Annotated in this window: 44 protein-coding genes and 8 tRNA genes (1 of these 52 cut by a window edge); 18 read left to right on the top strand and 34 right to left on the bottom strand. The window is 43.8% G+C overall.

Features of this window, described 5'->3' with window-relative positions:
- From dnaB to DES35_RS00840, 20 genes are all read right to left on the bottom strand, one after another.
- Nucleotides 1-1,133, bottom strand: partial view of a replicative DNA helicase gene (gene dnaB / locus DES35_RS00935; protein WP_114365549.1) — the 5' portion only. The gene continues 493 nt to the left of window position 1, outside the view; only the first 1,133 of its 1,626 coding nucleotides appear in the window; the start codon lies at nt 1,131-1,133; its stop codon lies beyond the left edge, outside the window.
- 91 nt (nt 1,134-1,224) lie between these two features.
- Nucleotides 1,225-2,022, bottom strand: coding sequence for a twin-arginine translocase subunit TatC (gene tatC / locus DES35_RS00930; RefSeq protein WP_244906308.1), 798 nt, complete (start codon nt 2,020-2,022; stop codon nt 1,225-1,227).
- 94 nt (nt 2,023-2,116) lie between these two features.
- Nucleotides 2,117-2,189: transfer RNA gene (locus DES35_RS00925), tRNA-Pro, on the bottom strand.
- A gap of 43 nt (nt 2,190-2,232) precedes the next feature.
- Nucleotides 2,233-2,305, bottom strand: a tRNA-Pro gene (locus DES35_RS00920).
- A 53-nt stretch (nt 2,306-2,358) separates the two neighbouring features.
- A tRNA-Pro gene (locus DES35_RS00915) sits at nt 2,359-2,431 on the bottom strand.
- Between the two features lie 254 nt (nt 2,432-2,685).
- Nucleotides 2,686-3,003 carry a DUF3467 domain-containing protein gene (locus DES35_RS00910; RefSeq protein ID WP_037357719.1) on the bottom strand — a complete coding sequence of 106 codons (318 nt, stop codon included), beginning with the start codon at nt 3,001-3,003 and terminating at the stop codon, nt 2,686-2,688.
- 3 nt (nt 3,004-3,006) lie between these two features.
- Nucleotides 3,007-7,317, bottom strand: coding sequence for a DNA-directed RNA polymerase subunit beta' (gene rpoC, locus DES35_RS00905; protein ID WP_037357717.1), 4,311 nt, complete (start codon nt 7,315-7,317; stop codon nt 3,007-3,009).
- Between the two features lie 20 nt (nt 7,318-7,337).
- Nucleotides 7,338-11,162: a DNA-directed RNA polymerase subunit beta gene (gene rpoB, locus DES35_RS00900; RefSeq protein ID WP_114365547.1), complete on the bottom strand. Its 3,825-nt coding sequence runs from the start codon at nt 11,160-11,162 to the stop codon at nt 7,338-7,340.
- A gap of 97 nt (nt 11,163-11,259) precedes the next feature.
- Complete coding sequence (gene rplL, locus DES35_RS00895) at nt 11,260-11,643, bottom strand: 50S ribosomal protein L7/L12 (RefSeq protein ID WP_114365546.1); 384 nt, start codon at nt 11,641-11,643, stop codon at nt 11,260-11,262.
- A 72-nt stretch (nt 11,644-11,715) separates the two neighbouring features.
- Nucleotides 11,716-12,240 (bottom strand): 50S ribosomal protein L10, encoded by a 525-nt coding sequence (gene rplJ / locus DES35_RS00890; protein WP_114365545.1) that lies wholly within the window; start codon nt 12,238-12,240, stop codon nt 11,716-11,718.
- An 18-nt stretch (nt 12,241-12,258) separates the two neighbouring features.
- Nucleotides 12,259-12,954, bottom strand: coding sequence for a 50S ribosomal protein L1 (gene rplA, locus DES35_RS00885; RefSeq protein WP_037357711.1), 696 nt, complete (start codon nt 12,952-12,954; stop codon nt 12,259-12,261).
- Between the two features lie 4 nt (nt 12,955-12,958).
- Nucleotides 12,959-13,402 carry a 50S ribosomal protein L11 gene (gene rplK, locus DES35_RS00880; protein ID WP_037357708.1) on the bottom strand — a complete coding sequence of 148 codons (444 nt, stop codon included), beginning with the start codon at nt 13,400-13,402 and terminating at the stop codon, nt 12,959-12,961.
- A gap of 82 nt (nt 13,403-13,484) precedes the next feature.
- Nucleotides 13,485-14,033 (bottom strand): transcription termination/antitermination protein NusG, encoded by a 549-nt coding sequence (gene nusG, locus DES35_RS00875; RefSeq protein ID WP_037357705.1) that lies wholly within the window; start codon nt 14,031-14,033, stop codon nt 13,485-13,487.
- A gap of 16 nt (nt 14,034-14,049) precedes the next feature.
- On the bottom strand, nt 14,050-14,244 hold the full coding sequence (locus DES35_RS00870) for a preprotein translocase subunit SecE (RefSeq protein ID WP_037357702.1): 195 nt from the start codon (nt 14,242-14,244) through the stop codon (nt 14,050-14,052).
- Nucleotides 14,245-14,270: 26 nt separating this feature from the next.
- Nucleotides 14,271-14,341 (bottom strand) — tRNA-Trp (locus tag DES35_RS00865).
- Nucleotides 14,342-14,403: 62 nt separating this feature from the next.
- Nucleotides 14,404-15,591 carry an elongation factor Tu gene (tuf, locus tag DES35_RS00860; RefSeq protein WP_037357698.1) on the bottom strand — a complete coding sequence of 396 codons (1,188 nt, stop codon included), beginning with the start codon at nt 15,589-15,591 and terminating at the stop codon, nt 14,404-14,406.
- Between the two features lie 41 nt (nt 15,592-15,632).
- Nucleotides 15,633-15,704: transfer RNA gene (locus DES35_RS00855), tRNA-Thr, on the bottom strand.
- A gap of 5 nt (nt 15,705-15,709) precedes the next feature.
- Nucleotides 15,710-15,785, bottom strand: a tRNA-Gly gene (locus DES35_RS00850).
- 11 nt (nt 15,786-15,796) lie between these two features.
- Nucleotides 15,797-15,877 (bottom strand) — tRNA-Tyr (locus tag DES35_RS00845).
- 25 nt (nt 15,878-15,902) lie between these two features.
- A tRNA-Thr gene (locus tag DES35_RS00840) sits at nt 15,903-15,975 on the bottom strand.
- A 285-nt stretch (nt 15,976-16,260) separates the two neighbouring features.
- Between DES35_RS00840 and rfbB the strand changes: the two genes are divergently transcribed.
- A complete protein-coding gene (gene rfbB, locus DES35_RS00835) occupies nt 16,261-17,313 on the top strand; it encodes a dTDP-glucose 4,6-dehydratase (RefSeq protein ID WP_114365544.1) in 1,053 nt (350 codons plus the stop codon).
- 55 nt (nt 17,314-17,368) lie between these two features.
- On the opposite strand, the gene DES35_RS00830 is transcribed toward rfbB, so the two are convergent.
- On the bottom strand, nt 17,369-18,586 hold the full coding sequence (locus tag DES35_RS00830) for a GTP-binding protein (RefSeq protein ID WP_114365543.1): 1,218 nt from the start codon (nt 18,584-18,586) through the stop codon (nt 17,369-17,371).
- A 203-nt stretch (nt 18,587-18,789) separates the two neighbouring features.
- Between DES35_RS00830 and DES35_RS00825 the strand changes: the two genes are divergently transcribed.
- Both DES35_RS00825 and DES35_RS00820 read left to right on the top strand, forming a co-directional pair.
- Nucleotides 18,790-19,476, top strand: a complete 687-nt coding sequence (locus tag DES35_RS00825) for an ABC transporter ATP-binding protein (RefSeq protein WP_114365542.1) — start codon at nt 18,790-18,792, stop codon at nt 19,474-19,476.
- Between the two features lie 68 nt (nt 19,477-19,544).
- Entirely contained in the window at nt 19,545-19,928 is a 384-nt protein-coding gene (locus DES35_RS00820) for a DUF983 domain-containing protein (RefSeq protein WP_037357687.1), read from the top strand.
- Between the two features lies 1 nt (nt 19,929).
- Here the strand turns inward: DES35_RS00820 and DES35_RS00815 are convergent, their stop codons facing one another.
- The 5 genes from DES35_RS00815 to dinB all read right to left on the bottom strand — a co-directional run bounded on the left by DES35_RS00815 (nt 19,930) and on the right by dinB (nt 27,196).
- Nucleotides 19,930-22,740 (bottom strand): AsmA-like C-terminal region-containing protein, encoded by a 2,811-nt coding sequence (locus DES35_RS00815; protein WP_114365541.1) that lies wholly within the window; start codon nt 22,738-22,740, stop codon nt 19,930-19,932.
- Complete coding sequence (locus tag DES35_RS00810; protein ID WP_114365540.1) at nt 22,724-24,163, bottom strand: dicarboxylate/amino acid:cation symporter; 1,440 nt, start codon at nt 24,161-24,163, stop codon at nt 22,724-22,726. The genes DES35_RS00815 and DES35_RS00810 overlap by 17 nt, the downstream gene beginning before the upstream one ends.
- Nucleotides 24,163-25,230: a chorismate synthase gene (gene aroC / locus DES35_RS00805; protein ID WP_244906307.1), complete on the bottom strand. Its 1,068-nt coding sequence runs from the start codon at nt 25,228-25,230 to the stop codon at nt 24,163-24,165. Before aroC ends, DES35_RS00810 begins: the two co-directional genes overlap by 1 nt.
- A gap of 158 nt (nt 25,231-25,388) precedes the next feature.
- A complete protein-coding gene (locus DES35_RS00800) occupies nt 25,389-25,931 on the bottom strand; it encodes a YceI family protein (RefSeq protein WP_114365539.1) in 543 nt (180 codons plus the stop codon).
- An 80-nt stretch (nt 25,932-26,011) separates the two neighbouring features.
- Nucleotides 26,012-27,196, bottom strand: coding sequence for a DNA polymerase IV (dinB, locus tag DES35_RS00795; RefSeq protein WP_200876137.1), 1,185 nt, complete (start codon nt 27,194-27,196; stop codon nt 26,012-26,014).
- A gap of 149 nt (nt 27,197-27,345) precedes the next feature.
- Here dinB and DES35_RS00790 point away from each other — a divergent pair, with 149 nt between their 5' ends.
- The 3 genes from DES35_RS00790 to DES35_RS00780 all read left to right on the top strand — a co-directional run bounded on the left by DES35_RS00790 (nt 27,346) and on the right by DES35_RS00780 (nt 32,596).
- Nucleotides 27,346-30,504 carry a UvrD-helicase domain-containing protein gene (locus DES35_RS00790; protein WP_114365538.1) on the top strand — a complete coding sequence of 1,053 codons (3,159 nt, stop codon included), beginning with the start codon at nt 27,346-27,348 and terminating at the stop codon, nt 30,502-30,504.
- A 105-nt stretch (nt 30,505-30,609) separates the two neighbouring features.
- Entirely contained in the window at nt 30,610-31,611 is a 1,002-nt protein-coding gene (locus DES35_RS00785) for a glycosyltransferase family 2 protein (RefSeq protein ID WP_114365537.1), read from the top strand.
- Nucleotides 31,598-32,596, top strand: coding sequence for a glycosyltransferase (locus DES35_RS00780; protein WP_114365536.1), 999 nt, complete (start codon nt 31,598-31,600; stop codon nt 32,594-32,596). Before DES35_RS00785 ends, DES35_RS00780 begins: the two co-directional genes overlap by 14 nt.
- Before the next feature lie 834 nt (nt 32,597-33,430).
- Here DES35_RS00780 and DES35_RS00775 read toward each other — a convergent pair.
- A complete protein-coding gene (locus tag DES35_RS00775; protein WP_185714347.1) occupies nt 33,431-34,972 on the bottom strand; it encodes an acyl-CoA carboxylase subunit beta in 1,542 nt (513 codons plus the stop codon).
- 797 nt (nt 34,973-35,769) lie between these two features.
- Here DES35_RS00775 and DES35_RS00770 point away from each other — a divergent pair.
- On the top strand, nt 35,770-36,168 hold the full coding sequence (locus DES35_RS00770; protein WP_114365535.1) for a hypothetical protein: 399 nt from the start codon (nt 35,770-35,772) through the stop codon (nt 36,166-36,168).
- A gap of 766 nt (nt 36,169-36,934) precedes the next feature.
- Entirely contained in the window at nt 36,935-38,680 is a 1,746-nt protein-coding gene (locus tag DES35_RS00765; RefSeq protein WP_170125667.1) for a M23 family metallopeptidase, read from the top strand.
- An 11-nt stretch (nt 38,681-38,691) separates the two neighbouring features.
- Here the strand turns inward: DES35_RS00765 and DES35_RS00760 are convergent, their stop codons facing one another.
- From DES35_RS00760 to DES35_RS00745, 4 genes are all read right to left on the bottom strand, one after another.
- On the bottom strand, nt 38,692-41,190 hold the full coding sequence (locus DES35_RS00760) for a TonB-dependent receptor (RefSeq protein WP_114365533.1): 2,499 nt from the start codon (nt 41,188-41,190) through the stop codon (nt 38,692-38,694).
- 9 nt (nt 41,191-41,199) lie between these two features.
- Nucleotides 41,200-41,802: a carboxypeptidase-like regulatory domain-containing protein gene (locus DES35_RS00755; RefSeq protein ID WP_114365532.1), complete on the bottom strand. Its 603-nt coding sequence runs from the start codon at nt 41,800-41,802 to the stop codon at nt 41,200-41,202.
- 145 nt (nt 41,803-41,947) lie between these two features.
- A complete protein-coding gene (locus DES35_RS00750) occupies nt 41,948-42,961 on the bottom strand; it encodes a 3-oxoacyl-ACP synthase III family protein (RefSeq protein ID WP_114365531.1) in 1,014 nt (337 codons plus the stop codon).
- 437 nt (nt 42,962-43,398) lie between these two features.
- Entirely contained in the window at nt 43,399-44,640 is a 1,242-nt protein-coding gene (locus DES35_RS00745; RefSeq protein ID WP_244906306.1) for an NAD(P)-dependent oxidoreductase, read from the bottom strand.
- Nucleotides 44,641-44,819: 179 nt separating this feature from the next.
- Here DES35_RS00745 and DES35_RS00740 point away from each other — a divergent pair, with 179 nt between their 5' ends.
- Nucleotides 44,820-45,071, top strand: coding sequence for a hypothetical protein (locus DES35_RS00740; RefSeq protein ID WP_125039381.1), 252 nt, complete (start codon nt 44,820-44,822; stop codon nt 45,069-45,071).
- A gap of 64 nt (nt 45,072-45,135) precedes the next feature.
- On the opposite strand, the gene rpmF is transcribed toward DES35_RS00740, so the two are convergent.
- The 3 genes from rpmF to msrA all read right to left on the bottom strand — a co-directional run bounded on the left by rpmF (nt 45,136) and on the right by msrA (nt 46,602).
- Nucleotides 45,136-45,327, bottom strand: a complete 192-nt coding sequence (rpmF, locus tag DES35_RS00735; RefSeq protein ID WP_037357654.1) for a 50S ribosomal protein L32 — start codon at nt 45,325-45,327, stop codon at nt 45,136-45,138.
- Nucleotides 45,328-45,335: 8 nt separating this feature from the next.
- On the bottom strand, nt 45,336-45,902 hold the full coding sequence (locus tag DES35_RS00730) for a YceD family protein (protein ID WP_114365529.1): 567 nt from the start codon (nt 45,900-45,902) through the stop codon (nt 45,336-45,338).
- A 136-nt stretch (nt 45,903-46,038) separates the two neighbouring features.
- Nucleotides 46,039-46,602 (bottom strand): peptide-methionine (S)-S-oxide reductase MsrA, encoded by a 564-nt coding sequence (gene msrA / locus DES35_RS00725; protein WP_244906305.1) that lies wholly within the window; start codon nt 46,600-46,602, stop codon nt 46,039-46,041.
- 72 nt (nt 46,603-46,674) lie between these two features.
- Here msrA and DES35_RS11770 point away from each other — a divergent pair, with 72 nt between their 5' ends.
- From DES35_RS11770 to DES35_RS00675, 9 genes are all read left to right on the top strand, one after another.
- Nucleotides 46,675-46,842: a deoxyribodipyrimidine photo-lyase gene (locus DES35_RS11770; RefSeq protein WP_211306520.1), complete on the top strand. Its 168-nt coding sequence runs from the start codon at nt 46,675-46,677 to the stop codon at nt 46,840-46,842.
- A gap of 34 nt (nt 46,843-46,876) precedes the next feature.
- Nucleotides 46,877-48,175 carry a deoxyribodipyrimidine photo-lyase/cryptochrome family protein gene (locus DES35_RS00720; protein WP_211306519.1) on the top strand — a complete coding sequence of 433 codons (1,299 nt, stop codon included), beginning with the start codon at nt 46,877-46,879 and terminating at the stop codon, nt 48,173-48,175.
- A gap of 75 nt (nt 48,176-48,250) precedes the next feature.
- Complete coding sequence (locus DES35_RS00715; protein WP_114365527.1) at nt 48,251-49,120, top strand: bile acid:sodium symporter family protein; 870 nt, start codon at nt 48,251-48,253, stop codon at nt 49,118-49,120.
- 181 nt (nt 49,121-49,301) lie between these two features.
- Complete coding sequence (locus DES35_RS00710) at nt 49,302-49,541, top strand: acyl carrier protein (protein WP_037357651.1); 240 nt, start codon at nt 49,302-49,304, stop codon at nt 49,539-49,541.
- A 32-nt stretch (nt 49,542-49,573) separates the two neighbouring features.
- Nucleotides 49,574-50,830 (top strand): beta-ketoacyl-ACP synthase II, encoded by a 1,257-nt coding sequence (gene fabF / locus DES35_RS00705; protein WP_114365526.1) that lies wholly within the window; start codon nt 49,574-49,576, stop codon nt 50,828-50,830.
- Complete coding sequence (gene rnc / locus DES35_RS00700) at nt 50,830-51,561, top strand: ribonuclease III (RefSeq protein WP_114365525.1); 732 nt, start codon at nt 50,830-50,832, stop codon at nt 51,559-51,561. Before fabF ends, rnc begins: the two co-directional genes overlap by 1 nt.
- Nucleotides 51,558-52,043, top strand: a complete 486-nt coding sequence (locus DES35_RS00695) for an IPExxxVDY family protein (protein ID WP_114365524.1) — start codon at nt 51,558-51,560, stop codon at nt 52,041-52,043. Before rnc ends, DES35_RS00695 begins: the two co-directional genes overlap by 4 nt.
- 58 nt (nt 52,044-52,101) lie before the next feature.
- Entirely contained in the window at nt 52,102-53,523 is a 1,422-nt protein-coding gene (gene pyk / locus DES35_RS00690) for a pyruvate kinase (RefSeq protein WP_114365523.1), read from the top strand.
- A 1,205-nt stretch (nt 53,524-54,728) separates the two neighbouring features.
- Nucleotides 54,729-57,581: a helicase-related protein gene (locus DES35_RS00675; protein ID WP_114365520.1), complete on the top strand. Its 2,853-nt coding sequence runs from the start codon at nt 54,729-54,731 to the stop codon at nt 57,579-57,581.
- The last annotated feature ends 90 nt before the right edge of the window (nt 57,582-57,671 follow it).

The raw sequence follows: 57,671 nt of genomic DNA, 5'->3' as shown, positions 1-57,671 counted from the left end.
TGAGCCAATGCTATTACGGGTATGTTTAATTCCTTGGCTATTACCTTGAGTGCTCTGGAGATGCTGGATATTTCCTGTTCACGCGTTCCATTTTTTGAAGTTCCGGCAGTCATCAGCTGCAGATAGTCGATGATGACACATTGAATATCATGTACGGCTTTGAGTCTTCGGCATTTTGCTCTCAAATCGAATATGGAGATAGAGGGGGTATCATCGATAAACAAGGGGGCTTTTTCCAGTTTTACTGCTTTGGTGTAGAGCAAATTCCACTGTTCTGATGAGAGGTCCCCGTTTCTTAAGTTTTGATTAGGGATTCCAGTTTCGGAAGATATCAGACGCATAATCAGCTGAACAGCAGACATTTCCAATGAGAAAAATGCTACCGGAATATTGTTTTCAATGGCCATATTTCTAGCCAGGGATAAGACGAAGGCTGTCTTACCCATTGATGGCCGAGCTGCGATGATGATGAGATCGGAGTGTTGCCAGCCACCGGTGACGCTATCCAAGGCCCTGAAACCACTGGATACACCGCTGAGCCCTTCTTTTCGGCTGATTTCTTCCATGCGTTTAAGAGCATCTTTTATCAGATCTCCAGCCGTGGTAAAATTTTTCTTTAGATTGCCTGCGGTAAGCTCAAATAGCCTTTGTTCCGTCTCATCAAGAAGTTCTATAGGGTCTGTTTCATCGGAAAAGGCTTTTCTTTCCAACTGTCCTGAAATGGAAATAATCTCCCTGAGTAGATATTTTTCCAGGACGATTCTGGCGTGGTATTCTACGTGGGCTGAAGAAAAAACCCGTTGACTCAGATATACCAGGTAGGAATCTCCGCCAACTTCAGATATTTTACCAATTTTCTTTAGCTCTGCACTGATAGTTAGTAGATCTACAGGCTCACTTCTGCTAAACAAATCCTTTATGCTGGAAAAAATTATTCCATGGCGGGGCAGATAGAAATGCTCCGGTTGTAGAATTTCCAGCACTTCCCCGATGGCTCTGTTGTCGATCAGCAAAGCTCCAAGTACTGCCTCTTCCAGTGCCACATCGTGCGGAGGCACTTTGCCATAAATCAATGAGTAATCTTTAGCCTCATCTTGTGCTTTTTTGGGCTTTATCTGGCTGATTTGCTCCATCAGGTATATTTATTTTTAAAGATTTAGCTATAAAGGTTCTCAGACTGTAAAGGTGAAGATAAATTGTCAAAATTTTTAAAGTGTTGAAAACTTATATGACACGGGATTGTCCGGATTGCTCACTTTTTACAATTCTGGCAGAGATAAGTATGCTGATTTCATATAAGAGCATCACAGGGATTGTGACCAATATTTGACTGGCGACATCAGGTGGAGTAATGATAGCAGCTATTACCAATACCACCACAAATGCATGCTTACGGTATTTTCTCATCCATTGCGGGGTTAAAAGTCCTAGTTTAGTTCCAACATAAACCAAAACTGGCAACTGAAACATAAGGCCGCACGCAAGTAATACACTAGTGATGGTAGAAATGTACGACGACAGATCGATTTGGTTTTGTACATCGACACTCACCTGATAAGTTCCCAAGAATTGTACTGTAAGTGGCACAATGATAAAATACCCGAAAAATACCCCTAGAAAGAACAAAAGACTGCTGGAAGATATCATCAGACCTGAATATTTTTTTTCTTCCGGCCTTAGTCCAGGGGAAACAAAAAGCCATAGCTGGAGAATAATGTATGGAAAAGAAAGGATAATTCCTCCTATGAGTGCAACCCAGATATGCATACCAAACTGCCCGGCCATTTTGAGATTTACTAGTTTGAACGGCATTGAGTCCAGACAAAAGACCTCACCTCCCCATAATTTGCTTATATTGCAAAACAATCGATAGGTCAGAAAGTCTACTTTCGTAGGTTTTAACAAAATGCTATCAAAAAAAAACTCTTTAAAATAGAAAACAAGAGCAGCGGCAATTAAAGCACCTGCTACTGACCTGATGAGGTGCTGCCTTAGTTGCTCAAGATGACCGAGAAAACTCATTTCGGCCTCTGGATTTTGCTTTCTTTTGCTGGAAAACATACTCTTCAAAACGAAAAAAGCAGGTGATATAAACCTGCTTTTGATAGGTAATCAGTCGGGATGACTGGACTCGAACCAGCGACCACACGCCCCCCAGACGTGTACTCTACCACCTGAGCTACATCCCGCGATAAAAAAATTCAGGTATTACAGATGTAATACCTGAATCAGTCGGGATACCAGGACTCGAACCTGGGACCCCCTGGTCCCAAACCAGGTGCGCTACCAACTGCGCTACATCCCGATAGTATCACTAAATACAGCTTTCGACACACTACGTGGACCGAGAACACAAAGTCGGGATGACTGGACTCGAACCAGCGACCCCTACGTCCCGAACGTAGTGCGCTACCAACTGCGCTACATCCCGATAATTGAAAGAACTGGTTTATTATTTGTAAACGGGCTGCAAAAGTAGCCTCTGGAGAAGTTTCGAAAAAGCGATTTTCTTAAAAATATGTGTAAATTTTTTTGATCTTCTCACCTACTTAAATTTAATGAATTCCAAGATCATTTGTCTTTAAGAGAGAAAAATAGAAATATTTATATATGTAGTGATAAAAAAATCCGAATCCGATCGTATCGGATTCGGATTGGAATTGAACTTTAAGACTTTTTACAGACTCAAGCTTGTCCTTTAGGTCCGAATGCCATCGGAGGTACCGGACCACCGGGTTCTATTTCATTTATTTTTCCGAAAGCAGCTTCGTACTTAGCAATGTTGTCGCTGAGTGCCAGAAGGAGTCTTTTTGCATGTTGAGGTGTTAGAATGATGCGGGATCTAACCTTTGCTTTAGGCATACCCGGCATTATTTGCAGATAGTCAATCACAAATTCACTAGGGCTGTGATTGATGATTGCGAGGTTACTGTACACTCCTCCGGCCACTTCTTCAGCGATTTCTACATTGATTTGCTGCTCCGGTAGATCTTGCCTTTCCATTTTTTAATGAATAGTAGTTTCTTTTTCTTTTCTTGATTTCATTGATTCGTATTCTGTCAGCGAACCCACAAGGATTCGATCGAAAGATTTCAGGCCGGTACCTGCTGGAATGTTGTGGCCTACAATTACATTTTCTTTCAATCCTTCAAGATAGTCTACTTTACCACTTACAGCGGCTTCATTGAGCACTTTAGTAGTTTCCTGGAATGAGGCTGCTGAGATAAATGATTTCGTTTGCAGAGCAGCTCTGGTGATTCCTTGTAATACGGGTTTGGCAGTAGCTGGTCTAGCATCTCTTGCCACTACCAGTTTTTTGTCCTGGCGTTTCAAGCGGCTGTTTTCATCTCTGAGCTTGCGTGCAGATATGATCATCCCCGGCTTAAGCTCAGCAGAATCGCCGGCATCTTCAATCACTTTTTTGTCGAAGATGTAGTCATTTTCAGCGTTAAAATCATTGATATGTACAAGCTGGTCTTCAAGGAAGCTTGTATCTCCCGCCTCTACGATTTCAACCTTCCTCATCATTTGACGAACGATTACTTCAAAGTGCTTATCGTTGATTTTCACTCCCTGAAGGCGATATACTTCCTGAATTTCATTTACGAGATATTCCTGTACTTTACCGGGACCTTGGATAGAAAGAATATCAGCTGGTGAAATAGCTCCGTCGGACAGAGGTGTACCTGCTTTAACAAAATCATTTTCCTGTACGAGAATTTGTTTTGACAGGTTAATCATGTAAACTTTACGTTCGCCTGTTTTGCTTTCTACAATTACTTCGCGGTTACCTCTTTTGATTTTTGGTCCGAAGGAAACAATACCATCGATTTCAGACACGATGGCCGGATTGGATGGGTTTCTGGCTTCGAAGAGTTCAGTTACCCTGGGCAACCCACCTGTAATGTCGCCAGCCTTGGCTGATTTACGTGGTATTTTGGCGATTACTTTGCCCGCTTTTATGGAAGTATTGTCTTCTACGATCAGATATGCTCCAACCGGAAGATTGTAGGACTTGAGAATTTCTCCATCGGCAGTTTGGATATGAAGAGTTGGGATCAGTCGTCTGTTTTTTGATTCGGTGATCACTTTTTCTTTAAATCCGGTTTGTTCGTCTACTTCCTCTCTGCAAGTCACTCCCATTTCGATGCCTTCATATTTGACTGTTCCGTTTTGTTCGGCAATGATTACGGCATTGTATGGATCCCATTCGCAGATTTTGGTGCCTTTTGAAATTTTGTTGCCTGGTTTTACATAAATAGTAGAACCATAGGGTATATTATTGGTCTGTACTACGATTCCAGCTTTTTCATCAACAATTCTCATTTCAGCAGTGCGTCCAATGACTACTTCTACAGTTTCGCCTTGGTCGTTTTCGCTGACTACTGTCCGAAGCTCATCTATTTCGATAATGCCGTCGAATTTGGCTACTATTTTTGATTCCTCTGCCACATTACCGGCTGTACCACCTACGTGGAAAGTACGGAGTGTAAGCTGAGTACCTGGCTCGCCAATGGATTGAGCGGCAATCACACCTACGGCTTCACCGATTTGAATCATTTTGGAAGTTGCGAGATTTCGACCGTAGCATTTTGCGCATATTCCTTTTTGTGATTCACAGGTCAGCGGGCTGCGCACTTCCACCATCTGAATGGCCGAATTTTCAATTTTTGCTGCAATTTCTTCGGTAATTTCTTGACCGCTTTTTACAAATAGTTCGTTGGTGAGCGGATCGTACACATCGTGAAGCGATACCCTGCCGAGGATACGGTCATACAGGGGCTCTACTACTTCTTCATTTTTCTTAAGTGCTGTGACCTCCAGACCGCGAAGTGTGCCACAATCGTCTTCAGAGATTATTACATCTTGGGCCACATCTACCAGACGGCGGGTCAAGTATCCGGCATCTGCTGTTTTCAGAGCGGTATCTGCCAAACCTTTGCGGGCACCGTGTGTAGAAATGAAATATTCGAGAATTGACAACCCTTCTTTAAAGTTTGCTATAATGGGGTTTTCAATGATCTCTCCTCCTCCGGAGCCTGATTTCTGAGGCTTAGCCATCAGACCACGCATACCTGAAAGCTGGCGGATTTGCTCTTTTGAACCTCTTGCACCGGAGTCGAGCATCATGTAGATGGGGTTAAATCCCTGGCGATCGCTTGAGAGATAGTGCATAGCTCTCTCTGTGAGTTTTGCATTGGTGTTGGTCCAGATATCGATGATCTGGTTATAGCGTTCATTGTTAGTGATGAGACCCATATTGTAGCTGGCAATCACATTTTCAACGGCCTCATTGGCTTCGACTATAAGTTGTTCTTTTTCTTTTGGAATGATGATATCGCCTAAACTGAACGAAAGACCTCCCTTGAAGGCATATTTAAAGCCAAGGTTTTTCATATTGTCGAGGAAGGCTGCAGTTTTCGGAATGTTGGTAAGGCGAAGGATCCGGGCTATGATGTCTCTTAGTGACTTTTTGGTTAGAAGTTCGTTGATAAATCCGACCTCTTCAGGTACTATGGTATTGAAAACAACACGTCCGGCAGTAGTGTCTATGATTTTGTACACCAATTGGTCGTTTTCTCTTACCCTAGCTCTTACCTTAATTTTAGCATTTATGTCGAGTTTACCTTCGTTCAATGCGATTTGGACTTCTTCTGCACTATAAAAAATCTTGCCCTCACCCTTGACGGGATGCTCAGGAGTTGAAGGTCTAGGTTTAGTAATGTAATACAGACCAAGAACCATGTCCTGTGATGGAACTGTAATCGGCGATCCGTTGGCAGGGTTCAGGATGTTGTGCGAAGCGAGCATGAGCATCTGAGCTTCCAGGATGGCTGCATGTCCGAGAGGTAGGTGAACGGCCATCTGGTCGCCATCGAAGTCGGCATTGAATGCCGTACAGGTGAGCGGATGCAATTGGATAGCTTTACCTTCGATCAGTTTGGGTTGAAACGCTTGAATGCCCAGTCTGTGAAGGGTTGGAGCCCTGTTGAGCAATACCGGGTGTCCTTTCATCACATTTTCCAGTATATCCCATACGACGGGTTCTCTGCGATCAATAATCTTTTTGGCTGACTTTACTGTTTTTACTATACCTCTTTCGATGAGTTTTCGGATGATAAAAGGTTTGTAAAGCTCTGCTGCCATATCCTTCGGAAGACCACATTCGTGGAGGGCTAGTTCAGGCCCTATAACAATAACAGATCTTCCTGAGTAGTCGACTCTTTTTCCCAATAGGTTTTGGCGGAAGCGACCTTGTTTTCCCTTAAGGCTATCCGAAAGGGATTTAAGCGCTCTGTTTGACTCAGTTTTTACGGCTGTGGACTTTCTAGTATTGTCAAAGAGGGAATCTACTGCCTCTTGCAGCATTCTCTTTTCATTTCTAAGAATAACTTCCGGAGCTTTTATTTCCATCAATCGCTTCAGGCGATTGTTTCGAATGATTACTCTTCTGTAGAGGTCATTGAGGTCAGATGTGGCAAATCTTCCTCCATCCAGAGGTACCAATGGACGAAGCTCAGGTGGGATGACTGGTATTACTTTCATGATCATCCACTCGGGCTTATTTACAATTCTGCTGTTGGCTTCTCTTACAGCTTCGACCACCTGAAGGCGTTTAAGTGCTTCCTGTCTTTTTTGTTGGGATGTTTCGCGGCTGGCCTGATGTCTCAGCTCATACGACAACTCATCTAAATTGAGACGTTGCAAGAGCATTAACAAGGCTTCCGCTCCCATTTTTGCTATGAATTTATTTGGGTCGCTGTCATCTAGATAATGATTATCGGCCGGTAGTTTCTCTGTGATGTCCAGATATTCCTCTTCAGTTAAAAAATCCATTTTATTGATCTCTTTTCCATCTGGATATTTAGCGATTCCAGGCTGAATGACCACATATCGCTCATAATAAATAATCATATCCAGTTTTTTGGATGGAAGTCCCAGCAGATACCCTATCTTGTTTGGTATGGATCTGAAGTACCAAATATGTGCAACTGGCACAGTGAGTGTAATATGGCCTATTCGCTCCCGACGGACTTTTTTCTCTGTTACTTCTACACCGCATCGATCGCATACGATGCCTTTGTAGCGTATTCTCTTGTATTTGCCACATGCGCATTCATAATCCTTAACAGGACCAAAAATCCGCTCACAAAACAGACCATCTCTTTCCGGCTTGTGTGTACGGTAATTGATGGTTTCCGGCTTTAGTACCTCACCATAAGACTTCTCAAGAATGTACTCAGGCGATGCCAGACTGATGGTAATTGAATTAAATCGGCTTGTTTGTGTATTTTTTTCTGTCTTTTTAAATGACATGATGATTCGGTATTAAGCTTTTATTCCATTGTAATCTTTAGTCCTAATCCAAGCAACTCATGCAACAATACGTTGAATGATTCAGGAATTCCTGGTTCGGGCAGGTTTTCACCTTTAACAATAGCTTCATAGGTTTTTGCTCTTCCTACCACATCATCGCTCTTAATGGTAAGAATTTCCCTCAAAATGTTGGATGCGCCGTAGGCTTCGAGAGCCCAGACTTCCATTTCACCGAAGCGCTGACCACCAAATTGAGATTTTCCTCCGAGTGGTTGCTGTGTAATAAGGGAGTAAGGTCCAATAGATCGTGCGTGCATTTTATCATCGACCATGTGGCCGAGTTTGAGCATGTAAATGATACCTACGGTAGCTTTTTGGTCAAAGCGCTCGCCAGTACCACCATCGTACAAGTACGTATGGCCAAATCTCGGCAATCCTGCAAGGTCCGTATAATAGTTGATGTCATCGATGCTGGCTCCGTCGAATATAGGAGTAGTAAACTTAAGTCCAAGTTTTTGGCCTGCCCAGCCTAGTACTGTTTCATAGATTTGTCCGATGTTCATCCGCGATGGAACACCCAGCGGATTTAGGACGATGTCTACAGGAGTACCATCTTCGAGGAATGGCATGTCTTCTTCCCGGACTATTCTAGCGACAATACCTTTGTTTCCGTGGCGGCCGGCCATCTTGTCACCTACTTTGAGTTTGCGCTTTTGGGCCACATAAATCTTAGCCAGTTTGACAATTCCCGGAGGAAGCTCATCACCAACTGTGATGTTGAATTTTTTGCGTTTCAGAATTCCAAGGTAATCACTTGCTTTAATTTTATAATTGTGAAGCAGGGTAGTGATCAGATTGTTCTTCTCCTCATCAGTAGTCCATTGACCACCTTGAATCCTGGTATAATCTTCAATGGAATTCAGGATTTTTTGTGTAAACTTGGTTCCTTTGGGAATAACAACCTCATTTAGATCATTGTACACACCCTGAGATGTTTTTCCCGCTACCAGGATGTTGAGTTTTTGGAGAAATTCTTCTCTAAGCTCTGCAATACTTTTGTTGTATTCATCTTCTGCTTCCTGTATTTCTTGTTTTTCTTTTTGTTTAGACCTTTTGTCTTTGAGAGCTTTCGAAAAGAGCTTTTTGTCTATTACAACACCATAAGCAGAAGGGGGCGCTTTTAGTGAGGCATCTTTTACGTCTCCGGCCTTATCTCCAAAGATAGCTCTGAGGAGTTTTTCTTCGGGAGTGGGATCTGACTCTCCTTTAGGTGTGATTTTTCCAATGAGGATATCACCAGGTTTAATTTCAGCGCCGATCCGGATGATTCCGTTTTCATCCAGGTCTCTGGTTGCATCTTCACTTACATTGGGGATATCGCAAGTGAGCTCTTCCATACCGAGCTTCGTATCGCGTACATCCACCGAGTATTCCTCAATGTGTATAGAGGTAAAGATGTCTTCTCGCACTACCCGTTCAGAAATCACGATGGCGTCCTCAAAATTATAGCCTTTCCATGGCATGAATGCTACTTTGAGGTTTCTGCCAAGTGCCAGTTCACCGTTTTTGGTGGAGTAACCTTCACAGAGCACCTGACCCTTGGTGACGCGATCGCCTACCTTTACAATGGGTTTGAGATTGATGACAGTATTTTGGTTGGTTTTGCGGAATTTGGTGAGTGTATAGATTTTCAGATCATCCTCAAAGCTCACAAGACGTTCGTTTTCAGTCCTGTTGTAGCGGATGTGAATTTCATTGGCATCTACATACTCAACTGTACCATCACCTTCTGCATTGATTAGGACTCTGGAGTCTTTAGCTACTACTCGCTCCATACCAGTTCCAACTATTGGTGCTTCAGGTCTGAGAAGCGGAACAGCCTGGCGCATCATGTTTGAGCCCATCAATGCACGGTTGGCATCGTCGTGTTCGAGGAAAGGGATGAGTGAAGCAGATATGGAGGCAATCTGATTAGGCGCCACATCCATATAGTTCACTTCATTGGGCTCTACAATGGGGAAATCACCTTCTAATCTGGATTTGATTTTATTGTTTACAAACTCTCCATTTTCATCTATGGGTGCATTAGCTTGCGCAATCACCATACCTTCTTCTTCCTCCGAAGAGAGATAGATTGGGTTTTCGTCCAGCTTTACTCGGCCGTTTTCTACTTTGCGATAGGGAGTTTCGATAAAACCCAGACTATTGACCTTCGCGTATACACAGAGTGAGGATATAAGACCAATATTGGGTCCTTCGGGCGTTTCAATCGGACACAACCGTCCATAATGTGTATAGTGTACATCGCGCACTTCAAAACCCGCCCGATCTCTTGAAAGACCCCCAGGCCCTAGTGCGGATAGTCGGCGTTTATGTGTAATCTCTGCCAATGGATTGGTTTGATCCATGAACTGGCTGAGCTGGTTGGTGCCAAAGAAAGAGTTTATAACGGAGGAGAGTGTTTTGGCATTGATGAGGTCGATGGGAGTAAACACCTCATTGTCTCGAACATTCATGCGCTCCCGGATGGTGCGTGCCATACGTGCCAGACCTACACCAAACTGTGCTGCAAGCTGTTCGCCTACGGTCCTTACTCTTCTGTTGCTTAAGTGGTCGATATCGTCAACTTCAGCTTTTGAATTAATAAGCTGAATGAGATATTTTACAATAGCAATAATGTCTTCTTTAGTCAGGATTTGGATACTTGGATCGATGTCCAAATTGAGTTTTTTATTCAATCTGTAACGTCCCACATCGCCGAGGCTATAACGTGTATCTGAAAAAAAGAGTTTTTCGATAATACCTCTAGCGGTTTCCTCATCTGGAGGATCTGCATTTCTGAGCTGTCGGTAGATGTATTCCATGGCTTCGAGCTCAGAATTGGTCGGGTCTTTTTGAAGTGTATTATATATAATGGAATACTCTGATGATTCTACATCTTCTCTGTGGAGCAGAATGGTTTCAACATTTGCATCGAATATGAGGTCTATGTGTTCTTTTTCTATAATTTCATCTCTGTCAATAATAACCTCATTTCTTTCCAAAGAAACTACTTCTCCTGTATCTTCATCTACAAAGTCCTCAATCCAGGTTTTAAGAACACGAGCAGCGAGTCTTCTGCCGACTACTCGTTTCAAACCAGCTTTTGAGACTTTTACTTCTTCGGCTAGATCAAAGAGTTCGAGAATGTCTTTGTCTCGCTCAAAGCCAATGGCTCTTAGCAGTGTAGTGACGGGCAATTTTTTCTTTCTGTCGATGTATGCATACATGACATCATTGATATCGGTAGCAAATTCTATCCAGCTTCCTTTGAATGGAATGATTCGAGCTGAATACAATTTAGTACCGTTGGCATGATAACTCTGTCCGAAAAATACACCGGGTGAGCGATGCAATTGAGATACGACTACTCTTTCGGCACCATTGATGATGAAGGTGCCTCTTTCGGTCATGTAAGGAATGGTTCCGAGATAGACATCCTGAACTATGGTCTCAAATTCCTCATGTTCGGGGTCGGTACAGTAGAGTTTTAATCTGGCTTTGAGCGGCACTGAATACGATAGGCCTCTTTCAATACACTCGACCTCTGAATAGCGGGGTGGATCAACAAAGTAGTCCAGAAACTCCAGGACGAACTGATTTCTGGCATCTGTAATGGGAAAGTTTTCCAGGAAAGTTTTGTAAAGCCCTTCATTCTTGCGATTTTCAGGCTTTGTTTCCAATTGGAAGAAGTCTTTAAATGATTTGATTTGAATCTCAAGCAGATCAGGATAATCATTCAGGAGTTTTGCACTGCTGAATGAGACCCTTCCGTGTACTATTTCGTGAGGAATTTGGCTGCTCATAAGTAAATAAGCGGTTCGTTTTGAATAAGGATTGAAATACAAAAAAGGTTTAGGCCTGAAACATCAAGCCTAAACCAATGTGGTTAAGAAAGTAAAGTTACTTAATTTCAACTTCAGCTCCTGCCTCTTCAAGTTGTTTTTTGAGAGCATCGGCTTCGTCTTTTGTAACGCCTTCTTTAAGCGCTTTTGGTGCATTGTCTACTACATCTTTAGCCTCCTTAAGTCCGAGACCTGTAAGTTCTTTTACTAGTTTAACTACAGCGAGTTTTTGGGCACCAGCTGATTTGAGGATTACATCAAAAGAAGTTTTCTCCTCCACTACAGCACCTCCATCGCCAGTACCAGCAGCAGGACCAGCGGCTACAACTGCAGCAGCGGCAGGTTCGATTCCATAGGTTTCTTTTAGGTAATTGGCAAGCTCTTGTACTTCTTTTACTGTGAGGCTTACCAGTTTATCTCCGAGTTCTTGAATTGTTGACATTTTGCTTGATTTTTTAATTGTTAATAATTGAATTTGGGTTATTGGAAGCTGAGTGCGTACTTAGGAATTACATCAATTCTGTGCTCTTTCTTCAAGAGATTTAAGCAATCCGGCGATAGTTTGACCTCCGCTGTTAAGAGCAGATACCACGTTTTTGATGGGGCTTTGAAGCAGCAATATAATATCGCTTATAAGTTCTTCACGTGATTTCAGGTTCTCAAGGACTTTGAGCTGATTATCACCTACAAACACTGCCTCATCGATATAAGCACCTTTAAGAATTGGCTTCTCCGACTTTTTGCGCACTTCGGAGATCAGCCTGGCAGGAGTACTTCCACTTTCGGCGATCATCAGGCTTGTCATTCCTTTGAGGGTTGGAAAGAGTTCCCCAAAGTTTTTACCTGATCGCTCCATTGCTTTTTTCAACAATGTATTTTTTACTACCCTAAGCTGCACCTTTTTGTTAAAACAAATTCGGCGAAGCTGCGATGTCTGGGCAGCGTTTAGACCTTCAATATCTGTAAGATATATGACACTATTTTCTTTTAGAAGATCTGTGAGCTCGTTTATCAGTGTGTCTTTTTCCTGTTTATTCATTTCAGTACGTTTGTTTTATTAGTTAGTAGCCTGGCGTGGGTCGATTGGAATTCCCGGGCCCATAGTGGCACTCATGCTGATGCTTTTGATATAAGTGCCTTTTGCAGTCGAAGGTTTCAGGCGTACGATGGTTTTCAGCAGTTCCTCAGCATTTTCCTTGATTTTTGAAGGTTCAAAGGATACTTTTCCAACAGCTGCATGCACTATACCGTAACGGTCTACTTTGAAATCAATTTTCCCGGCTTTTACATCTTTTACAGCTTTTCCTACGTCCATGGTTACTGTGCCGGTTTTTGGGTTGGGCATCAGACCGCGTGGCCCCAATATTCTACCTAAAGGACCAATTTTTCCCATTACCGATGGCATAGTGATGATTACGTCTACATCAGTCCAACCGTTTTTTATTTTTTCTATATATTCATCAAGACCAACGTAATCTGCGCCTGCTTCTTTGGCTTCGGCCTCTTTATCTGCTGGAACCAGGGCAAGCACTCTTACTGTTTTCCCCGTTCCATGAGGCAGAGTTACAACACCGCGTACCATTTGGTTAGCCTTTCGGGGATCAACTCCCAGGCGAACTGCTAAATCTACTGATGCATCAAACTTTGCAATCGATGTTTCTTTGACCAATTTTGCAGCCTCATCGAGTGTATAGTTTTTATTTTTTTCAACTTTAGCGAGTGCTGCTTTCATTTTTTTTGTCATCCGAGCCATTTTTCTACTTTTTTAAAGGTGATTCACCTACAATTGTCAATCCCATACTGCGGGCTGTTCCTGCGATCATACTCATAGCTGATTCAATAGTAAACGCATTCAAATCCTGCATTTTATCTTCAGCGATAGCTCTGATTTGATCCCAGGTCACTTTACCTACTTTCTTGCGGTTTGGCTCAGCGCTTCCACTTTTGATTTTTGCCGCTTCCATAAGCTGAATGGCTGCGGGAGGGGTCTTAACGATGAAATCAAATGATTTATCGGTGTAAACAGTTATAAGTACGGGAAGTATTTTGCCCATTTTATCCTGTGTACGGGCATTAAACTGCTTACAAAACTCCATGATGTTAACACCTTTGGAGCCAAGTGCAGGTCCTATAGGGGGAGCAGGATTGGCCTGGCCTCCTTTGGCCTGTAATTTTATGATTGCTGCTACTTCTTTTGCCATTTTATTTACTTTTATCTTCGACTGATATGGAAGCAGTATCAGTCAGTTGTTGTTGTATATTGAGCTCACATCAATATCGTTGTTAAGCGTCTCGTTCCACTTGCATATAGCTAAGCTCAAGTGGTGTTTTTCGACCAAAAATCTTTACCATCACCTCGAGTTTTCTCTTCTCTTCGTGAATTTTTTCAATGACCCCATTGAATCCGGTAAAAGGACCGTCTATTACCTTTACTGTATCTCCTACAGTAAAAGGAACCTGGGTCATTTCAAGACTTTCGGCCAGCTCATCGACTTTTCCAAGCATTCTATTCACTTCAGATGGCCTAAGTGGCACCGGGTCACCGCCTTTTGTCTCACCCAGAAATCCAATCACACCGGGAATGTTCTTGATTACATGTATCATTTCACCCTCGAGGTTGGCTTCTATAATGATGTAACCCGGAAAATAATTCCTCTCTTTTGTTACTTTTTTTCCGTTTCTGACTTGTATTATTTTTTCGGTTGGAATAAGGACTTTGCCCAGCTGAGCTGACAGATTATTTCTGTGAACTTCGTTTTCAATGTAGTTCTTGATCTTATTCTCCTGGCCACTTATAGCCCTTACAACATACCATTTTTTATTGTCAGTCATTTTGAGTAGTCCTCTTTTAAAAGAGTGAATAAAACGTCTCTAAAACAAGGGTTATAACCTTATCCATGGCAAATATGATCAAAGAAATGACCACTGAGGCCACTGCTACGATTGCAGCAGTTTTTTGCATTTCTCCCCATGTAGGCCAGGAAGTCTTCTGCACCAGCTCTACATAAGATTCTTTCAATGCAATTTTTAACGATTCGAACATCACAATCTTATTTCTACCTCTCTAAGCACGGGTGGAGAGATTCGAACTCCCATCAACGGTTTTGGAGACCGCTATTCTACCCTTGAACTACACCCGTATGTGGTAAAAGGTGTTTCAGGTTTTACCCCGAAACACCCTGTAAAGTTATGAATTATTACTTTATTCGAGGATTTCAGTTACCTGGCCAGCTCCTACAGTACGACCTCCTTCGCGAATAGCGAAACGGAGACCTTTGCTAATTGCTACTGGTGTAATCAGATTAACAGTGATGGTGAGGTTGTCACCTGGCATCACCATTTCCACACCTTCTGGTAGGATAATTTCACCTGTAACGTCTGTGGTTCTGAGATAAAACTGAGGACGATACTTGTTGCGGAAGGCAGTGTGACGGCCGCCTTCTTCTTTTTTCAGGATATACACCTCGGCTTTAAAAGACCTGTGCGGTGTTTGAGAGCCTGGTTTGCAGATTACCATACCTCTGCGGATTTGAGATTTTTCAATACCGCGCAGTAACAGACCTACGTTGTCACCAGCTTCACCTCTGTCTAGAATCTTGCGGAACATTTCAACACCGGTAACGGTGGATGTGAGTTTCTCATCGCCAAAGCCGATGATGTCAACGGCATCACCAGAATTGATTACACCTGTTTCGATACGACCGGTAGCTACAGTACCACGACCTGTGATGGTAAAGACATCTTCAATCGGCATCAGGAATGGCTTATCCTTGTCTCTTATTGGTTCTTCGATCCAGTTATCAACTGCATTCATCAGGTCGAGAACAGTCTGAACCCATTTAGGCTCACCGTTCAGTGCACCAAGCGCAGAACCTCTGATTACAGGGGTATTGTCACCATCGTACTCGTAAAATGACAGAAGCTCACGAACTTCCATTTCTACAAGCTCGAGGAGTTCTTCGTCATCTACCATGTCCACTTTATTTAAAAACACCACGATTCTGGGCACACCTACCTGGCGAGCCAGAAGGATGTGCTCACGAGTTTGTGGCATAGGACCATCAGTAGCAGCTACTACAAGAATAGCACCGTCCATTTGTGCAGCACCTGTAACCATGTTTTTCACGTAGTCGGCGTGGCCTGGACAATCTACGTGAGCGTAGTGCCTTTTGTCGGTTTCGTACTCTACGTGGGCTGTGTTGATGGTGATACCTCTTTCCTTTTCTTCAGGTGCGTTGTCGATTGAATCAAAGTCGCGAGCCTGAGCCAGACCTCTCTCCGCAAGCACTTTGGTAATGGCGGCAGTAAGGGTGGTCTTTCCGTGGTCAACGTGACCTATGGTACCCACGTTTACGTGGGGTTTTTTTCTAATAAATTGCTCTTTTGCCATTTCGGAAGCTCAATTAATGTTGATAAAAATAAAAAAATCAGAGCCGATGGAGGGAATTGAACCCTCGACCTTTTCCTTACCAAGGAAACACTCTACCACTGAGCTACAACGGCTAACCTGGAGCGGAAGACGGGATTCGAACCCGCGGCCCTCAGCTTGGAAGGCTGATGCTCTACCAACTGAGCTACTTCCGCAATACTTATCGTGGGGAGAGGAGGATTCGAACCTCCGAAGCTTTCGCAACAGATTTACAGTCTGCCCCATTTGGCCACTCTGGAATCTCCCCAAATTTTTTAAAGAACTTAAAGTTGAGCCGGCAGAGGGACTCGAACCCCCGACCAGCTGATTACAAATCAGCTGCTCTACCAACTGAGCTATGCCGGCTTTAAAATTTCGGATTGCAAATGTAGCTCGGTTTTTCAATTATCAAAATCTTTTCAGCTTCCAGATCTTTCATCTTTTTGACCATTTTTAAGATTTTGAAGACTCTTTTATATTATTGATATTCATTAATTTATATTCAACCATCTCAATAGCAGGTCATGCAAATTGTACCATTTCCATAGATATTTTAAGGAAATTAAAAAGAATTTAACACTTACAGACAAATATTCTGTTGGCATTTTATTTCCTACTTTTAATTTGTGCTCCATTTCATTTCAGTTGCTTATGAAAAAAATTATCATTACCGGTGGTGCCGGCTTTATAGGTTCACACGTTGTAAGACGATTTGTGACTAAATATCCGCAATATCAGATTTACAACCTGGATGCCCTGACGTACGCCGGAAATCTGGAAAACTTGCGAGATGTAGAAAACTTTCCAAATTATACATTTATAAAAGCAGACATTACGGATGCCGATAAAATGTATGAGATTATATCGGAAATCGATCCAGACGGTGTCATTCACCTTGCAGCCGAATCGCATGTAGACAGGTCCATCAACGATCCTCTCGCATTTGTAAAAACAAATGTGATTGGAACAGTAAATTTGCTCAATGCGTGCAGAGATATCTGGAAAGGTCGGTATGATGAAACTCTTTTTTATCACATCTCTACCGACGAAGTTTACGGCACCTTAGGAGAGTCGGGTCTTTTCACTGAAACTACACCTTACGATCCCAACTCACCCTATTCAGCTTCAAAGGCTGCATCCGATCATTTTGTAAGAGCCTATGGAGAAACTTATGGGATGAACTACATCATCACAAATTGCTCCAACAATTATGGTCCATTTCAATTTCCCGAAAAACTGATTCCTCTCTTTATCAATAATATCATCGCTAATAAACCTCTTCCAGTGTATGGAGATGGCCTTTACACCAGAGATTGGCTCTATGTAATTGACCATGCCATGGCGATTGACCTGGTCTACCACAAGGGAGCAAAGCATGAAACCTACAACATTGGAGGATTCAACGAATGGAAAAACATAGACTTAGTCAGATTATTATGCAGACTCATGGACAAAAAACTCGGGCGACCGGAGGGAACAGCTGATAAGCTGATCACCTTTGTTAAAGACAGGCCGGGTCACGACCGAAGATATGCAATAGATGCAACAAAAATCAATACTGAGCTGGGCTGGAAGCCAAGTGTAACTTTCGAAACAGGCCTTTCAGAGACTATTGATTGGTATCTGGAGAATACGGAATGGCTGAAGAATGTTACATCCGGTGCGTATCAAAAATACTACGAAGAGATGTATAAAAATAGGTGATTCAGAAAGTTATTCAAATACCCCAGGGGTGGCTAATGCCACCCTTTCGTATTTTTTATTGCCCTATTTCTCTTCCTGTAATAGCTACCAACTTTTTATTGTTGCCAAATAATAGTCCCCTGTTTAGAATGTAGCTTGGCAAACCCTCCGGCAAGTACGCGTGAATTCGCAATCTTTTGAAAACCGCAAATGAATCTGCAGATGTCGTCCATTCGCATTCAAAGGCTTCACTGGTTAAATCCGTTAGTATTTCAACAGTTACATCAAAGTTACCTGCATGGGTGACCCATTTCAAAGTCTTATTGTTACAATTTTCAAATAAAACTGCTTCAACTACGATATCAGCAGAAAGATAATTCAACGGTTTTTTAGAACAGATGCCTTCAAATATCTCATTAAATTCACCCTCTATCAGTACAGTGATGCTTTGACCCATGAAGGCAGTATCTGCTTTAATTCCGTGGTAAAAAATACTTTGAATTATGATTGATTTTTCACTGCCTTTGAGAAATAATTCATCTCCGCTTTTTAGTATCCCAGATAATATCTTTATTCCTATACATTTCAAATCCGGACGATACCAGGCAATCCTTGCAATTGTAGTATTGGAATGAGTTTTCAGTCTACTTACGTTTTGGTCTGCCAGATTCAGAAAACACTGGAATAGAGTCGGCCCCTGATACCATTGAGTATAACCGCTGTCAAATACCACATTATGACCTGAAAGGGCTGATACGGGTATATAAGTAATTTGACCGGGAAAAAGTAGAGAGAACTTAGCTGTAAGTGATTTTTGAAAGTCACAAAATTGTTGCATTTTCCAATCGACAACGTCCATTTTATTGACTACCACAATCAGCCGGTTGATGCCAAACATACGTGCCAATATCAGATGCCGGATCGTTTGGTCAGTGATAGAGCGGGAAATATCTGTAATCAAAACCAAGGAATCGGCCTCACTGATGCCGACAGCTGCCCTTGTAAGAAATTCCAGATGACCTGGTGTATCAATCAATTGGAATCTTATTCCATTGAGGTTGACGCTTCGGTATGCTACATCTATGGTGATCCGTTTTTGTTGTTCGGTACTAAGGCCGTCGGTCAGCCATGCGATCTCAGGTGCTGGGCGGCCAAGTCTTTTGCTTTCTTCGGCTATTGATTGAAGCTGATCATCTGGTACATTGTGCGTGTCCATCAGAAACCTACCCAGTAGGGTACTTTTACCATCGTCAGTACTCCCGGCAATAGCGATTTTTATAAGTTTATCCGGCATTCGGTTGAACGGATCAAGGTCTTTTAATTTATTGGTTATGCAAAAGTACAGACGCAAACTATTGAATGGGAATCTCTACAACCGCTTACGCTTGTATGGGCCAACACCATTTTCAGTAACGGGTTTAATAATTCATTTGTAATGAACGTGAAAACATATGATTTATTTGCATCGTTGCATTCTAAGATGTCACGTTTTATTTCATGTCAATCATTACTGTAAACAATGTCTGTAAAATCTATTATCCCGGAGAAATAGAGGTACGAGCGTTGGATGGGGTAAGCCTCAATATTGAGCCTGGGGAGTTTACAGCCATCATTGGTCCGTCTGGCTCAGGAAAGACCACTCTGCTGAATCTGATAGGTGGCCTGGACCGGCCATCCTCAGGGCAGGTAATCATAAATAACACTGATCTCAGCTCTTTAACAGAGGATGAATTGATCGACTTTCGCCTTTTCAACATTGGATTTGTGTTCCAATCATACAATTTAATCCCGGTACTCAGCGCTCTGGAAAATGTGGCTTTTATCATGCAGCTTCAAGGAGTAAAAAAGGAGGATTATATCAGGCGATCGAAGGAAATTTTGCATAGGGTCGGTTTGGGTAGCAAGTTGCACCAAAGGCCCTCACAACTCTCCGGAGGTCAGCAGCAGAGGATAGCAGTAGCCAGAGCATTGGTTTCACGTCCGGCCTTTGTGCTAGCCGACGAACCCACAGCAAACCTCGACAGTAATACTGCCCGCCAGTTACTGGATTTGATGTCCGAACTCAACAGGGAATTGGGAGCTACATTCATTTTCAGCACGCACGACCACAGGGTGATTGAAGCTGCCAGGCGAATCATCACCCTGGAAGATGGTAAAATTGTTTTGGACGAGCTAAAAAACTAGCCCGGTGATATAAGTAACGCTTGAAGATAATTATTGAATCTACTTTTGAACCGGAAAACGTTGGAGATATGAAATTTTTAAAACTGGTAGTCAATATCCTATCCATGCGGTGTCCGAGATGCAGAACATCACCTCTTTTTACTCAACCAAATCCATATAAGATTTCGAAACTTTTTGAAATGCACGAAAAGTGTCCGTCCTGCGGACAGCCTTACGTGATTGAACCCAACTTCTACTACGGTGCGATGTATGCGAGCTATGCACTTGCTGTAGCCCTGTTTGTAGCCGTATTAGTCATTTTGACCTTAATAGGTCACAACGAAATCGAGGTACTGATCCCAACATATTTCATTGTGTTGGTCATCCTTTCGCCTGTGCTGTTTAGATTGTCGCGGTCGCTTTGGATTCATTTTTTTGTAAAATACGATCCGGAGTGTAAGGCAGAAAAATAGACTATTTCACCCGGGCTTTATTTTCCGCTTCAGTCAATATCTGATTGGACTGCTCTCTTGCCTGCTGCACAAGTTGTTCGGCACGGCGATCGGCCTCTAGTTCAATTTTGCGGGCATTGTTTTCGGCTTCTTGCTCCAGACGTCTGGCTGCTTCATTGGCTGCGCGTTCTTTGACTATATTTCCTTTGGCCTCATCCCGCAATCGCTGTGCCTGTGCTCTTCCCTCGGCTCTTACTTTGTCGGCAGCAGCCCTGGCATCGGCTCTGACCTTATCAGCTTGTTGCTGAGCCTGATTCATAATACGCTCAGCCTGTGCACGCGCATCGGCCATGATGCGCTCTGCTTCAGCATTGATTTGCTGTTTTAAGTCTTCAACCTTTTGTTCTGCTGTTTCCTTAATCTTTTCCTTTACCTGAGTGACCAGATCCCCGACTACATTGCCCAAAGTAGTAGAAACTTTGGGATTCGTATAAGTTCCTGTTATTTTTACTCTGAGGTCAATGGTCTGCGGAGCCTTACCTCCAAGAGACGCCAGCAATTGGTCGGCTCTGACAGCAGAGCCAGGAATTTTTAATTCCATGTCGTAGTCAAGTGTCTGATCCAATCCGTTAGAACCTGAAATGGTACCAGTGACCTGTCCGGTCTTCACCTGAAATGGTGTGACAAATACCCGTCCATTTTCAATTTTGAAGGAAATATTAGCATCCCGAAGTGTTAAAGTAGAATAATCCTGATTTCTGAGGAAACTGCCTATCTGTGCCAATGCGTCAGATCTCAGTAGTATGTTATTGGTCTTAATACTTCCGGCTGAGGTGATTTTCGTCAGATCCGGTGTCATATCCCGGTTCAAAGGCCCGGAAATTTTGAAGGCCACATTGAACTGACCCTCAGAGTTTTTGGCGATGGGCGCAAGAGCCTTCGCCGTTGAAAAGGTTTGAAAGCTCTGCTGTATCCCAAAATTTTCAAGATTCAAGGAAAAGTCAAATACTGGCACCGGTAGTTTCGAATCGTAAAAACCGCTTAAAAGCACTCTACCGCCTACCAATTCCATCTGCACATTGTTCATGATCGCTTTCTGGTCAGACAGCGTGACGGTTCCTGTAAAATTTCCGATGTCGAAATCGCTAAACAGTACTCTGTCTGCCGAAGCTGTCAGTGTGAAATCGATTTGATCAGGTAAGCGTATGTAATCTTCTTCTGTACCCTCAGTGGCCGATGCTGCAGCGGTGTCGGTCGATATATTGGCCAACTCGTTTAAATCAAATATTTTACTGCTCACATCAAATCGCCCGAAAAGCGAGGTATCTTTAAACACATAGGAGAGCAGATTGTCGAACCGGCCGGTGGCTCGTATATCTGATTGCCCTATGGCCATCGAAAGCTCTTCGAGTCTGAAATGCTCAGGCTGTGCCACCACTTTGGCTTTGCTAATGCTGACCGGAAGTGCCAATGCAGCCGGGTCCTTGAACAGAAAATCTCTGACCAAAACCCTTCCTTCGGCAACTACTTTATCATATCTTTCTGACTCGATATCAGAAAGTTTAGCTTTAAGGGTCAATCCAGCATCCATCAATCCTTTTAACTCTACACTTTTGTCGATCGGCACCAGCTTGCTGATGGTCCCCAAATCCAATTTTCCGTTGAACATGAAATCGATGAAAGGATCGCTGATAGGTGTAGAAACCATCAATGCAGCTTCTATGGGATTATCGGCCAATTTCATTGAAAAGCCCGGTATAGTGAGCAGCGTATTGTCAAGACTTCCGCCCGGGTTGGTGATCCGAAAGTCAGTATTTACAGCTTCGACTGCAGCAGGTAAGTCCGGATATTTAAAATATCCGTCCCGAATGGTCAGTAGAATATTGAATTTTGGATAGATTTCCTGTTCGCTGTTGAAGGTTCCCTGAACCTTGCCGGTAAGGCTGGCAGTACCTCGAGCTGTTAGCTTTGCAAAATCCTGGTAATAAATGGCTGGGATAAGAGAAATAATGCTCTTGAAAGATGAGTTGGGGGTGTCAAATTCTACATCGGTTTCAATGTTTTCATCCGGCATTCTAATAACGCCTTTGAAATTCAATCTCAAATCATTAAGCTCGAGAAAATTATCGCCGAAGCTAAACTCCATGGTATTCTGGTTGATTTTGATGTCAAAATCAGAAGCTACCGCCACCCTGCTGAGCAGTGCGATTCCATCGGACTTAAATGTCAATTCATCAATTTTTGTAGAAGTGCTAAGATTTACTATTTCTTCAGTAAAATCCCCTTTTCCTTCATGATTCAAGTGGTTAATTTCTGTATAAATTCCTGCTAGGCGGTCCTCGTAAATCAGATTTATGTTTTTGAAATAATACTTTTTCAGCGCAAGATTAAAAGATGTGGATATCGTGTCTTCTGTAGGTATTTCTTCCTCTTCTGAAGTCGGCAGAATCAGATAATTAGCTGTAGCAGAATCCAATACAATCAAATGAATATTTGCATTTTCCACTCCGATTTTCCTAATTTTGAATTGCTCACCTTTAAACACAGATAGCAGGTCCAGTGAGATTCTGAAATCTCCAATTCTGGCCAGCTCAATTCCGGCAAAAGTGTCTCTCCCTGTAACGACAAAGTCCTCCACCCCAAAGTGCAAATTGGGAAAGTCACGGATCAGACTCAATTTAAAGCGTCCAAAATCCACGTCCGCTAGCAGCTGTTTGTTGACCTCTTCTTTAAACTTATTGATAATCTGGTCCTTAAATATCAAGGGTATAACCACAACGGAGACCCCAATAATTCCGAATAAGATTAATAAAAGTTTACCTGCCCTTTTCATTTGAAATTGAGTGATTGTATTCTTCAGATTTGGCTACTAAGGTACAAACCATTGCGTCACCAGTCACATTTACCACCGTACGACACATATCAAGAATCCTGTCAATGGGCAAAATAATTGCAATCCAGGCCGGATTGAGTCCAACGGAGTTGAGCACAATTATCAACATAATAAGCCCGGCGCTTGGCACAGCTGCCGCACCGATGGAGGCCAGTGTGGCAGTGAGCACTATGGTCAACTGTTGAACGAAGTTTAAATCCACACCGTGGAGCTGTGCCAGAAAAACCACCGCTACTGCCTGATATAAACTGGTACCGTCCATATTAACTGTGGCTCCGATAGGTAATACAAAGGCAGTATACTTTTTATCAACTTTCATGTTTTCTTCCATACATTCGATGGTAACAGGCAATGTAGCCGCGCTGCTCGAGGAGGAAAATGCGAGCAATTGAGCCGGACTTATAGCTTTTAAAAAATCTGTATATCGAATGCCAGGTGCCAGGTAATGTATTACGAGAGGGTATATGACAAAAGCCATAAGCACCAGACCGAAAACTATTGTGATACTGTAAAGACCCAAAGAAGCAAAAACCGGCAACATTTTACTCACATCATCACCTGCTATCTGACTTATAGTAGCAGCCATCAGTGCAAAGACAAAAAATGGTGAAGCTTGCATCACGAAGTCTACCATTTTTAAGAATACGTCTGTCGTAGCCTGAAAAAATGAAATCAATACAGCCTGTCGTTCAATGGATACATACAAAAGGGAGATTCCAAAAAAAATCCCAAAAAAAATGACCTGAATCATCAGTTTACTGTCGTTCAAACTGGTAAAGATGTTATCGGGCACCATATCTACCAGAAAGCTCAAAGGGCCCCGGCTCTGGGTTTGTTTGGCTTTTTCGATTTTAGATTCAATTGCTTCTTCTGATGAAAATGTAGCAGTAGCTGCTCTTACTCGTTCAACAACCTCTTGATTTTCGGGTTTACATATTTGGCAAATTTCGTCGAGGTCTTCAGCTCCTGTAGAGCTTTTCCAAAGCTCATATCGGATTCTGTTTTCCAATATCAATTCTGAGTCGTTGCTTTTTCCCGGTTTTAGCAAATTGACCAACAACAGGCCAAGACTTACAGCCACGATGGTAGTACCGAGGTATATTGAAAGTGTTTTCAGTCCCAACCTTCCAAGAGATTCGGGCGAGCCAAGCCCGGCTATACCGCTGATGATGCTGAAAAGTACCAGTGGTACAGCGATCAGTTTAAGCAAGTTCATAAATATGGTACCAAACGGGGCTATAAAATCAGAGGTGAATCTGCTCCATCCCAACTGAACACTTGCGATAGCATAAACAATGCCCAGAAGCATACCCGACAAAATTTTCCAATGCAGAGGCCAACTGGTTATTTTTGAGATGTTCATTATGCGTTTATTTTAGACATCAGGTAAAAATCGGCCAATACAAGCCAAGTCATAGCCTCTACCACGGGCACAGCACGCGGTACCACGCAGGGGTCATGTCTTCCATTAATCTCCAGGTCTATCACCTGGCCAGAGGAATCCAATGCCTTTTGAGCTAAGGAGATTGAAGCCGTAGGCTTAAATGTTACTTCAAAATACAGTGTTCTGCCTGTGCTGATACCTCCTAACACACCGCCAGCATTGTTTGAAGAAAATACTCCGCCGGTATCCGGGGCATCATTGTGTTCGCTGCCTTTCATAAAGGCTGCTCTGGTACCGCTTCCTATTTCAAATGCTTTTGTGGCATTGATGGTCATCATCGCGTAGGCAAGCCGGGCGCTGAGTTTGTCAAATATTGGTTCACCGAGTCCGGGCATCAGACCTCTGACTTCTACCCTCACTTTTCCTCCGATAGAGTCACCGGTTTTCTTAAACTGTGCGATGATGGCTTCTGCCTTGCGGGCGTACTCGCTTACGGGCATTCGGGAGGGATGTGCATCAATACTTTCAGGTGTGACCAGACTACCAGCGGGTACTACGACTTCACCAATCTGACTGGTATATGCCAACACTTCTACACCAGGCAACAAGTGAGAGGCCAGAGCGCCGGCTACTACCCAATTGGCAGTCTCTCGGGCTGATGAGCGTCCGCCACCGCGATGGTCTCGGTGTCCGTATTTGGCTGTATAGGTTTCGTCGGCGTGTCCGGGTCTGTTGACTGTTCTGAGATGGTCGTAATCGGATGACCTTTTATCTGCATTTTGAATTACAAAAGCTATGGGAGCTCCCGTAGATTTCCCCTCAAATATACCGGACAAAAACTCTGGTTTATCTGTCTCCTTGCGTTCTGTGGTAAGGGCCGATTGGCCGGGTCTCCGGCGTGCCATTTGCCGGTTGATCCGCGCAAAATCGATTGCTATCCCGGCCGGAAATCCATCGATCACACCCCCAATAGCCTTCCCATGCGACTCGCCGAACGTTGTTAGCCGTAATATTCTGCCAAACGTATTGCTCATATCGGCAAACATACGATTTCACAATCTGAGCACCAATATGTATCTCCTAGCACGGTGTATTTCGCTTTGTACGAAAGAACCTTATATAATAATGAAAGCAAAAAATCCCGTGCCCTTCATGCCGGGATTTTCTGCTCTGAATGTAAAAAATGCGCTTTGCCTGGTGAAGCTCAGAGCTTTGAAAGCTGGATTTCGCCCATGAGCACGACCTCATCGCTGACCAATACCCCGCCGGCTTCTAGGGCAGCATTCCAGGTGATATTCCATAGGCTGCGGCTTATTTTTCCGGTAAAGGAGAAACCGCACTTTTCGTTGCCCCAGGGGTCTTTCATAATTCCTCCATATTCTGCTTTCAGTGTCACCGGGTGGCTAATAGCTTTGATGGTAAGGATCCCCCGGATTTCGTAATTGCTGCCACTGATGTGATAAGCTTTTCCGGCAAAAGTCATGGTCGGATGGTTGTCGCAGTCGAAGAAGTCGGCACTTTTGAGGTGAGCGTCTCGGTCAGCATGGTTGGTGTCGATGCTGGCTGTGCGTACGACAGCCTCTATTTCAGCCCCCTGAAAATCGATACCTGTTGTGCTCACAGTGGCATCGAAGTCTCTGAATTCTCCTTTTACATGGGTGATCATCAGATGTTTTACCTTAAAGAGCAGCTCGCTGTGAGCTTTGTCGAGTTGCCAAGTAGTGGTGGCTAGTGCTTTTGTTTCCATTATTATATGTATTTACATTTATTGTTGATACATATATTTTGATTAGATTGTTTACATTATTTATATGAGGAGTCGATTTTTCATGCGGGATGTATGGTCAGGATGCTGTTTGTTCGTCCTACAACGGGCTTTCCCCAGCGAGTATTGAGGTGGTCAAGGGCTCGGTAGAGGCGTTGGATGGTCTCTTCATGGGGTTCGAAGAGATCAGGCTGATAAGAGCCGTAGATGAGCCTACTAAACCGCACACCGACAAGGCGTATACGCAGACGGCGGTCGTAGAGTCGGTCGAAGAGAGCATGGACAGTTGGAATGAGTTTATGGTCAGCCTGAGTATAAGCGATGCTCTGCTGGCGGCTCACAGTATCGAAGGTGCTGTAGCGAATCTTAACGGTGACACAGCCGGTGAGGCGGTGCTGCTGTCGGAGCTGGCGGGCAAGCTCTTCGGTCATGGCGGCCAGGATGCGTCTGACGGAGTAGTGGTCGATGGTGTCGCGTTCGAAAGTCTGCTCGGTGCTGATGGATTTGGCTTCGTTGTAGGGCTCCACAGGTGAGGGATCTATTGCATTGGCTTTTTGCCAGATGTCGAGCCCATTGCGACCGAGGGTACGTTCTATCAGCTGTGGTGGCATCTGCTGAAGGGTGGCTATACGGCGTATTCCGAGTTCGTAAAAGGTAGATTGGACCTTAGTGCCTACACCGGGAATACGCTTCACTGGCAGAGGTGCGAGAAATGAGCGCTCTGAGCCTTTCTCTACCTGAAGGGTGCCAGCGGGTTTGGCTTCAGAGGTGGCTATTTTGGCTACTGTCTTGTTGATGGAGTAGCCCATGGAGATGGGCAGGCCTGTCTCTCGGATGATGCGATCCCTGAGTTCGAGCGCCCAACGATAGGCGTTGTAAAATCGGTCCATACCGGTGAGATCAAGGTAAAACTCGTCGATAGAGCGTTTTTCGTACACCGGTGCATGCTCGGCTATAATCCCGGTGACCAGGTGGGAGTAGCGGCTGTATTCTTCCATATCGCCCCGTACAAATACGGCATCAGGGCATAGCTGACGTGCCATTTTGACGGGCATGGCCGAGTGGACACCATAGCGACGGGCTTCGTAGCTGCAGGAGGCTACTACAGCCCGATCGCTACTGCCAGCCACAATCACAGGCAAACCGTAGAGTTTCGGATTTTTGAGTCGCTCCACAGAAACAAAAAAGGTATCCAAATCCATGTGAGTGACGATTCGCTTGTCATTGTTCAGCAGCATGAAACTCATAACATCAGCTCTATTTGTCAATTTATTTATCAATTTTCAGATTACAATATAAGCATTTATTGAAGTCACGAAAAAATTTTTCATTGAAAAAATCCGCTTCAGAACTGACCAATTGAGGTGTGCCTTAGTTTTAGGGTAAATTTTCAACGATGGACTCACCATTTGTAATTTACTCAGCTTCTGCAGGTTCCGGAAAAACATTTACTTTGGCTTCTGATTACATCTCCATATGCCTCACCGGTCCATCCAATGTGCACCGGCAAATTCTGGCCATCACTTTTACCAACAAGGCAGCAGAAGAGATGAAAGAACGCATCCTGAAAAATCTACAAAAACTCGCTGCCGGAGACTCTTCCGAAAATTTTCAGGCGTTCAAAGCTGAAATTGAAAAAAAAACCAACCTCTCTGACAACATCCTAAAGAAAAAAGCCGAAAGAGTGTTGTTTGAAATTCTTCACGACATGAGCGGCTTTCACGTTATTACCATCGATAAATTTTTTTTGAAGCTCTACAAGGCATTCACCGCTGAACTGCTGACCTCATGGAACAAAGCTCCGGGTGTAGACGAAACGTATATTCAAACTCTGGCCATCGATAGCCTGATAAGTGAATTAGGAACTAATTCAGAACTTACAAAATTCTTTGAAGACTATCTGAATATAACGTTTAATGACAGTGAATACATCCAGGACCCAACATTCATCCTGCGGGAAATTACCAAAAAAATCTCCGATGAAAAAGCAGAACTTTTCTTGAATAATTTTCAAAATATCAATTATGAGGATTTCAATAATACAATAACAAAACTTATAGAATACAAAAAAAAATTATTAAATGAAGTAAATCAAATAAATGAATGCACAAAAAAAATATTTAGTAAACATAACTTAAAAAGGGAAGACTGCTCCAGAGGGACATTATACAAACTTTTTTTTGAAGAATTATCATCGGAAGAAATAAACCTGAATGATACAATTAATAAGTTACAAATTATATCAAACAAAATTAAAAATAATGAATTCCAGTCATATTTATTAAATTCCTCCATAAAAAACATTGAAAACATAAATTCTTTGGCAAAATGTTTTGAGTCATCAGCAAGCAAACTGCTTGCACGTCTTATAAAAGTCAGGCTCATCGAAAATATTCTTAAGCTCTCCTCATTGCTCATATTGCTTCGCGATATTGAAAAGAAAATAAAAGAAGTTTCCGAAGAAGAAAATCAGGTGTTGCTAAGCGAGATCAGTGCAACTATTCATACATTCATACGAAATGAAGCAGCAGATTTTATCTTTGAAAAACTCGGCAATCGATACCATTACATTTTCATAGATGAATTTCAGGATACTTCCAGCCGGCAATGGGAAAATATTAAACCACTGGCACATGAAATATTAGCTAAAAATGGGACATTGAAACTGATCGGTGATCCGAAGCAAAGCATCTATCGGTTCAGAAATGCCAACAGCCAACTAATGATTGAGCTTCTTAACCATAAAAAAACACCATTCAACATATCACCAGAAAAGAAAGTATTAGATAAAAATTTCAGAAGTGCCCAAGAGATTGTAAACTTTAACAACGATTTTTTTTCAAAAATCAAAAAATCGATTTGGAATTTTGAAAAAGATTCCTATCACGATGTAGTACAAAATGCCAGCTCAAAAGAAAAAGGATACGTTGAAATACAGGCTTTAAATTCATCTACTGCAGATGAATACGAAGAGGCCACATTAAACCATGTAAAGGAAATCATACGGGATTGCATTCAAAGAAATTACCGATATGGAGACATAGCCATTTTGGTAAGAAGCAAAGCACAAGGTAAAAAGCTTGCCGATTACTTTCAACAGCTCAATAGCAACGAACAAACTTTTGAAAAAATTCCCGTATCGTCACAGGATTCATTTGCTATAAAATCCAACCCCAAAGTAAAGGTGTTGGACAATTCGCTGCGACTGATAAAAAATCCGCAGGATCAATTGTTAAAGTTCAAAATCGCATACGACCTGATCAAGCTAAAAATCATCGACCTAAATGGACAATCTGAACATCAATTGTACAAAGAAATACTAAATGATAATCAGTGTTTTTTTACCTATCTTTTGAGTACTTGCAAGATTCAAAAAAATCACAGCTTGCTCGAGCGCATTCGATACACATCCGAGCTGAGACGAATACCAGTACATGAGCTGGCAACTCAGCTGGTGCAATTTTACTTTCCCAATGAACGGCAGGATCCTTTTATTGTGGCGTACCTGGAGCTGGTGTATGATTATGTAGAAAAATACAGGTCATCAGATATTGTAGGATTTCTCGACTACTATACCCATCAAATTGATGAGGATCGCTCGATCAATGCATCAACGACCCCCGATGCTGTATCCATAATGACCATACACAAGGCTAAAGGGCTTGAATGGCCTGTAGTGATCCTGCCGTTTTTTGACTATAAAACCTTCCAGCAAGAAATGCAAATCATCCCTCTCAATCCGAATAGATATTTTCTAGGCGCTGCTCTGGTACATATTTATAAAAACCAGAATTGGCCTGAGGAAGATGATTTGGAGGAAATGCGAAAGCGCTATGTACAAGAACAGATGGAAGATGCTGTAAATCTTATGTATGTGGCATTCACCAGACCCAAAAGCGAATTGTATATAAGCATTAAAAACAAGCCTTACCAGGATGAAATTTCCCATTTAATTAAGTGCACTGTTTTCGATGGCAATCCTATTGCTTCAGAATCATCCGTATATGTGAAAGGAGTTAAAGCCACTCAAAAATCTAAACAACAAACAGAAATAAGCCCACAGCCATTACAAACTGAAACTACAACCACTCACTGGAGGGACAAATTGAAGATAGCGCGGCACTATAGTCTGCCTCAGGCACAGAAAATTTCAACGGGAAGTAAAATGCACCAAATTTTGTCTCAGTGCAATCACTTGAATGACCTGAAGGAAAGAATTCACTCAAACGCACTGACCTTTTACGAACGAAATATCCTGCAGAAGCTTGTGGAATTTATAGATGGAAACGATGAGTTAAAAGCCATCTATACGGCCCCGAAAGTAGTCACTGAGAGGGCTATCCTGAGCAATGGCCAGTTTGTAATACCAGATGCCATGGCGTTGATTGGAGATGTGATTAAGGTAGTAGAATACAAAACCGGTCATCCATCGGATGCTCATCTGGATCAGCTCAGGCACTATGTACATCTGCTGAGCCAGGGCGGTCAAAAGGCTGAAGGCTACCTACTGTATCTGCAGGAAGATGGCATTGAAATGCGCAAGATTAGCGCATAAGTCAAGGATTTTTTGCTTTTTGGGATCTGGCATGGCACTAAAGAGGAATGTTCTGTCTTTATTTGCCCCAAACATCGGATATTTGAGCGCAAATCAATACTCCGCTTGAAAAGCTCGTATACACCTGACATCAGTGTGGTCATACCTCTGTACAACGAGGAAGAATCTCTGGTCGAATTGTTTGAATGGATCAAAAGGGTCTGCGACTCCGAAGGTATTACCGCGGAAGTCATCATGGTGGACGATGGCAGCACCGACCGATCCTGGACCGTCATCTCGAGTCTGGCAGAAAGATATCCTGAGGTGAAAGGAATTTCATTCCGAAGAAATCAGGGTAAGTCAGCAGCGCTGAACGCCGGATTCAGGGCTGCTACCGGGCGGGTGGTTGTTACCATGGATGCTGACCTGCAGGACAGTCCGGATGAAATTCCGGCACTCTACCGGATGATCACTCAGGAAGGATACGACCTGGTATCGGGCTGGAAAAAGAAGCGCTACGATCCCTTGTCAAAAACCATCCCTACCAAACTCTTTAATTACGCCACCCGAAAAATGTCGGGTATCCGGCTCCATGACTTCAATTGCGGTTTGAAAGCATATCGGCTGGAAGTGGTTAAACACATAGAAGTATATGGAGAATTGCACCGCTACATACCTGTATTGGCCAAAAGTGCAGGATTTACCAAGATTGGTGAAAAAACAGTGATTCACAGACCACGCAAATACGGCTCGACAAAATTTGGTTGGGAGCGATTTATCAATGGGTTTCTCGACCTGGTAACGCTGGCTTTTGTCAGTCGATTCAGCAAAAGGCCCATGCATTTTTTTGGATTGCTGGGCACCCTGATGTTTGTGTTTGGCTTTTTTGCCGCTTTATATATTGGCATTTCAAAATTATATTCTTTGCGACAGGGAGTCCCAGCAATGCTTGTAGCCGATAATCCGTGGTTTTACATCTCTCTGACCTCCATGATTTTGGGGACTTTGTTGTTTCTGGCTGGATTTCTGGCTGAGTTGATCATTCGAAACAACCCACGAAAATTTGATGCTTCTGTGATCGAGCGCACCGCCAATCTAGACCAGTCAAAAGTCAATGAATTCAAGTAAACCAATTTATTTCAGTCTTATCACCCCGACATTTGGCAGACCTGATGAAGTGGTGGAATTTTTGGAAAGTCTGCTCAAGCAGGAGTATCAGCAGTTTGAAGTGATTGTGAGCGATGGTACCCCAGGTGACACACTCAGGCCAGTCATCAGTCGATTTCTAAACAACGGAGTATATCCACTGACCATACTTTACACCGAGCATATAGCCGTGAGCCCCGCACGTAATGCTGCTGCTGCAGCAGCCAGGGGAGATTACCTGATTTTCCTGGATTCGGACTGCATCATTCCAGATAAATACCTGAGTCAGGTAGTTTCTTTTCTCGAAAAACATCCGGATACCGATGTGTTTGGTGGACCGGACCTGGCCGCAGAGGGATTTACACCGCTTCAAAAAGCCATTAATTACTCCATGACTTCCTTTCTGACGACCGGAGGCATTCGCGGTGGCAGAAGATCTGTAACAACCTACCTACCCCGAGGATTTAATATGGGTGTGCGCAAGAAAGCCTTTGACGATGTGGGAGGATATTCTGATTTTTTATGTGCAGAAGACATAGAGCTGAGCATACGTTTACTTAAAGCAGGGTATAAAGTGGCGTACATTCCAGAGGCAGGTGTATACCACAAGCGAAGGACGACCTTAAAAAAATTTTTCAGACAAGTATACCGGTTTGGGGCTGCCAGGCTGCTGCTCAACCAACGCCATCCCGGTAATCTGAAGATTACACATCTGTTTCCACTGGTATTCAGCATCGGGTTACTGATGTCTTTGCTGCTTTTGCCTTTTACCGAGTTACCGTTGATGCTGTATCTCTTGTATCTGAGTTTGGTCATGATTTTTTCCACCATGACCAATGAAAGCGTCAGAATCGGCTTTCTCACCATAATAACCACACTGGTGATGATGGTGGGCTATGGCTATGGAATGGCTCGAAACGGTTGGGAAATGTATATAAAAGGCAATAAGCAAGGAATCGAGTTGTGATCTATCTACTATGCCTTTTGCTGGTTTAACTGTTTGATTGTTCATATCCCCAATTAGAAAGTTTTAAACTGCAATATTTAATTTATTGCATTCTGTACTTTTATGAGCCGTAATATGATTTATTGATAGTAGAATTTTTTCCGACCGTTTACAGCTTTTTATACCATATATAATACCCATCCAATCAATTTGAATATTTGCTGAATAAAGCATTGTTTCACATGTATTCATTAGCCAGGAAGATTTCCCTCTTTTTACACCGGACTTGGTAAGAAATCACAGACGGAATTAAATTAAATACCATAAATTTATTAAACAATTCAGGTGTCAGAATTTGGTAATCTAAGAAAGAACAACAGGGATGCTGTTTTTCAGTGATTCGATGGTTTATTTTTCAAATTCGATTTCAGGTGAGATATTTTAAATTCCTTACGCAACCTGCACTTCAGTTGTTTAAAGGTTACCGGAGTTAAATTTTTATACAATAGTTGGTAATTTTCATTTATCTTTCATTGTTATTTTATCATTGGTTCAATGCTTCGATTTACCGATGCTTTTCAATCTTAAAACGCAATAAAAGTTTGTACTTTTGAATTGTAAAATTAAATTGTATTTACTCTACATATGACAAGGACACAATCGAAACTGCATGTCAATTTTTAGCAAAAAAAGTTAAAATCAGATTCCTTGCCAGTGTAACAGCTATTTCCGGTTTTTAAAATCAACATTAAGATTTAGGCATTTGTTGGTTAAAAAACTAAGCCATAAGACAACTGCTTTTAGGAACATTCACATAAAATTTCCATCCGATCCATTCGGATGAATCATTGGGTGTCAGAGAGGAATATTGCCGTGTTTTTTTCTGGGAAGAGATACGGCTTTGTTTTTAAGCATTTCAAATCCACGGATGAGCACCTCTCTGGTTTGGCGAGGCAGGATGACGTCGTCTACAAAACCTCTGGCAGCTGCCCTGTAGGGATTGGCAAACATTCGGGCGTATTCGGCTTCCATTTCTTTGAGCTTTTTGTCTTTGTCTTCAGCGGCTGCGATTTCTTTCTTGAAAATGATTTCAGCCGCACCTTTAGCCCCCATTACGGCGATTTCGGCTGTAGGCCAGGCAAAGTTGAGATCTGCACCGATGTGTTTGGAATTCATCACATCGTAAGCTCCACCGTAGGCTTTGCGGGTGATCACTGTGATACGCGGTACGGTAGCTTCACAGAAAGCATAGAGCAACTTGGCGCCTGAGGTGATGATACCGTTCCACTCCTGGTCGGTGCCCGGCAAAAATCCGGGTACATCCTCAAACACAAGCAGAGGAATGTTGAATGAATCGCAAAACCGGACAAACCTGGCGCCCTTTTGAGAGGCTTTAATGTCGAGGACACCGGCCAGAAATGCCGGATTATTGGCCACCACACCGATGGAACGACCGGCAAGCCTGGCAAAGCCGACGACAATGTTTTCCGCAAAGTCGCGGTGTATTTCAAAAAACGAATCCGGGTCGACTACCTGCTGAATGATCTCTTTCATGTCGTAAGGCAGGTTGGGATTGTCGGGAATTATGTCGTCGAGAGCAGGTCTGGATTCGTCGCCGGGGGTATAGAGCAATGAAGGTGGATTTTCTTCACAATTTTGAGGAATGTACGAGAGCAATGTGCGTATACCTTCTATGGTGGCTATTTCATTGGGATAGGTAAGATGGGCAACCCCGCTTTTGGTGCTGTGCACGCTTGCGCCACCTAATTCTTCGGAGGTGACTTCTTCGTGGGTTACTGTTTTTACCACATTTGGTCCGGTGACAAACATGTAGGAGGTGCCTTCGACCATCACCACAAAATCGGTAAGAGCGGGCGAATAGACTGCCCCGCCTGCACACGGACCCATGATGACTGAAATCTGGGGTATCACTCCACTGGCCAAGGTATTTCGATAGAAAATATCGGCATATCCGGCCAGGGAGACTACGCCCTCCTGAATGCGGGCACCGCCCGAATCGTTGAGCCCGATTACGGGGGCTCCGTTTTTCATGGCATGGTCCATGATCTTACAGATTTTTTCGGCATGTGCCTCAGCCAGCGAGCCTCCAAGCACTGTAAAGTCCTGCGCAAAGACATATACCAAACGGCCATTGATCGTGCCATAGCCGGTCACAACTCCATCGCCAAGGAATACCTGCTTATCAAGGCCGAAATTTTTGCTTCTGTGCTTGACGAGCATCCCCAGTTCTTGAAAGCTGCCCGGGTCGAGCAGCAAGTCGATCCGCTCACGGGCGGTGAGTTTGCCTTTTTCGTGCTGGGCTTTAATGCGGTCTTCTCCCCCGCCCTTCAGGGCTTCGTCTTTAAGGTCCAGCAGTTTTTTGAAGCTTTCTTTCATCGGCCTGAAGATTTGAAACGGCTGTGCAATGATAGTAAGCATTTGGATGCAGTTGAACTTACTGCATTCAAACTCTTTTTGATGATTGCATTTCCGTTGATTTATAAAAGCCAAATAAAATCTATTTGAAAAATATCGCAGAGCGTTGATAAAACTTCAGAAAATAAAAAATTTTAATAAAAACAGGAGTTTAATAGCATCAGCCATTGAACGTAGAACGGCGTGGGATTACTTTCAAACTGAAAACTAAGTCATCCGATGAAAAACAGTTTTTTAACGGAATGGAGTAAGTAAATTCGTTTTGCTATCTCCCTTCAGGCAACTTTTAAAAGATAAAAATCTATTCAATGTGCAAGGAATTCGGAATTGGAGAAAGTAGTATAATCCCGGAAAAAAAATCTATACTGATCAAAAGCTACTTCATCATTGAATGGTTAAAAAAAATCACCAATCTTGATAGGGAAGAATCTACCAGACTATTGGCAATGCGAGGCAAGTACTCAAACTGATTTAAACCAATTGCTACCATGTAACAAAAAGCTGCCAATAACACAGTGATTGACACCGAAAATCTTTTGTACAACATACTCAACATGTGTTACGATACAGCTCATATTAAATTTTATGCAAGTGATTGTGCCAAAGTATATCTCCGAAATTGAAGATAAAAGTTTATTGGTTTGTCTTATTAACTTTATCAACTTCAAGGAAACACATTGTTTAATAAAGAATTAATATTCAATTTACTTAGTGCAATGTTATTTTTTTTAAATTTTACAATATTAAAAATATCCATTATGAAAAAAATATTTCTTCTGAGCTTCTTTGCTATTATTATGAGTGAGTATGCAACAGGCCAGTCCTCCCGGCAATCCATGATCGTCACCCAGGATTTAAAACAATCCATGACAGTGACAGTAGTGGAGTATGCATCATTCTTGACAGGAGCAGCGTCCCACATGCTGATAACTTTTCCCGACGGAAATCAGGAGACCATTGAATTGAAAGGTTTGTTTTCAGTAGCAAATTTTATTAATGAAAAAAACCTGAAGAGCAATGACAACCTCGTTACTATGAAGTTGAATGAATTGCAAAAGCAAGGGTGGGAAATTATAAATGTGACCACTGCTGTTCATCCGGACAACAACAATTCGCCTTGTATCATTTTAACTCGCTATATCTTAAGAAAGTCATAGGTATTTTCGCAGTAATTTATTGTAATTCAAAAAATAGATTCATATCACAATAGGCCCAGGATTTGAAAAAAATCCAATTCATGAATTTTTTACTAAATTCAAGTTTTAAATCAGGTCATTCAGTCCAAAATAAATTCAAATCAATTTTATAAATTTTCAGGTAAGAAACAAACAATTTTTAGCCTTTTAGAAAAGTCTGAGAAGTTAACTTCACTAAGTAATTGTTATGATATTTTTTTTATTTTGTACTTCAAAAATACTACACAATTTTTCCAAATGATATCCAATATTTCGCCTGCAATTTAGTGTGTTTTTACATTGAATTATATGATAAAAAATTCATTGAATTCTCCTTAAAGAAACCTGTTTCCTGAATCTCACCTAACAGAGTAGGCCGGATTTTTTTAATGAAATAACAAATTAGCTCACAAAAAAACGATTGGCTTACAAAATGCAGCGACTTTCAATCATCATCTGATGTTCAATGATTTTGTGTTAATTGATTGAAATTACCAGATAAAAATATTCAGGCGCGTCTAAGGGTCTTTCCAATTATTCAAATGTTTTGTCTGATGACGAAAGTAAAAATCATCAATTTCGGATTTCTCAATTAAGATATTAAAACCGGATGCCAGATTCACCGGGTATATTAAATTTTCATTGCCTTCCTTATAAAAGGATAGAATTAATCTGCGATGGGTACATATTTCAATTATTTAAAAAAAAGGTAATCCGACAGGCCTGTGAATATTTTAAGTGTCGAGGTATGCGCTTTGCTGTAAAAAAAACGGATTTTAGCCGCATGATTCGTTGGGATACAGGATTGGTGGCGCTTTTTGCTGTTTTTGGGTTGGTCGGTTCACTGAGCGGACAACCTGAAATAAAATTACCGGAGTATTTTGGACCGCCTCTGGAGTTGCCACTTCAGTTGTCAGGCAATTTTGGTGAATTGAGATCCAATCACTTCCACGCCGGCCTGGATCTGCGCACCGGCGGAGTGGAGGGCAAAAAGGTGTTTGCTGCTGCTGATGGCTATGTGGCGAGAATACTGGTGAGTGCCTATGGCTATGGAAAAGCACTTTACATCCAACATCCTAATGGATATATGACGGTGTATGCGCACCTGCAGAGGTTTAATACCGCCATTGAACAATATGTAAGACAAGAGCAGTACAAAAGGGAGTCATTTGAAGTGGACTTGTACCCCGAACCTGGTATGCTAAGGGTAAAAAAGGGTGAAGTAATTGCCCTGTCAGGCAATACCGGCGGATCGGCGGGTCCGCATTTGCATTTTGAAATCCGGGATCAGGGGAGTGAGCGGGCGATCAATCCTATGGCTTTTGGATATGAAGTTCCCGACAGCAAGCCCCCGGAATTCCTGCAATGTATGGTGTATGAACTGGATGAGGATTTTCTTGAGATTCAAAGAAGGATCCTGCCCGTGAGGAGAGTATCTCCCTCCGTTTACAGGCTTGAAAAAGACACGGTATCTATTCCGGTTTTGGCAGGGCTGGGAGTGGAGACGGTGGACTACAAGGATGGATCGGGCTTTAAGTTTGGAGTCTACACACTATCGCTGTATGTAGATGGCGAGCTGATCTACAAATTTTCGGCAGATGCTGTACGTTTCGACGAAACAAGGTATCTGAACGCGCACATCGATTACGACTACCGTGTAAACAGTGGCAGAAATGTTCATCAACTTTTTGTGTTACCCGGAAACCGACTTGATGTGTACACAGCAGTCGTAAACAGAGGTCTAATCAGTTTAACACCCGATAGTGTGGTGAGAGTGCAGATAGTGGCAAGCGATATCAGCGGAAATGTTTCTGAGTTAGCTTTTTGGGCAAGGGGGGTATCCGAAACAATCAATGCGCAACCTCAACAACGAAGAGGTTATTTTGGTTTTAACGATGAGATTGTGATCAAGGACGACCATTTTGTCTTTCTGGCAGAGAGCGGTACTTTTTACAGACCGGTAAGGGTAAATTTCTCGGTTAAACCTTTGGAACCAGAAAGTCTTTCGGCACAAGTTCACTTCAGGGATGAAAGTGTGCCGTTTCACAAGTTTGCTACTTTGCGGATGAAGGTAAATGGCAGTCATCCGAATGCGTCAAAGTTTGTGTTAGTGAATACCGTTGGAAACAAAAGAAATGTGGTCACTGGCACACTTGAAGGAGATTGGTATACTGCCAAAATCAGGTCGTTTGGCAAATATTGGGTAGAAGCAGACCTGAAGGTGCCTACCATAGTGCCGCAAAACATTCCAGCTGGAGGCAATATGCGCCATCAGGCGCTGGTGAGATTTCGGATCTCTGATGACCTGAGTGGCATCAAGTCTTACCGTATGGAAATCAACGGGCAATGGGTGCTGGCCGAATTTGACGGGAAAACGGGATTGCTCTACCATATTTTTGAAACTCCGCCGGCCGGCCGGAAGATGGAGATAAAAGTGAAGGTGACCGATGGTGTGGGTAATATTGGTGAATATCGAACTGAGATTATTCGCTAAGTAACGACGGATCAGATTCTGACCACAGCCTTCAGGTTGATGAGGCGATTGGTCAGGTAGTTGGGTACGCCAAATTGCCTGCCGGTGGAAATATCGGGATTGGCGGCATTGATGTCTTTGATCCATAAATAGCTGATGGTGTTTCGAATGGCCAGGAGGTTAAAGACTTCGGCTCCGATCCAGGCGGCTTTCAAGGTATTGAGAGCTTTGTAACGTGCGGGTTTGCCCTCTTCTTTGAGCACTTTGTAGAATGCGACGTCGATACGGCGGTAGGGTGGTATTCTGAAGGTCTGCGTGGTGCGCGGGAACTGCGGGGGATTAAAGGGTATGCCTGTACCGAAGCTAAGGGTGAGTCCGACGCGCCATGAGGGGTCTTTGGGCAGGTAATCCTGAAAGTAAATACTGGTATTGAAGAGCTGGTCGGTAGGACGGGGAAGATAGCCGAGTTCTGGCTGGTCGCGCAGTCGTTCGCGTACAGTCATCAGGGAAGCACTGAACCACGATTCAATTCCCTTGACAAATTGGCCATTGATGCGGAAGTCGAGTCCAGTGGCAAATCCATCTGCGTCGTTGAGTGCAGAGTATCGGAGGCGAACGTTTTCCAGTTCGTAGGTTACTAAATTTCGAAGGTATTTGAAGTAGTATTCCGTGATGATGCGAAACGGCCGGTCCCAAATAGTGACTACCTGGTCGATGCCTGTGACCAGGTGATAGCTTTCCTGAGCACGTAGGGATGTATTGACGTTGCCGCGCAGGTCGCGCATTTCGCGGTAAAAAGCTGGCTGATGGTAGGCACCGAGTGAGAGGCGGTAGATGATGTTTTTTGGGCCCGTGGGTTTGAACTTCAGGGTGGTCCTTGGGATGAAGAGCATCTGTTGATTGAGGGTCCAGTAGTGGAGCCTCAGTCCAGCGGTGAAGTAGAGATCTCCTCCCCAGATTTTGTGGCGCGCAGAGTATTCACCGTAACCCATCCAGCGTTGTGATACGACGGATGCTCTGGAGTCGAAACTTTCGAAGAGGAAGAGCCCGGTGGGTTCTACGGTATCGACGAATACATTGCCCAGGGTATCCGTCCGGAAGATATGCCTACGGAAATGGGGCAGGTTGTAGCCGGCAGAGTCGATGGTTTCCCATTCTTTGTAGCGGTCGATAATGTCCTCGGTTTGCCAGCGCAAGCCCCAACCCCAGGTGCCCCGGGAGGTGACAAAGGTGCCTGTATGCTGGGCATTGATTACGATGGCATCGAGCAGATTGCGTGCGTAGTTTTGAAACCCTCCTACCCCCCGGATAAAGCGGATATCGCCAAATTGGTCTGAACCCAAATTGTTGTCGAGCTCAGCCAGGCGGTACGCTCCTGCTATATCGAAGTATTCCTGTTCAGTAGTTTGAAATGCGGAAACGGCCCAGCGCAGGGTAGTTTTTTTGGAGGGGCGCAAATCAGCCGCCAGAGCTGAGAAGCGTGTTGTAAAGTCGTAGTTTTCCATGCCGTCAAAAAACACCGTAAGCCTGAGCGACTGCTGAATGGTGCCAAAATTGGTAGTCCTAACGGATGGGATGACTTTGTAAATATTGCGCGAATAGTTGCCCAGATAGCTGATTTCGAGTTTATCAGTTAATGAATAGGTCAAATACACCTGTGCATCGGTGAAACGTGGGCGGAAGTCTGCATCGGTATCCAAAGAGCCAAGCAACAATTCATTGGTGCGATAGCGAATGCTGCTGAGGGCTGTAAATCGATTTTTCAATCCTATTGCATCTATAGTAAGGCTGCCACCCATAAAGCTGGCTTCAGAGCGGAGGCCAAATTTTTCGGGCTTGCGATAGGTGATATCCAATACTGACGACATCCGATCTCCGTAGCGTGCATCAAAACCTCCTGCACTGAATTCGATGTTACCGACCATATCTGGATTGATAAAACTGAGGCCCTCCTGCTGTCCGTTGCGCACCAAAAAGGGACGATAAACTTCTATACCATTGACATACACCAGGTTTTCGTCAAAATTTCCTCCGCGTACGTTGTATTGTGAGCTCATTTCATTACGGGATGTGACGCCGGGCAAGAGCCTGATAAGGCCTTCCACTCCGGTGACGGGTCCTGCGAGCATGTCGAGCGCCTTTACCTCGATGACGGTGGTATTGGTGATTCTGGATTTTTCTTCTACAATTTCCACCTCTCCGAGCTCTTCGGACAGGGGCCTCAGGACAGTGCGGAAGTTGTATGCCTTATTGGATTGAAGGTCTACACGGAGGCTATCTTTTCGATAACCGAGCAAGTAGAAGTATACCCAAGAATTTTTGACGGCGGGCAGTTCGAGGGTATATTTACCTTTTTCGTCGGTATAGGTCTGATATCCGCGACAGTAGATTTCAACCATATGAAGCGGCAGACCGTCAGAAGATACCACCTTACCGGTGATTACAGAATTTTGAGCGAATGAAGTCTGCACTATGCAAAAAGCAACAACTACCAATATGACCAGAGGCCGGCGTTTATCAGAAACAATCAATGTGTGGATTTACTTTTTCTTTTTTAGGGATTCAAAGAGCTCAAGCCAGGCAAATGGATTGGAAAGCTGCAGGAGCATGGCCTGTCCACCATTGGCCAGGCCGTTGTAGCGGTTGTAATTGTAAATGGCTTGTTCTTGTTGGCGTACCATATATCTTGCTGCCTCAGAAGCATCGAAGCCCATGGCTCTGGCGCGGTCTTTTAGGGATTCGAGTGCCAGGTTTCGCTGGGCAATGTCGAGCTCGGTGGTCTTGGGTCGCATGGCCAACAGCTCGGTATACAACCTGTCGCGCGACGGCCAAGGATAGAGGGTTACTTCCTGAAGCATGGCCGTGTCGCGTACCAGCGTGACGGTCATCAGATAGCCTTTTTCGTCCTTTAGATCGGGTGAAACATAGAATTTTTCTCTTTTAAAGCCAATGCAACTAAACAAAATGGTATCACCGGGCATGGCAGCTATGGAAAAAAAACCGTCACTGCTGCTGATGGTGCCCTGGCCCCGAGCTCGAATCAAGATATGGGCATTGGGGATAAACTGCGGAATATCATCGTCCGTGATTACTACTCCTGAAATTTGAATGGCTTTGACTCCCTTTTGCCCATAAGATGGCATGGTACAGGAAATTAAAACCAGCAGTGGCAGTAAAAAAATTGAATAATGCTTCACTCGTTGAATTGATTACATAACACAGTTGTCAGAACAAAGATAATGCCCTGCAACCAATGCTCAGGGGGCTTTGGTCGGGGTCGTATGAAATTTATATCCAGCGTATTAACGCCGAAGCCCAGGTAAAGCCACTGCCAAAAGCTGCCAGACAAATCAGGTTACCTGGTCGGATACGACCTTCAGCCCAGGCTTCGCTCATAGCTATGGGAATACTGGCTGCTGTGGTATTGCCATATCTCATGATGTTGTTGTATACCTGATGGTCGGCCAATCCCATTTTTTGCTGTAAGTATTGGCTGATCCGGAGATTGGCCTGGTGAGGTATAAGCAAATCAATGTCATTTGGAGCATGTCCATTGGCCTCGAGTGCTTCCTGAATTACCTCTGAAAAACGTACTACGGCGTGTTTAAAGACAAAATTGCCATTCATGTAGGGATAATACGATGCGTCTTCCGGATCATTTTCTTTGATGATCTGAGGTATCCACCGGCTTGAATTAGGAGCGGTCACAGCCAATTCTTTGGCATATTTTCCCTCTGAGTGTAAATGAGTGGAGAGAATTCCTCCCGGTTCGTCGTCGGCTGCACGTGATACCACTACATCTCCAGCCCCATCGCCAAAAATCACGCTTACATTGCGGCCTCTATCGGTAAAATCGAGTCCTCCACTATGTAGTTCAGACCCGATGACGAGGATGTTGCGATACATACCGGTCTTTATAAACTGGTCTGCCACACTCAATGCATATACAAAACCACTGCACTGATTGCGCACATCCAGCGCACCGACCTCTCTGATACCAAGCTGCTCCTGCACCAGCACACCCGGTCCGGGGAAGTAATAATCAGGACTCAAAGTAGCAAAAATGATAAAATCAATATCATCTGGTGTAATACCGGCCCGCTCCATCGCCTGAAGGGCTGCTTTGGTTCCCATGCTTGAAGGAGTATTGCCATCGCCGGGTTTTACAAATCTTCGCTCTTTGATGCCAGTCCTTTCTATTATCCATTCATCGCTGGTGTCCATCATTTTTGCCAGGTCATGGTTTGTGACGACATTTTCTGGTACATAATGACCTATACCTGAAATCTTTGAACGATACATACACTGATTTTAAGCGCTGCAAGGTATTAAAATTTGTCGTTACGAAAGCAAGAGCAAACAGTGTCTAAAAGATACAATCAGGCCTATAATGGCGACTGACTTTATCAAATACATAGTATGCAACCGGTGTTTGCATTCAGGATTTCTTACCATCTAAATCGATAGCTAAAAGTTTTTTCAATGTTGAAGAATTGTATGTGTAAATCAATTGGTCCCATACAGGAGTAATTCAAAAAAGAAATAAAACTTTAATACTTGAATCGATACAGCTGAATTTCGAAAAGAAAGTGCCCTGCCTGTTCGCAACTGTGATATCCGTGGTGAAGAAAGCAGTATTCAATCCATGCAATGCAAAGCTCATCTGGATGCCAAAGAGGGTAGAAAAATTTCGAATGGGAACTTATCAATTCAACCAAATGAAGTAATTGGAAGCATGTTTATTTTGAATTTTGTCCGGTGGACACTTCCAGGTCGGATTCCTGGCTTACATAATCGGCAAGATACTCATAGCGCTGGGCCAACACGCCTTCAGGCAGGGTGATAGTGGCCCTTTCGATAATGGGGGAATGAGATTTTAGCAATTCAGAAAAAATTTTATCCATCAGTTCCTTGCCAAAACCTTCGCTGGCATCGCGCGGCAGCTCACACGGCAGATTATCTACTGCCATTACCGCAATACTGTTGGGGGTGTTAAGCGGTACTTCACTTCGGCTGGCAGGATCGTAGGCATAGATCGGATTTTCGATGGTCGATGGTCGGAGGGTACATGCTATAGGTCCTCCAATATCGCAGCTGATATCAGCTACCACCTTTATGCGGCAAAAAGGATCTAGCAGCATTTCATTGGTAAGAATATATGGGGCCCTATTGTCCCAATAATGTGCGGTGATGTACAGGTCAGATTCTCTGGCAAAATGCAGGAAATCGCTTTCATATCCAATCGGATTGTCGTAAATTTCAGATTTCCGGGCCACCTTGCCGTCTTTGCGCTTGTAATACTGTGTGGGTTTTATCACGGCAAATACCGGCTGGGTGTGATCCCTAAAAACATATTCATAAGGGGATACTTGTTCGATATCGGCTGCCCTCATTATTTCAATGACACCCTCGCAAACTCTTCCGGTACCTGTGATAGCTATTTTAAAATCTACTGGCAATTGAATTTTGGTAAGCTCATCGAGCATTTCTGCCAGGTCAAAACACTGATAAGCGGGCTTCAGATGGTAGGCATTGCTCAGCAATCCGTAAGCTTTCAATCCGTTGTAAGCTCCCACAATACCGGCATATTTGCCAAAACCGACCAATCTTTTTCCTTTGGCATCAACCATGGTTTCATAATCGATCAATCGGATTTTTCGCCTGAGTATTTCCTGAAGCATCTGTCGGTTGTAGGGTTGTTTTTTAATAGTATGGCTAAAAAAGATGTACGTCTTTTCGGGTATCAGCATGTCGACAGGTACTTCCTTTACTCCCAGAATCACATCACACATGCTAAGGTCTTCAGTCACTGGGATACCTCTTTCCCGGTATTCGTCGTCACTGAAAGCGCGGTATGGACTCGATTGCACATAGAACTCAACTTGGAACTTATCCATTAACAGCCTCACTTGACCCGGGGTGAGGGGAGTGCGTCTGTCTGGTGGATTTTTTCCTTCTCGAATGATCCCAAATTTCAGCATGTACCTTTCTTTTTGGCAAAAATAGATTGTTCCGTGACTGAAAACAGGCAATAGTTCATCAGGCCAAAGCGATTCTTTTTCTACATCTATGGTACCAAAGTATAAAAAGCAATTACTTTATTTTATTATCAATGCAGTAAAACACTGCAAGACCGATGGTTGTTAAAAAAAAAAGTAAAATGAAAAAAATTATTCCAGTCGCATTTCTTCACCTGTTGTGCGGCATCCTAAGTCCTGTTTTTTATTTGAGTGGATATTATGCTTTGGGGATGTTTTTGTTTTCGATATCGCCCCTTGTACTGATATGGCTGGTCTATCTGATATTGCGGGACAAAGCTTATGTACCCCCGGTATCGTATGAAAACCAATGGTATCAAGACAATACACATCTGAAATTTTCCCACACCAGCGAATGGGAAGAAAGCAAATAAATCTGCCTCAAAACGGCGAAAGCCGGCTTATAGCCGGCCTGGTAATAGTCAAATGGGTATACTGCTATGTAGTAGCTGACTTATCGAGCAGTACCTTACCCTTGTAGTACAGTTTGTCTTCATGCCAGTATGCTCTGTGCCAGAGGTGAGCTTCGCCGGTTACATTGCATACGGCTATGGTTGGTACTTCAGCCTTGTAGTGTGTTCTGCGCTTGTCTCTGCGGGTTTTTGACTGTCTGCGCTTGGGATGTGCCATGGTGTATTCTAATTTAATTTGTTGTACAAGTCTTTTAATTTGTCCCAGCGGGGATCATGGGCGTTATCGGGCTCTGCTTGAGGTTCGCCGGGTAAGGTCTCCACTCTCAGCTCGGCAAGCCTTCGCAATACTTCATTGTCCAGAGAACCGTCCTTCACGCCTGGGTGAATTTTTTGCAAGGGTACAGCCAGAACTGCTGTCTCGTAGATAAATTGCGAAATATTGATGGTGTGCTCTTCGTGTTTTAACGTCATCACCCCATCCTCTTCGGGTGTATTTTCTACTCCGAACTTTACGATCAAATGCCAGACACCGTTAATTTCCAGGTCAAAAGGTTCGGTGCTTATATCGCAATCGACTTCTACCACTCCACTGACTTTGAAATCAATCAGCAGCATGTTGGTTTTTTTTTCAAAATTGACCAAACTTTTAAGCCTGGGATTGCGAAACTCCTGCTCCGGATAGTGCGAGAAAAAATCGTCGGTTAAATCGTATTCGAATTGATGAACACCAAGCTTCATTCCGACAAATGGAATGTCGAACTCTCTAAGCCAGCGTTCATCTTTTCTCATCATCTTTGCAAATAGTTGTCTTTGAGTTGAGTGAAATGTTTTACTACATGGATTTCAGAGCCCGCAAAGGTAACACATTTTAATCAGCTATTACCTGATGCGATTCGCATTTTTAACAAATTCATTCCACCGCTGTGGATTAATCAAACTTTTTTACATAAAAATGACAATAGGGCGTAGTGCCTTTGGTGTCGTAATAATTTTGATGGTAGTCTTCGGCCGGATAAAATTCTCCAGCCGGGGTTAATTTAGTTACTACTTTATGTCCTTTCTCTCTGAGGATGGCAATTAGCTTTTCGGTTATACGCTTTTGCTCTTCGTTTAAGTAGAAAACAGCGCTGCGGTACTGGTGACCGATGTCGGGCCCTTGTCTGTTGAGTTGTCCGGGATCATGAGTTTCAAAAAACACTTTGCAAATGGTTTCGAAACTTACCTGAGTAGGGTCGTAAACCACTTCTACTGCTTCGGCATGCCCGGTAGTACCTGTGCATACTTGTTTGTATGTGGGATTGGGCACATGTCCGCCGGTATATCCGCAGCGTGTGCTGATCACTCCGGGAATCCGCTTCAGGTGATACTCCGTGCCCCAAAAGCAACCTGACGCCAGGATGGCTCTCTGGTATTTGTCGTCATTCATTTTCTGTCCACTTACCATATGAATTGCCGCAAAAATCATCAGAAAAACATTCCGCATAACAGCCATTGTCTTTTTTTGTTTTTTCTAAACAGGTGTGCACCTGCATTGGTTTGAGTATGTGAATGTAAAAACGCTTGATTGGAAAAACATATTTCAATAGTCTGGCTGAAAAGAGATTTTCGCATTCACGACCACAAACCACTTGCTCAGGCCATACGTTCTAAGCATACCGTTTTGGTCATCTTGGATAGCCGAGCCAAATCTTATCCTGCATCCAGACTACAGCCAGAGGCATTTTGCCTTTGAATTTCTCAGTGCACTGGAAATAAAACAAAAGCTGATGGCCGCTGGCATCCGGTGTGAACTATGCTTTGGCGATTGTCGAGAGATTTTTGCACATCTTTCGGAGAATTTGGCTATAGTTTCTGTCCATTCGCATCAGGAGACCGGTGTACAGTTAACATATCAGCGAGATCTTCTATTGAAAGATTTTTTTCGTCATAAGGGTATTCATTGGCAAGAGTACAGGCAATTTGGCGTCATCAGAGGCCTTACCCACCGCAAAGACTGGGACAGGAAATGGAAGGAGTTTATGCACAAACCAGAAGAAGATCCCGGACTTTCCACATACGATGGCGGCTGGGTAAATTTCGAAAATCCATTCTCTCTACCTGAACATTTGATAAAAAGCTGGACAGCATATTCCTCACAGTTTCAATCACCGGGGGAGTCGCAGGCTTTGTTTCAGTTGGAATCCCTTCTGCAAAGTCGCTACACGTCCTACAGCAGACATATTTCAAAACCGGAAGAGAGCAGACAAAGCTGTAGCCGTCTTTCGGCCTACATAGCGTGGGGATGTGTAAGTTTGCGAAGAGTCTATCAACTTGCCATCAAAAAGTACCAATCCGAAGACACTGTCAAATTTCCGCTGCGGGCATTTATCAGCCGGCTGCATTGGCATTGCCACTTTATTCAAAAGTTCGAATCCGAAGACAGGATGGAATTTGAACCCGTTAACAGAGGATATCTCGATTTCCCTTACCAAAGCAACCCTTCTCATATCAAAGCATGGATGGAAGGCACCACCGGTATCCCATTGGTAGATGCATGCATGCGCTGTCTTAACCAGACTGGTTATCTCAATTTTAGAATGCGGGCCATGCTGGTATCCTTTTTTTGCCACTACATGCTCCACGATTGGAGAGAGGGTGTCCATCATTTGGCCAGACAATTTATCGACTTCGAACCCGGCATTCACTATCCGCAGTTTCAGATGCAGGCCGGAGTGACGGGTATCAATACCATACGCATATACAATCCTGTAAAACAAGCTCTGGACCACGACCCTAAGGCTGCATTTATAAAAAAATGGGTACCTGAACTGGCTGAGCTTCCAGCTCCGCTGGCCATTGAGCCATGGAAAACCATGCCCATGGATGAAATGCTGTACAATTTTAAATATGGCGCAGACTACCCAAAACCTATACTCGACCTTGGGATTGCGTACAAGAAGGCCCAGGAACTTCTGCACCAGGCACAAAAATGGCCCGCTGTAGTAAAAGAAAGCCAAAGAATACTTGCCCGCCACACTACTTCGACCCGAAACATTGACCAGCGAACAGACAATCTTCTCAACTGAGGTCCGGCACATGTAGCGGACAAAGAATTGCATTACAAGCTGATCAACACTTTCTTTGTGCGTAAAGAATCCGCTATGCAAACAAATGTACTTACAGAAGTATTCCTGCCTTTATCTCTGGCTGCCATCATGCTAGGCCTGGGTCTGAGCCTTACACCGGACGATTTTACCCGGATTGTCAGATTTCCCAAATCTGTAGCCACAGGTCTTCTGAATCAGGTAATTTTACTGCCTGTTATTGGATTTTTGGTCGTTACATTCGTTCCTGTTTCACCCGAATTAGCTGTTGGTTTAATGGTGCTGGCGGCCTGCCCCGGAGGTGTCACCAGCAATCTGATCACTCACCTGAGCCGTGGAAATACAGCACTATCCATCACCCTTACAGCCATCACCAGCGTGATTACCATTTTTACCATTCCCTTGATTGTCAACCTTAGTTTGTCTCATTTCATGTCCCAGACAGCCGAAATCAGGTTGCCGGTAGGCACCACTATGATTCAAATATTTGGCATCACACTCCTTCCAGTTTCAATTGGCATGCTGATTCGATATAAAGCTCCTCAATTTGCGTCAAGGGCAGACAGGCCCATGCGTATTTTCTCAGCTGTCGTTTTTGCTTTGATCGTCCTTGCTGCTATTCTTAAAGAACGCGAAAATCTACCCGAATACATTCGCACTGCAGGCCTTGCCGCCCTTCTGCTCAACCTGGCTACCATGCTGATCGGTTGGATCGCCGGTCTGATGGCTGGACTTAGCACCGAAGATAAAATCTCTGTCATCATTGAATCCGGAATTCAAAACGGCACCTTGGGCATCGTAATTACCGCTACCTTGCTGAAAAATCCGGCCATGACCGTAGCGCCAGCTCTGTACTCCCTGATAATGTTTCTCACAGGAGGACTAATGATATTCTTTTTCAACCGAAAGCACAAAGCCATAAATTAACTCTCACATTTAATCTCAGTTTTCATTTTGTTGTCATTTTGTAGACTTCTTACTGACTATCAAAGAGGTAATTATCAAAGAAATAAAGACTATTAGACCACTTCCATAGCCTACATCAATTTTTTGTCTAATCCATTACTAGTTCATTTATTTGCACCCGAAATCTTAAACCTTTACCACAATGTCAGACATCGCTTCAAGAGTAAAAGCCATAATCGTTGACAAACTTGGCGTTGATGAGAATGAAGTAACCATGGAAGCCAGCTTCACCAATGACCTTGGAGCTGACTCTCTAGATACTGTTGAACTCATCATGGAGTTTGAAAAAGAATTCGATATTCAGATTCCCGACGATCAGGCAGAAAACATCTCAACCGTTGGTCAAGCAATCGAATACATCGAAAAAGCCGTGAAAGGCTAAAATCATCGTATTAGTTAATCAAAATATTCTTTATGACTCAGGCAAGACGTGTAGTAATTACCGGTGTTGGAGCTATTACTCCTATTGGAAATACCGCTCAGGAATACCTCAGTGGTCTGAAAAACGGAGTCAGCGGGGCATCATTCATCTCAGCCTTTGATACCGAAAAATTCAAAACACGTTTTGCCTGTGAAGTAAAAAATTTTGATGTCAATCAGTTCATCGACCGCAAAGAAGCCAGGCGAATGGACCGATTTACCCACTTTGCACTGGTTTGTGCTGATGAGGCCATCAAAGATGCTGGTCTCGATAGGGAAGGATCTTTCGATCCTGACCGTACGGGTGTCATCTGGGGATCGGGCATCGGAGGACTAGATACTTTCCTCAAAGAATCAGTAGAATATGCCAAGGGTGACGGTACACCCCGCTTCAATCCCTTTTTCATACCCAAAATGATAGCCGATATCGCACCCGGCCACATCTCTATTAAATACGGGTTCAGAGGTCCCAATTTTTCCACAGTATCTGCCTGCGCCTCTTCAACCAATGCCCTGATCGATGCCTACATCATGATCAAGCTCGGCAAAGCTGACGTAGTGGTGAGCGGTGGTTCAGAAGCAGCCATCACTGAAGCAGGCATCGGAGGTTTCAATGCCATGCAGGCTCTCTCCACCCGAAACGACTCCCCTGAAACAGCCTCCCGACCTTTTGACAAAGACCGCGACGGCTTTGTAATGGGCGAAGGAGGTGCATGCCTCATTCTAGAGGAACTGGAGCATGCCCTGGCCAGAGGCGCTAAAATCTACGCCGAAGTAGCAGGCTTTGGCCTCTCAGCCGACGCACACCACATTACTGCCCCACATCCCGACGGTCTTGGCGCAGCCAATGTGATGCGATATGCCATCGAAGATGCCGGCCTGTCCCCCGCCGACATCGACTATATCAATGTACACGGCACCTCAACACCCCTGGGCGACATTGCCGAAGTCAAGGCCATCCAAAAAGTTTTTGGCGACCACGTCTACCAGCTCAATATCAGCTCCACCAAATCCATGACTGGCCACCTGCTCGGAGGTGCAGGAGCTGTAGAAGCACTCGCTACTGTCTTTGCCATCTGCCACGACTTCGTTCCACCCACCATCAATCACTTCACCGACGACCCCGACCTCGACCCGGCCATCAACTTTACATTTAACAAAGCACAGCAGCGCACCGTCCGTGCCGCCCTGTCCAATACCTTTGGCTTCGGCGGTCACAACGCCAGCATCCTCTTCAAAAAATACCATTAATGGTCACCAACTGGATAAAATCCCTATCCGGTTTTATCACAGTCGGCACCGACAAAAGCCTCAAAAAGGCCCTAAAAAAAATTACGGGCATCACTCCACTGCAGCTCACCCATTACAAGATAGCCTTACATCACCGAAGCCTCTCCAAGCCAGGACAAAATTTGGAAGACTACGAAAGGCTCGAATTTCTCGGCGATGCTATCCTCGGCGCAGTTATTACCTCATTTCTCTACCATCGATTTCCCCAAAAAAAAGAAGGCTTCCTCTCCGAAGTCAGAGCCAAAATCGTAAACCGAAACCACCTGCACCAAATATCCATCAACCTAAATATCCCCTCCCTAATCCGGCATAAGAAAACAGAAACTGTAAACCTGCCCAAATCTTTCTACGGCGATGTATTGGAAGCCCTCATCGGAGCCATCTACCTCGACAGAGGCTACAAAAAAGCCGAAAAATTCATCCTCCGGCAAATCATGGCCAAACACATTTCCATCGACGAAATCGTACAAAAAATCAATAGCCACAAAGCCTATCTACACGAATGGGCACAAAAAAGCAAAAAACACCTGACCTTTCAGCTCATCGATTCCTGGGGCAGCAGCCATCATCAAACCTTTGAAATCGGCTGCTATATCAACAATGAACTCATCAGCTCAGGAACAGGACTTACTAAAAAATCCGCTGAAGAAGAAGCCGCCAAAATCGCCATCAGGAAACTAAATCTCTCTTGAAACGAAACATCCTACAACTCTCAGACACTGAGCCCCAATTTCAATGTCTTCAGATCTTCACCGCACTAAAAGACTATCAACTCGCCTTTCACATCAATTCCACCCTCGACATCTGCCTGCATCGAATACCCGACCACACCCTCCTGCACAAAAATGGACAAGAATACCACTTCAGCGCCTTTTCCTATGACGACCCCGACAGACTCTCCGTCTGGATGCTCGTCAGCAATCTTTCAGCCCCTCAACCACTGCCACCTGGCTCCACTCCCACCCAAAGCGACCTGTTCAGCAACTCCGACACCGAATCCAAAACCCACCTCATACCCGACCATAAGCAAGTCAACTATTGGCTCCTGCTCAGCTCCACCGATGTAGACATCTCTGCCGAAACCCACGCCCTACGCCAACTCCCACTGATCACCCACATCCAACCTTTCGACCCCTCCAGGTCAAAATACTGGTCCCACCTCCTGTTCTTTTAACTTCCACCACATCAAAACAGCCTACATTTGCGTACCAAATACACTAAGTAACCCAACCATGCACTTCAACAAAACCAAAATCGTAGCCACCCTCGGACCCTCCAGCGCTCAGCCCGACATCATGCTCCAGATGGCAAAAGCCGGCGTCAGTGTCTTTCGCATCAACTGCTCCCATGGCAAGCCCGAAGACACTCGCCACTACATCCGACTCGTCAAAGAACTCAACCAAAAACACAACCTCCACATATCCACCCTCGCCGACCTCCAGGGCCCCAAACTCAGAATCGGAGAAGTAGAAGAAGGCATAGAACTACAACCCGGCGACACCCTTACCTTCACAAACCACTACTGCGTAGGCAACGCCCAACGCGTCTACATGACCTACAAACAATTTCCGCAAGACGTCCGACTGGGCGAAAAAATACTCCTCGACGACGGAAAACTCATCCTCGAAGTCATCGATACCAACAAAATCGACGAAGTCAAAGCCCGCGTCATCCAGGGCGGACCCCTCAAATCAAAAAAAGGCGTCAACCTGCCTTCCACCAAAATATCCCTGCCCTGTCTGACCGAAAAAGACCTCGAAGACCTCAAAGTAGCCCTCGACGAAAAAGTTGACTGGATCGGACTCTCCTTCGTACGCTCAGCCACCGATGTCGCAGAGCTGCGCCGTATCATCGACCACAACAAAAGCCACGCCCGCATCGTCTCCAAAATCGAAAAACCCGAAGCCATAGTCGATATCGACAACATCATCGACCAAACCGACGCCCTCATGGTAGCCCGTGGCGACCTCGGAGTCGAAGTCCCCATGCAAGGCGTCCCCCTCATCCAGAAGCTCATCGTCAAAAAAGCCCTCGCCAAAGCCAAACCCGTCATCATCGCCACCCAAATGATGGAATCCATGATCAACAGCCTCACCCCCACCCGCGCCGAAGTCAACGACGTAGCCAACTCCGTGCTCGACGGAGCCGACGCCGTCATGCTATCCGGCGAAACCTCCGTAGGCAAATACCCCGTTCAGGTCATCGAAGCCATGGCCAAAATCATCAAACACGTAGAAGACTCAACCCTCCGCCCTCAGCTCGAACACAGCATCCCCACCTATCACTCCGTACGCTTTATCACCGACTCCATCTGCTACAACGCCTCCAAAATCTCCAACCAAATCGGCGCCATGGGCATCCTCACCATGACGCACTCCGGATACACAGCCTTCAAAATATCCTCCCACCGACCCGACTCCTACATCCTCGTCTTTACCGCAAACCGCGACATCCTCACACAACTCAGCCTCGTCTGGGGTGTCAAAGCCTTTTACTACGACAAAATGACCACCACCGACGAATCCTTTGCCGACATTGCCAAAATCTGCCTCGACAACGGCCTGCTCAACCGCGGAGACTTCATCATCCAAATCGCCAGCATGCCCATCTATGAAAAAGGAATGACCAACACCCTCAAAATCACACAAGTATAATTTTTTCTTTTGGGCGCCTCCCCCGGCTGCTTCCAGCGGGCAGCCGGGGGCCGGTCTGCGGCTCCTATTCCCCTTGCAGATCGGGCGTAGCCTCTCGCGCTGCGGTGGCTCGCTGTCGCTCCGCCTCCTCGCACGGAGGCTACTCTGCCCGCCTGCTGCGGCTCATATCCGCCTCCGCCCTGGCGCATTCACCCCACCGCAGCAACCACCCATCTAACCCAAAAAAATCAACCCTCACAAATCTGCTCCCCGTTCCGCAACCCGAAAACCCCCCATTTGGAGTACATTCACAAAAAACTCCTCCACTCAACCCGTCACAAACCCTTATCACCAATCGTACACCGCTCCTTTGCACTATTAGCCACAATTCAATAAGTCTAAATTGAAAATATTTTTCTTGTAAGCAAAGTAAAATGCAAGGCCCCAAAGAACTCGCCACTCCTCAGTACGGCCGACATTTTTTGCCATCATCGCCATAAAAAATAAAAATTTCAAAGTCCCAAAATCCAGAAAGTAAATACCATCCTCAAACCGAAAGATTCGCTCCATAGACAGGCAAATCATACAATTTTTTCCACAAGACACCCGTCCATAAGGCCAGACATAAAAAACAACTCTTTTTTCATAAACTGATGAAAACATCCTGTCGGCGAAAACTACTTGCAGAACCATCTGGAGATATGCACCACTGTGCCGGTATATGGCACAGAATCCCGAAACCATTTCAATGAACACAAGACCAGAAAAAACAGCACCAAAGGGTCGACAATAAAACAGAACAAAACCACCACACGCCGACTGACCCACAGGATACGCCCACACCCCAACGTTGCATTGCTACAGCAGCACAAAGCAAATTGACAATTTTGACCCCCCAAACCCTCCCTTACGCAAGGCCAAAACGTTGAAAACAACCAAAAAAGTAAATGATAATACCCAAATAAAAAGCAACCCCTTGTAAAAAAACAGAAAAACGAAATGTTGACAACACCAGAATTCCGACGCTCACAGCCGACCTTTCCGTGTATTAATATTTTCCCATTGTACACTTTCTTCTATTCAGTTTTATGCCAGCCCGCAAATGGTACATTGGCTCGTGCAACCACCACACAATCCAACTCCTCAGGCAAAGGCCAAAGAGCCACTTTTTTGCCAACATGTAATGATAATTTGCGATATTCACGAGCCAAATTCTTGATATTAAAATGCTATTAGATAACAAAACAAAAACAGACGACAATGAACACTACAAAGTGTTCGACTTCATAAAAGCAAACACCGAAAACGGTTCGCTTGACCTTGTCACCGGATACTTTACAATAAACGCTTTGGCCTTAATGAAAGACCACATCAATTCAGTGGAAAAATTCCGACTGATTTTGGGCAATCTTATGCAAGAAGAATCACAAATCAACAAAGTGATTGACTTGCTAAATGGCGACACCGGCATTAGCTCGACACTTTCATTAAGCACATCGGCTCAAAAAGCCGTTGCCTTTCTGCAACAGGACAAAGTATCTGTAAAAAACATTCAGAAGAATTTTTGCCACGCAAAAACCTATCTCTACACCGATAAAACTAAAACCAAAAACTATTTCATTGTTGGAAGCTCTAACTTGACAGATGCCGGACTCGGAATTAAAGACAGTTCAAACATTGAATTAAACATTGCCAAACACGATTATGAAGACGAATTTAAAAACTTAAAAAAGTGGTTTCAGGAGCAATGGGAAAAAGTGGCATCGGAAATTATCGAATTGCCCAACAAAAACCAGATAGAAGTTAAACAATACATCATTGAACTAATAAAAAAACTCTACAAAGAATACACACCACACGACTTGTATTTCAAAGTCCTTTACGAAATGTTTAAGGACGACATAATGGAACTTTCGGGTGATGCCGAATTCAAACGTGAAATAGCTCATTTAGAAGAAACTGTTATTTACAAATCGCTTTTCCCCTATCAACAAAAAGGAGCAATCAGTTTAATTAAAATGCTCCAAAAGTATAATGGAGCCATTTTAGCCGATGCCGTTGGCTTAGGAAAAACATGGACCGCCTTGGCCGTGATGAAATACTTTGAACTGAAAGGCTACACGGTTTTATTGCTTTGTCCTAAAAAGCTCGCAAACAACTGGCAGCAATACAAAATCGGGCAGCAAAGCCGTTTTGAAAAAGACGAAATTGATTTTTATATCCGCTATCACACCGACTTGCAGGAAGGTCGTTTTGACTGCTACAACGACAAAACACTACGTTACTTCAAGACAAGACCAAAGTTGCTCATTGTAATTGACGAAAGCCACAACCTGCGTAACGACAAATCTTCTCGATACAAATTCCTCATTAATGAAATATTGTTGCCCGAAAACAAAAGCAGAGACGTAAAAGTAATGCATCTTTCGGCAACGCCAATCAACAACAAACTGATGGACATTCGCAATCAGTTTAAACTGATGACCAAAGGACTTGACGATGGATTTAAACAAACCGATTTAGAAATTGAAAGCCTTGAAAATATTTTTAAGACCGCTCAAAAAGATTTTAGCGAATGGGCTAACCTTGACGACAGAAAAATTGCTGACTTTATTGCCAAGCTTCCAAAAAAGTTTGAAAAGCTCACAGATGCTTTAATTGTAGCAAGAACCCGAAAACTGATTGAAGGCGAATTTGGTGAAATGAATTTCCCGAAAAAAGAAAACCCTATCAATGAGTTTATAACACCCGAAAACATTGGCGACCTGAAATCATTTGACGACATATTGAGCGCTATTTCTGTAAACTTAACAGCATACCGACCCGCAGATTATATCAAAGATATTCAACCTAAGAGTGTGCTGGAAGATGAAAAGCAACGCCAAAAGTTCCTCGTTAAGATGATGTATATCCTTTTGATAAAACGATTGGAATCAAGTTGGTTTTCATTTAAAAGCACGGTTGAAAATATTTTGAATCATCACATCAACGCGCTGAATAAAATCAATCAATATATTCAAAGCAAAACCGATAGTGTTATAGAAGACGATTTGACCGAAGAAGAGCAAGAAGAAATTGACGAAACAGCAGCCGAAATAAATAGTGAAACAGAAGAACCCATCACACTGGGCAAAAAACAACCAATTCCACTTTCTGCCATTACGCAAATAGACCTATTCAAAAGGCATTTAGAAGCCGACATCAAAAAGCTATCTAAACTAAAAACAAGTTTGGATAAATATGAAGCCGATTTCAACGCTAAAAAGGCTCAAGATGAAAAACTCAATAAACTCATCGAACACATCACCAACAAGCAAAAGAAATCTGATAATAAGAAAGTGCTGGTATTTACCGTGTTTAAGGACACTGCTAAATTTCTATACGATGAACTAAAGAAAAGAGGCATTCCTAATGTAGCTTTTGTTTCAGGTTCTATCAGCGAAACTTTTGATGGCTATTCAGGCGACAAGTTTGAACCCATTTTGGAACGATTTGCTCCTTTTACCAAGCTTTACAATGAAAAAGATTGGTCTGACTTGTATGAAAAAATCAACCTTTCAGATGATTACCGAGAAGCTGATAAATGGAAAGTGCCATATAAAAAATGGCTGGAAATCATCAAGCAGCACGACAAAGACACTCAATACAAAATTGATAACCCAATTGATGTTTTAATTGCAACCGACTGTTTAAGTGAAGGACAAAACTTACAAGATTGCGACACCGTTGTAAACTACGATATACATTGGAATCCGGTACGCTTAATTCAGCGAATGGGACGTATTGACCGTATTGGCTCGCCCAACAAAACCATTCGCGGCATCAACTTTTGGCCGGGCAAAAACTACGAAGATTATCTTAACCTGAAATCAAGGGTTGAAAACCGTATGGCTCTGATGACAGTGGTGGGCACTGAATTAGACGACAAAATGACCACCACCGACGAATCCTTTGCCGACATTGCCCAAATCTGCCTCGACAACGGCCTGCTCAACCGCGGAGACTTCATCATCCAAATCGCCAGCATGCCCATTTATGAAAAAGGAATGACCAACACCCTCAAAATCACACAAGTATAATTTTTTCTTTTGGGCGCCTCCCCCGGCTGCTTCCAGCGGGCAGCCGGGGGCCGGTCTGCGGCTCCTATTCCCCTTGCAGATCGGGCGTAA

Source organism: Schleiferia thermophila, from assembly GCF_003337435.1.
GTDB lineage: Bacteria > Bacteroidota > Bacteroidia > Flavobacteriales > Schleiferiaceae > Schleiferia > Schleiferia thermophila.
The sequence above is the reverse complement of the archived record's forward strand: the minus strand, read 5'-3'. Positions and strand labels throughout refer to the sequence as shown.

Bases quoted from the DNA above. Each gene is read 5' to 3' on its own strand.
- tatC (WP_244906308.1), bottom strand. From the start codon at position 2,022: ATGAGTTTTCTCGGTCATCTTGAGCAACTAAGGCAGCACCTCATCAGG.
- DES35_RS00910 (WP_037357719.1), bottom strand. From the start codon at position 3,003: ATGGAAAGGCAAGATCTACCGGAGCAGCAAATCAATGTAGAAATCGCT.
- rpoC (WP_037357717.1), bottom strand. From the start codon at position 7,317: ATGTCATTTAAAAAGACAGAAAAAAATACACAAACAAGCCGATTTAAT.
- rpoB (WP_114365547.1), bottom strand. From the start codon at position 11,162: ATGAGCAGCCAAATTCCTCACGAAATAGTACACGGAAGGGTCTCATTC.
- rplL (WP_114365546.1), bottom strand. From the start codon at position 11,643: ATGTCAACAATTCAAGAACTCGGAGATAAACTGGTAAGCCTCACAGTA.
- rplJ (WP_114365545.1), bottom strand. From the start codon at position 12,240: ATGAATAAACAGGAAAAAGACACACTGATAAACGAGCTCACAGATCTT.
- rplA (WP_037357711.1), bottom strand. From the start codon at position 12,954: ATGGCTCGGATGACAAAAAAAATGAAAGCAGCACTCGCTAAAGTTGAA.
- rplK (WP_037357708.1), bottom strand. From the start codon at position 13,402: ATGGCAAAAGAAGTAGCAGCAATCATAAAATTACAGGCCAAAGGAGGC.
- nusG (WP_037357705.1), bottom strand. From the start codon at position 14,033: ATGACTGACAATAAAAAATGGTATGTTGTAAGGGCTATAAGTGGCCAG.
- DES35_RS00870 (WP_037357702.1), bottom strand. From the start codon at position 14,244: ATGTTCGAATCGTTAAAAATTGCATTGAAAGAATCTTATGTAGAGCTG.
- tuf (WP_037357698.1), bottom strand. From the start codon at position 15,591: ATGGCAAAAGAGCAATTTATTAGAAAAAAACCCCACGTAAACGTGGGT.
- rfbB (WP_114365544.1), top strand. From the start codon at position 16,261: ATGAAAAAAATTATCATTACCGGTGGTGCCGGCTTTATAGGTTCACAC.
- DES35_RS00830 (WP_114365543.1), bottom strand. From the start codon at position 18,586: ATGCCGGATAAACTTATAAAAATCGCTATTGCCGGGAGTACTGACGAT.
- DES35_RS00825 (WP_114365542.1), top strand. From the start codon at position 18,790: ATGTCAATCATTACTGTAAACAATGTCTGTAAAATCTATTATCCCGGA.
- DES35_RS00820 (WP_037357687.1), top strand. From the start codon at position 19,545: ATGAAATTTTTAAAACTGGTAGTCAATATCCTATCCATGCGGTGTCCG.
- DES35_RS00815 (WP_114365541.1), bottom strand. From the start codon at position 22,740: ATGAAAAGGGCAGGTAAACTTTTATTAATCTTATTCGGAATTATTGGG.
- DES35_RS00810 (WP_114365540.1), bottom strand. From the start codon at position 24,163: ATGAACATCTCAAAAATAACCAGTTGGCCTCTGCATTGGAAAATTTTG.
- aroC (WP_244906307.1), bottom strand. From the start codon at position 25,230: ATGTTTGCCGATATGAGCAATACGTTTGGCAGAATATTACGGCTAACA.
- DES35_RS00800 (WP_114365539.1), bottom strand. From the start codon at position 25,931: ATGGAAACAAAAGCACTAGCCACCACTACTTGGCAACTCGACAAAGCT.
- dinB (WP_200876137.1), bottom strand. From the start codon at position 27,196: ATGAGTTTCATGCTGCTGAACAATGACAAGCGAATCGTCACTCACATG.
- DES35_RS00790 (WP_114365538.1), top strand. From the start codon at position 27,346: ATGGACTCACCATTTGTAATTTACTCAGCTTCTGCAGGTTCCGGAAAA.
- DES35_RS00780 (WP_114365536.1), top strand. From the start codon at position 31,598: ATGAATTCAAGTAAACCAATTTATTTCAGTCTTATCACCCCGACATTT.
- DES35_RS00775 (WP_185714347.1), bottom strand. From the start codon at position 34,972: ATGAAAGAAAGCTTCAAAAAACTGCTGGACCTTAAAGACGAAGCCCTG.
- DES35_RS00770 (WP_114365535.1), top strand. From the start codon at position 35,770: ATGAAAAAAATATTTCTTCTGAGCTTCTTTGCTATTATTATGAGTGAG.
- DES35_RS00765 (WP_170125667.1), top strand. From the start codon at position 36,935: ATGCGCTTTGCTGTAAAAAAAACGGATTTTAGCCGCATGATTCGTTGG.
- DES35_RS00755 (WP_114365532.1), bottom strand. From the start codon at position 41,802: ATGCCATCTTATGGGCAAAAGGGAGTCAAAGCCATTCAAATTTCAGGA.
- DES35_RS00750 (WP_114365531.1), bottom strand. From the start codon at position 42,961: ATGTATCGTTCAAAGATTTCAGGTATAGGTCATTATGTACCAGAAAAT.
- DES35_RS00745 (WP_244906306.1), bottom strand. From the start codon at position 44,640: ATGCTGAAATTTGGGATCATTCGAGAAGGAAAAAATCCACCAGACAGA.
- DES35_RS00740 (WP_125039381.1), top strand. From the start codon at position 44,820: ATGAAAAAAATTATTCCAGTCGCATTTCTTCACCTGTTGTGCGGCATC.
- rpmF (WP_037357654.1), bottom strand. From the start codon at position 45,327: ATGGCACATCCCAAGCGCAGACAGTCAAAAACCCGCAGAGACAAGCGC.
- DES35_RS00730 (WP_114365529.1), bottom strand. From the start codon at position 45,902: ATGATGAGAAAAGATGAACGCTGGCTTAGAGAGTTCGACATTCCATTT.
- msrA (WP_244906305.1), bottom strand. From the start codon at position 46,602: ATGGCTGTTATGCGGAATGTTTTTCTGATGATTTTTGCGGCAATTCAT.
- DES35_RS00720 (WP_211306519.1), top strand. From the start codon at position 46,877: ATGGCCGCTGGCATCCGGTGTGAACTATGCTTTGGCGATTGTCGAGAG.
- DES35_RS00715 (WP_114365527.1), top strand. From the start codon at position 48,251: ATGCAAACAAATGTACTTACAGAAGTATTCCTGCCTTTATCTCTGGCT.
- DES35_RS00710 (WP_037357651.1), top strand. From the start codon at position 49,302: ATGTCAGACATCGCTTCAAGAGTAAAAGCCATAATCGTTGACAAACTT.
- fabF (WP_114365526.1), top strand. From the start codon at position 49,574: ATGACTCAGGCAAGACGTGTAGTAATTACCGGTGTTGGAGCTATTACT.
- rnc (WP_114365525.1), top strand. From the start codon at position 50,830: ATGGTCACCAACTGGATAAAATCCCTATCCGGTTTTATCACAGTCGGC.
- pyk (WP_114365523.1), top strand. From the start codon at position 52,102: ATGCACTTCAACAAAACCAAAATCGTAGCCACCCTCGGACCCTCCAGC.
- DES35_RS00675 (WP_114365520.1), top strand. From the start codon at position 54,729: ATGCTATTAGATAACAAAACAAAAACAGACGACAATGAACACTACAAA.